The organism is Bacillus sp. V3-13, from assembly GCF_002860165.1.
Lineage (GTDB): Bacteria > Bacillota > Bacilli > Bacillales > Cytobacillaceae > Bacillus_BJ.
This window is the reverse complement of record NZ_PGUZ01000059.1, coordinates 1-57,671: the sequence shown is the minus strand read 5'-3', so window position 1 is coordinate 57,671 and position 57,671 is coordinate 1. Positions and strand designations below refer to the sequence as shown.

The following is a 57,671-nucleotide window of genomic DNA, read 5'->3' as shown; positions in this document are numbered from 1 at the left end:
ACCCCATTTTTCAGTTATAACCTCTAGTTTGTTCTCTTCCGACAGCACCTTCACAAAACCTCTTTCTGCTTCGAGCGGGTGTTCTGAGCTGATAAAGCCTTGCCCGGCCATTAAAGAAGCGAGCAGGCCGTTCATCGCTGCTTTTCCAGGGTGCAGTGGCTTTGTTTCGGTACCAAACATTTCGCGTAAGCCAACCGGTTCAGCCGCCGCAATGCCAATGGCATAAGCTGCTTTTTTCTCATCCAGGCCTTGCAGCTTGCTTACAGCTGATGCTGCACCAATGCCGCCGACACTTCCTGTAATATGCCAGCCGCGCCAGTAATGTGATGGATATACGCTGAGCGCAAGCCGTGCCGCCACTTCACAGCCAATGATAAAGGCTTCGAGCACATCCTTTCCGCTCTTCCCCTCTTTTTCCGCGTAGGCGAGGATGGCAGGAAAAACAGGAGCAGACGGATGGAGCACTGTTTCAAGCAAAGTATCATCAAAATCGTATATATGAGATGACATTCCATTTAATAAAGCTGCAAACAAGATATCCGTTTTTTCATTTCTTCCGAATATCGTTGCCTTCCCACGGCTTCCTGTCATGTTCGCCACGGCGAATACTTTGTCCATCGAAACGTGCCCTGCCGCCCCGATCGCGACTCCAAGCCAGTTCAATAGGCTTCGTTTTGCTTCTATTATGGCAATTTCTCCCATTTGTTCATATTTCGTCTGTGTGATATAGGATGCTAATTGTGATGTTACCATTCTTTCAGTCTCCTTTGACAGAATTCCATATTATTACTATTGACTCTCAACTCCTTCCGAGACAGAGTATTGCAGAAGCCCCTTGGCTTTTTTGTACACAGGATAATCAACAAGCTTTTTGCCAACGGAGATTGAGGCAACCCCCTGTTGCTCGGCTTCTTCAAAGGCACTGACTATCTCCATTGCATTATCGAGCTCTTTTTGCGATGGAGTAAATACTTCGTGAATAGCTGCTAATTGCTTTGGATGGATAGCAAGCTTAGCTTTAAACCCTAACTGCTTTGCCCGCAGCGCTTCCAGCTTCAGTCCTTTCTCATTTGCGAGGTCTGGGTAAACAGCGTCAACAGGACTTCCTTTGCCGGCAGCCCGTGAAGCATTGACAATCTGCGACCGTGCGTAAAATAACTCTTCTCCTCCTTCTGTCAACTCACAATCTACATCAAGAGAGTAGTCAATCGATCCAAATACAAGACATGGTATGCGCTGGTGGGATGCAGCGATTTCGTAAGCAAAATGGACTCCGGCCGCTGTTTCAATTAATGGAAGCACTTTAAACTGATCCATCTCATCCTGGTTTTTCCTTTCCATGATTTGCTCCGCAACCTCACATAAGCGAATCATGTTTGCTGCATTTTCTGCCTTTGGAACAATTATCCCAGCGGCCCTTGTCTCGATCGCCGTCTCAAGGTCTGCGCGCCAAAAAGATGTTAGCATGTCATTGATCCTGATGAAAACCTCTTTTGGGGGCTTATTGTTATTAAGAAATTGTTTTATTCGCTCTCTTGCCGCTTCTTTTTCATTGATTGCCACCGCATCTTCAAGGTCGAAAATAACGCAGTCAGAATCACTAGCTACCGCTTTCTCCATCATTTTTACTGAAACCGAAGGTACAAATAAATATGATCTTCTAATACCCAACCTCATTTCTCCTCTCCATAGATGGATATTGGATACAATTCATCTAACAAAATGGCTTACTCCAACAGCTGAGTAAGCATGTTGCCTGCCCTCATGATGTGCTGTTCAACCAGGAGCCTCAGTTTCAATGGATCTTTTTCGGCTAACGTCTTGAGCATTTCCTTATGTTCCTTATTTGAATCCTTCACCATAGCTGGGACCAAGCTCGGCACATAAGCAGGATAACCCTCGATGAATTGCTTGCTGAGTAATTTTACTTTTTTCCATTTGCATCCCTTTTGCAAAAGCAAATGAAACTGCTTATTGTGAAAGACAAAAGAATCAATATTTTCATTATCGATATCTTTATCCATTTGTTGTATCAGGACTTCAAGCTCGGCAAAATCTTCCTCGGTAAGAAAGCACATTGATTTTTGGACTGTCATTCCTTCCAGCTGAGATCGAAGAAAATACAGCTCCTCAATATCATCCCGCGTTATTCCGATGACAACGGCACCTTTATGGGGAAGCAGCTCGACCAGCCCTTCTCTTTCAAGACTCCTCAGCGCCTCTCTTACCGGCATTCTGCTGACCCCAAGTTTTGCAGCCAATTCATCTTGAATCAGCCTTTCGCCAGGTTTCAGTATTTGGGTAAAAATTGCTTTTCTAATAGTCGAGGTTACCTTTTCCTCCAAAGTCATAAAATCCAATGTTTGTTTCATAAAAGATATCCCTTCTATAGACTTCTATTTTGTAAGGTATAGAGAAATCTGCGGAAAGATGACCACGATAACCAAAGCAAGAATCATCAATCCAAAAAATGGAACGACCCCTCTTACTACAGCACCGACTTTTTCCTTTGATATTCCGCTGACCACAAAAAGATTTAATCCGACAGGCGGTGTAATCATTGCAAGCTCCATGTTGATGGTCATAATAATGGCGAAATGGATGACATTGATATCAAACAGCGCCAGTACCGGTAAAAGGATTGGCAGCGTGATAAGGATAATGGCTACAGATTCGAGGAACATTCCCATCACGAAGAACATCAGGTTTACACCCAGCATAAAAATCCATTTGTTTGTAGTGCTTTCCTCAATCCAATACGCAAAATTCTGCGGAACCTGTTCTGTTGTCAAGAACATTCCGAAAATCATTGCCGAGGCAATGACAAGGAAAATCATTGCAGTAATATTAATTGATTCTTTCAGCACTTCCCGGAATCTGGAGAACGACAGTTCCCTGTAGATAAACACGGAAACTAATACACCATAAAGACAGGCAAGGAATGCTGCTTCCGTAGGGGTGACAATTCCGGAATAAATCCCCCCTAATATGATGATTGGCAGAAGGAAACCGGGAATTGCTTTAATAGATTTCTTGATCCTTTGATTTATTGATTCTTTTGGCAGTTTGCCATAGTTATTGATTCTGGCATGTATGATAGCGGAAACAAGAAGGATTCCCCCAAGCAACAGACCGGGGATAATTCCAGCCGCAAACAGCTTACCGACCGACTCCTCAGCCACTGAGGCATATATGATTAATGGAATCGACGGAGGTATCAGAATCCCAAGCGTTCCTGATGCTGCAACAAGACCCATCGCATATCTTTTGCTGTATCCTGAATTTACCATTCCAGGAATCATAATGCTCCCGATAGCAGCTGCAGTTGCGGGGCTGGACCCAGAAATAGCTGCAAATACCATACAGGCAAGGACAGTTACTACAGCGAGACCACCGCGCATGTGGCCAACCCAGGATTTTAAAGCTTCAATTAAATAAAATGAAATACCACCCTTTGACATGATTATACCGGCAAATACAAATCCTGGAATTGCCATCAGAGTAGTTGAGTTTAATGAGTTAAACATTTTTTGGATAACAGTATATAGTGTAAAATCAATCATCGACAATGCTATAATACTCGATAAGCCAAGGCTTACTGCGATTGGAACGCGTATCAGGCATAACAGTGCAAATGTTAGAAACAATATGATGACCGGACTCATGCCCCTACCTCCTTCTGACCGTCGATCTGTTCTGCTTCTTTTAATTCCTCGTATAACATCTCAATTTCGCCCAGTAATTCACGCCGATCACCTTTTGCTGCCCGGTACGCCTTCAAACAGAAATAGATACCAAGCAAAGTCATGCCTATTGGAAGTATCAGATAGGTAATCCAAATGGGAATTCCAACATCGATGGTCTTGGTCCCCTGCTCTTTTGAAAGCGTTATCAATTCTATCGATGAAAAAGCCAGATAAAAGGAGAACGCTGCTCCTATCAGATTTGCGATTGTCGCCATAACCTTCTTCAGGCCATCCGGAAGGTGATCGAACAGCAGTTCAACTTGAATATGCCTATTATCCTTCAATGCCATGCCAAAACCGATAAAAATTGACCAAACCAGCAAAAACTCGAAAATTTCCGTAGTCCAGGAGACAGGAGCATTTGCAACATACCTCATGAACACGCCATACAAACTGACCAATACCCCTGCAATGAACAGCAACCCGGTAATACTTTCTTCAACGGTATCAAGCCATTTTGACAGTTTCATTCATTCCAACTCCTTTTTTGTCGATTGTATCCAATCTTTTATATGGCTAGTTTTCAATATACTAGAAAATATCCGAAAAATAAATAGAAAATTTTGATTCTTATTTATTTTTTATGTATTCACAATTTTTGTTCATTCTGTTATACTTTTTTTACTACATGTGGTCTGGCCACCCACAGATGTAGATTGTATCCAAAATCCAATTATAAAGGAGGAGGACTAAATGGAACCAAAAATCAGAAAAATTGTAACCATCTGTGAAGAAACTTTTATTGAAGGATTTAAAAAAGCGGAAAAACCAGTACGCATTGGAGTGGCGATGGCTGTCATCCACAATCCGTACGCCGGGAAATATGTAGAGGATTTGCAGCCGTTAGTGAAAGCGTATTCAGAACACCTTGGACACCTGCTGCCACAAAAAGCAATGGAGGCACTGGGCATTTCGGGTGATGAAGTTGAAGGATATGGAAAAGGTGCTCTTGTTGGCCTCGATGGTGAAATTGAACACGGATCTGCAATTATCCATACATTAACATTTGGAAATCCTTTCCGTTCCATTTGCGGCAATTCTGAAACGCTCCTCCCATCTGCTGAAAAACGGGCAGGCGCCGGGAGCAGTCTCGATTTGGCAATCAAGCATAAAATGGACCCAAAAACGAGAAGCCATCATATGACTTTTGAAACAAGAATTCCTGATGCTCCGCGAAACGATGAAATTGTCATCGCTGCTGTCGTTGCAGCAAGCGGACGTGCCCATCCACGGATAGGCTCTTTACATAAAGAGCTTGAAGGAGTGTTCCCTTCTTGAACGAATATATTGGCTTTATCGGCCTTGGAAAAATGGGACTGCCTATGGCGGTCAACCTACTAAAAAGGGGCTATACCGTTTATGGATCGGATATAGATCATACAGCTTTAAAGGAGTTTATTTCTTTAGGGGGACGAACAGGAAGAATCTCGGATTGGATAAAAGAGATTAATTGTCTCATACTAATGCTCCCCTCTTCAGCAATCGTTGACCGGGTGATTGACGAAGTTTTGGAAGCGGCAGACTCTGCCGGGATCCTGCATCCCTCGTTGACAATCATTGATATGGGCAGTTCCTACCCTTCTTCAACAAAGGAAAACGGAATAAAGCTGAAGGAGCATCATATTGGGTTTCTTGATGCTCCTGTCAGCGGCGGCGTGAAAAAAGCGATCACTGCCGAATTGACCATTATGGTAGGCGGAGAACAAGACTCTTTTACAAATTGTAAGCGTTTGCTAAATGCGATGGGTGCAAATCTTTTTTATGTTGGTCCTTTAGGAAGCGGACATTTAATGAAGGCGGTCAATAATTACCTTTCAGCTTCACACCTACTGACAAGCTGTGAGGCGGTCCAATTACTTTCAAGTTACGGTGTTAACGAGGAAACCGCAATTAATGTGTTTAACCAAAGTACAGGCAGAAGCGGATCCACTGAGTATAAGTTTCCTGCTTTTATTTTAAACGAACGCTTTAATTCAGGTTTTAGCATTGAACTGATGACAAAGGATTTAGAAATGGCTAAAGACTTATTTTTAGAACTGGGGGCAGATACTTCCCTGCCGCAATCTGTATTCAACAGGTTTAATGAGGCAAGTCAGCTTCTTGAAGAGGAGGCTGACCATACAGAGATCTACAAATATGTATCTCGATATCTATTAACAAGGGGGAATAATGATGAAGAACGCGAGAAAATTATTTCTGACAGCCCTGATTCTGCTTTTAACATTTAGCCTTGCAGCTTGTGGAGGTTCCAAGGAAGCCGGAGGGACTGCGGAAGGTGCAGATGGAATCAAGGAAATGACAATCAAGATTTCGCACGTAGTTGCGGAAAATACGCCTAAACAACAGGGTGCGCTTGCGATGAAGGAATATATCGAAAAGGAATCTGGCGGTAAAATCAAAGTGCAAGTATACCCTAACAGCCAATTGTTTGGTGATAAAGACGAATACCAAAATCTTGTAGCTAACAACGTTCAATTCATTATTCCGGACATGTCTAAGCTTGTTGGGAATGACCCCGGCTTTAATGTTCCTGCGATGCCATTCTTGTTTGAATCCGATGAAGCGGCAATTGCGTTTTGGGACGGAGAAAAAGGCCAGGAAATCTTTAAACGGCTTGAAAAAGATGGTGTTTTGGGCCTTTCCATGTGGCCAAACGGCGCCAAACATATGACCAATGACAAAAAACCAATCAAAAAACCTGACGACTTAAACGGTTTGAAAATCAGGACACAAGGCGGACAGCTGCTTGAAGCTATGTACGCAAAACTGGGTGCAGGTTCTGCTTCGATTCCGTTCGGAGAACTCTATACCGCCCTTCAGCAAGGAACTGTTGACGGACAGGAGAATACTTACAGTAATATTGAATCAAAGAAATTTGACGAAGTCCAAAAGTATATGACCATCATGGGACACACTCGTGTAGATTACGCATTGCTAACTAACACAAAGTTCTGGGACGAACTTGACGGAAAAACAAAAGAAATCATTGAAAAAGGAGTTGAAGAAGGTACGAAAGTTGCGCGTGAATCCGCAGCAAAATTGAACGAAGAATCCTTGAACAAACTGAAAGAGCGTGGAAATATCAAAATTAACGAGGTTTCTGAGGAAGAGATTGATGCATTCAAAAAGGTTTTAGAGCCGGTATATAAAGAATGGGCTGAAACAATCGGCACGGACATTATTGAGGATGCAGAGAGCAAATAATAGTTGGATAGTTAAGTCATGAAGCACCGGATTGGTTCCGGTGCTGTTTTTTTAAGTTGCCATTCTTGAATTTCTATAAATTGACTTAATCCTCATTTTTCACAAAATCGGTTTTTGCTTTATTTTCGATTTATGTGTTTTATTCTCCAAAATCCAAGGGTATTTTCCAGAACAAAACAGTAACTGTTCCTGCCAATATGAACTTGTTCAGTGAATCTGAATGAAAAAAGCACGGCTATTAATTTTAGCCGCACTTTTTTAATTTTAAAAGATTAAGAGCTCTTTACCTCTCCGAAGGACAATTGCTTTAATCTAGAACAGACTGCCTCGCCTACTTCAGTTGTGGTGGCCTTACCGCCGATATCAGGCGTTTTTATTCCTGCATTTGTAACTTCTTCGATTGCGTCAAGTACCTTCCTCCCCAGTTCATATTCACCGAAATGGTCAAGCATCATTTTGGCTGTCCACATTTGTCCAATCGGATTGGCGATGCCCCTTCCGGAAATATCAGGAGCTGAGCCATGCACTGGCTCGAACATGGACGGATACTTACCGTTAACATTGATATTCGCAGCTGGTGCAATGCCGATGCTACCCATGATAGCACCCCCAATATCTGTTAAAATATCCCCAAATAAGTTGCTGGCAACAATAACATCGAATATATGCGGTTTTTGCACGAAAAATGCAGCAAGTGCATCAATATGGTAGGCAGCAGTCTGAACGTCAGGATAATCCCGTTTTATATCATTGAAAACTTCATCCCAAAAGGGCATTGAGTGGACGATGCCATTCGATTTAGTAGCTGAAGTGAGATGGCCCCGGCGTTTTTTTGCAAGCTCGAATGCATACCGCATTGCACTCTCAGTCGCTTTTCGGGTAAAGACAGCGTTTTGTATAGCAATTTCTCCGTCTTCTCTATGAATCCTGCCGCCAACCTCACTGTATTCCCCCTCGCTGTTTTCTCTGACAACAATTAAGTCAAAATCTTTCGGATTAAGAAGCGGAGAGGTCAACCCTTTGAACATTTTCGCAGGGCGGATGTTAATCGACTGCTGGAATTCCCTCCTGATTTTAATCAATAGTCCCCATAATGAAACATGGTCTGGCACTAGCTGCGGATTGCCGACTGCTCCAAGAAAAATAGCATCATAGTTTTTTAAAATATCGAGACCATCAACCGGCATCATCTTTCCATGCTCAAGATAATATTCACAGCTCCATGGATAGTGTTTAAAGTCGAATTTTAGGCCGCCGTGGATTTCAGCTGCTGTTTGCAGTACTTTTAACGAGACAGGCACAACTTCTTTGCCAATCCCATCTCCAGGTATGACAGCGATTTCATAGTTTTTCATTTTAAGATACAACTCCCTTATCCATACTCACATTGTAATTCTGATACTTCGCTATCTCCTGTTTATACAAGTCCCGGCCAGCTGCATCATAGGCGACGAGCAGCGGAAAATCTTCGACCTCAAGCTTCCTGATTGCCTCAGGGCCGAGGTCTTCATAAGCAACCAGTTCGACCGATTTGATCCGCCTGCTCAAAATAGTGGATAACCCGCCTATCGCCGCAAAATAAACTGCCCCATATTTTTTGCAGGCTTCTTTGACCATATCCCTCCTTGGGCCTTTTCCGATTGTTCCTTTTACTCCGTATTCGTACATGGCAGGGGCGTATGGGTCCATTCTGTATGCCGTTGTTGGCGCAACCGGGCCAATAATCTGGCCGGGTTTTGGCGGACAAGGACCGGCATAGAAAATAATTTCCCCTCTTAAGTCCACCGGCAATGGCTGATTGGCTTCGAGCAGCTCCACCATCCGTTTATGGGCAGCGTCACGGGCCATATAAATTGTGCCGGTAAGCAGAACACTGTCACCGATTTTCAGTTTCTGGATATCACTGTCTGTTACAGGGGTCTTTAGCCTGTATTTAGTCATTATTCATCCTCCTCATATCACAACTGTTTTTTTGCGGGCTGCGTGGCATTGGATATTGACCGCAACTGGGAGCGCCGTGATATGGCAGGGATACGTTTCAACTGGCACCCAAAGTGCGGTGCTCGTACCGCCTAACCCTTGAGGACCGATTCCTGTGTTATTGATTTCCTCCAGCAGTTCCTGCTCCAATTGGGCGATATGCGGGTCTGGATGATGAGTTCCGATTTCCCTAAGGACTGCATGCTTCGCAAGCGAGGTCACTTTGTCAAAGCTGCCACCGATCCCAACACCGACTATGACAGGAGGACATGCTTTCCCGCCGGCATCCTTAATGGTCTGAACGACAAATTGTTTGACGCCCTCGGCTCCTTCACCTGGAAGCAAAAACTTCATCGCACTCATGTTTTCGCTGCCGCCGCCTTTTGGAAGGACGGTGATTTTGATTTGTTCTCCTGGAACGATTTCCGTATGTACGACCGCGGGTGTGTTATCACCTGTATTAATACGCAGCAGCGGGTCACCGACCACAGATTTCCGGAGGTAGCCTTCACGGTATCCGATTCTGACTCCTTCCTGGATGGATTCGAGAAAATCTCCCCCAGTGACATGTATATCTTGGCCTATTTCCACAAAAACAACGGCCATACCAGTATCATGGCAATATGGCATATGGTTTTTCCTTGCCTCTTCGGCGTTTTCAAGGAGCTGCTCCAGAATTGATTTGCCGATGGGGGAAGCTTCTGTCACCGCTGCTTTTTTAAAACCGGCCAGAACATCCCCGGGCAGATAGTAACAGGCTTCCCAGCAGAGCTTAGCTACGGTCTCCGTAATGGTTTCCACCTCAACGATTCGCAATCTGATCTCTCCTTTTTTAACCAATCAATTTAATTAAATTCTCAAGGTCCTCTTGCGTATGCTCTGTTAATTTTTTTGCTGCTTCATCCGGATTTTTTTCTTTCATTGCTGTAAAAATGTCTCGATGCCCTTTTAAAATTACGGAGGCACGGTCTGGCCCCTCCATATTCAGGACCCGGTAATAATAAGTCAGTGAATGCAAATCATCTACCATTTTTTTTAGCCGCATATTGCCGCTGTAATCAATGATGCATTCATGGAAAAGCGCATTGTATTTGATAATTTCCTCTTTTTCCCCCCTTTTTATCGCTTCGTTGGTGTCTTCCAGCACCTTTTCAAGTTCAGCAAGGTCTTTCCCAGTTATTCGTTCTGTGGCTAATGCCACTGCAGTTGATTCTAAAGCGACCCGGCACTCGTAAATATCCCTGACGTCCTGCAATGAAGGTTTATAGACGGAAAGCTGTGATTTTTCATCCATAATGATCAGCCCTTCATTGACTAATGCGCGAATCGCTTCCCGGACGGGACTGCGGCTGATCGCAAACTCCTTGGCGATCTGAGCTTCGTATAGCCTGTCACCCGGCTTATAAACACCCTGGAAGATCCTTGTTTTAATTGTCTGCTGAATTTGCTGGTAGTACGGTAACGCACGTTGTAAACTCGTTTGTTCGAACATGTTTTCTTGCTCCTTACCGCTATAAAGTTGTCATGGATGCTTGCTTTCAGTTTGAAGACTCGCGATGTGGGAAGTCTTATTAGTATCCTGAATATGGGCTCGTGTTTTGCACTCAGTCATTCACTTTAATGTCGGCTGTCGACATCTACTTATATAATAAAAGTTTTAGTCTGATTTTTCAAACTATTTTTAAATTTGACACTAGTTACTACCCGATTTCACTTCATTTTTCCAAACTGAATCAATAAATTTCCTTATGCTATTTTCAATTCCTTAATCTTCGATGATACAATTTCTTAATTGCAACTTTTAAATCCCTGACAAAATAGATATAACTCCTGACCAAAAAATCAGGAGTTATTTTTTGTAATTGTCACTGGGACTCAACTTTTTTATTCTCAGCCTGTATTATTCCACTATCCAAAAGCAGTTCAACTTTCGCTTCATCATAACCAAGCTTTGTTAAAATGTCTTCGGTGTTCTCGCCAAGCTTTGGTGGAGCCTGCTTGATTTCGGCAGGTGATCCACTTAGTTCAAACGGAAGCCGCGGCAGCTTGAAATTATGGATGTTACCATGGGAAATACTCTTCCACATGCCCACCGCTTCAGTTTGCTCATCCTGTGCAACCTCGGAAATGGTTTTTATTTTTGAGCTCGGAACCCCTGCTCCAGCAAGCAAGCTTACCCATTCGTCAGCACGTCTGGATTGGAGGATATTTTCAATGGCGTCTTTTAATTCATCGCGGTTTTCAACACGCAATGGATTTGTTTTGTAGCGAGGATCCTCCGGCCATTCATCCTTTCCGAGAACCTTGCATAAGCGTTCAAATAATGAATTGTTGGATATACCAATCATCACATGGGCATCAGCTGCCTGAAACGCGCCATACGGCGCAAAGGCTGTGTGGCCGGCACCGGATTTTTCCGGTTCTTTACCAGTCGCAAGCCAAGAAAGCATATGATAGCCCACCCAGAATACACCTGTTTCATATAATGAAGTAGTAACCCTCTGCCCTTCACCGGTTTTTTGCTTGTGCAATAAGGCTGAAAGCACACCAATCGCTCCCCACATCGCACTGCCCTGGTCAAGAACGGACACAGGAACACGGGCAACTTCTGCACCTTCTGCCCCATTAATTCCTATGATGCCTGAATCAGCCTGGGCGATCGCATCATAGCCGGCTCTCTGGCTTAGCGGACCGTCCTGTCCATAAGCGGAAAGCGAACAATACACAAGCGAAGGGTTCAGCTCTTTTAATCTGTTGTAGCCTAATCCTAGCTCCTCTGCTTTTTTAAGACGAAAGTTCTCTACAAAAACATCTGCAGTTTGTACGAGATCATAGACAATCTCCCGTCCGCTTTCCTGTTTTAAATCAATGACGATCGATTTTTTGTTCCGGTTAATATGGAGAAAATAAACTCCCTCCCCTTCCCAAAAGGGACCCATTCCCCTTGAATCATCACCAATATCAGGGCGTTCGATTTTGATAATTTCCGCTCCTAAATCGGCAAGGATCATGGTTAAACTAGGTCCGGAAATATTGGTCGTAACATCTACTACTGTTATGCCGCTTAATGGTCCAGCCATTTTCAGTCCTCCTTTTAAGTAAGAGAGGACCTGCTGCAAGGTCCTCTGCGCGTTTATGCAATCTGTTAGAACGAACGAGGCAATCCTAACACGTGCTGGCCAACATAGCTCACAACCAGGTTGTTTGTAATCGGCGCGACAATAAACAAACGGGCTTCCCGGAATTTTCTTTCAATATTATATTCAGTTGCAAAGCCATATCCGCCATAAGTATCCATCGCGGCATTTGCTGCACGCCATGTTGCTTCTGAAGCCAGATATTTTGCCATGTTTGCTTCCGTACCGCAGTTCACTCCGGCATCAAAAAGCTCAGCGGCCTTATCTCTCATTAATTTTGCAGCTTGAATATCCATGTATGCTCTTGAAATAGGGAACTGAACTCCCTGGTTCTGGCCGATTGGCCTTCCGAATACAACACGTTCATTAGCGTATTGAACTGATTTATCAACGAAGTACATGCCATCGCCGATGGATTCAGAAGCAATCAGAATACGCTCAGCATTCATTCCGCCTAACACATAACGGAAGCCCTTTCCTTCCTCACCGATCAAGTTTTCAACAGGAATTTCAGCATTTTCAATAAAGACTTCAGTTGTTGCATGGTTAATCATCGTGTCAATAGGACGAATATTGATTTTATCGGCCTGGTCTTTCATATCTAAAATAAATAAGCTTAATCCGTCTGTTTTCTTGGCGACCTGGTCCTTCGGGGTCGTTCTCGCAAGCAGCATCATTAAATCGGAATGCTCCGCTCTTGATGTCCAAATTTTCTGGCCATTCACAATATAATGATCGCCTCTTCTCTCAGCAAATGTCTGGATACTTGTTGTATCACTTCCAGCGGTAGGCTCAGTAATACCAAAAGCCTGCAGGCGAAGCTCCCCGCTTGCAATTTTCGGAAGGAATCTTTGCTTCTGGTCTTCGTTCCCATGTTGAAGCAATGCACCCATTGTGTACATTTGCGCATGGCAGGCTCCCGCATTTCCGCCGGAACGGTTGATTTCCTCTAAAATAATTCCCGCTTCCTTCATACCAAGACCTGCTCCACCATACTCTTCAGGAATCAGTACAGACAGCCAGCCTTCTTCGGTTAACGCCTTAACAAACTCTGTTGGATAAGCATCTCTGCTATCAAGATCTCTCCAGTATGTTTCAGGAAAGCGCTCACATAAAGTTCGAACGCTTTTGCGTATCATTTCAAGCTCTGTGTTTTCCAAAGTATTAGTGTGTGACATTTTTTTCCCTCCAATTTATTTGGGTTTATTAATTAAATACGGAGTACGAACTGTCAGGATTTTATTGGCAAGTGGTAAAAAATCGATTGACAAACCGGGATTGGCAGTAAAACTTATCAATTATCTGCCCTTCCATTCAGGTGCGCGTTTTTCATTAAACGCATAAATGCCTTCAAGCCGATCCTCAGAGTTTGCACATTTGTAATAGGCTTCTAATTCAAATGCAATCCCTGTTGCTAAATCGGTTTCTGTTCCTCTATTTACGGCTTTTTTAATTGCCTGTAAGGAAAGCGGTGCATTTTTGGCGATTGTATCTGCCAGCCTGATTGTTCCATTCAAAAGCTCATCTGCAGAAAATAATTCGTTTATAAGTCCCCATTGGCGCCCCTCGTCTGCCCCAATCCGTTTCCCTGAAAACAGCATTTCCTTCGCAAGGCCAATCGGCAGTATCCGGGACAAGAGCTGAGTGCCACCGATACCTGGAATAAGCCCAAGCTTTGCTTCCGGCAGTCCTACCTGTGCGTGCTCTGCTGCTGTGCGGAAATCACAGCTAAGGGCTATTTCCATTCCTCCGCCTAAGGCAAATCCGTTTACAGCACCAATTACAGGAAAGGGGAATTCGCGGATTTGTGCTGTTACCTCTTCAAAATAATCATGCTGCTTTTTCCAATCCTTCTGGGACATGCCATTCCGTTCCTTCAGATCGGCGCCAACACAAAAGCTCTTTGTTCCCGAGCCAGTTACAATCACAACGCGGACAGTCTCATCATATTTAAGCTCATGAAAAGCTTCGATTAACTCGACTGCCATCTTCGTATTCATTGCATTCATTGCTTCAGGTCTATTTAATGTTAAAATGACAATTCCGCTATGGCTTACTGCTCTTTCGAGAGTAATTGTTTCAAAGGTTTTTACCGTCATATTTTGATCATCCTCTCCATAACAAATGTATTTAGATGATTCTAGTCAAATTTAGCTTGGGACGGGATATAAACGTGAGCTTTTCCCAGCTTTCATTACCTGTCCAGGCAGATCATGCCCTAAAATATCCCGCAGCTTACAGGAAGCCTCCAGGAGCTGATCAAGATGAATGCCAGTCTTGACTCCCATTTCTTCGAGCATGTGGACAACGTCCTCTGTTGAAACATTTCCTGTTGCCCCTGGAGCGAACGGACAGCCGCCGATGCCTCCTATTGAGCTATCATAAATGGTTACCCCTGCTTCTAAGCCTGCGATAATGTTCGCAAGACCCATTCCGCGTGTGTTATGAAAATGGCAGCCAATTTCAGCATTGGACCCTTCATTTTTAACCTGTTTCATCAATCCATACACTTGTTTTGGATTCGCCATTCCCGTAGTGTCAGCCAGTGTTACTCTTTTAGCACCATTCAATAAAAGCGCTTCCAAAATTGTCATTACGCGCTGCTCTGGAACTGCACCTTCAAAAGGGCATCCAAACGAAGTGGCTACGGTGACATTTATACGGATATTGTTTTCTTCTGCAAATCGTGATAGCTCCTTAAAGGTTTCTAAAGAGCTTTCAGTTGTTTGCCGGACATTTTGTTCGTTATGCGTATTACTTGCTGATAAAACAAAATTGGCTGTTTTCACGCCCACTGCTGCTGCGTTTTGCAGACCCTTTAAGTTCGGAACAAGAGCAACATTTTTTATGTCCTGATACTTCTCGATGCAGGTATAAAGCTCGGCTGTATTTGCCATTTGCGGAACCAGCTTTGGGTGAACAAAGGAACCAAATTCAATTTCGGTAACTTTCGCGTTGTACAATAAATTAAATAATTCCAATTTTTCATCAACCGTTAAAAGCTTTGACTCTAATTGGAGACCGTCCCTGAGACCTACCTCATAGATGGTCACTTGATCTTCTAGTTTCATATTTTTTATTCCCCCATTAAGTTGGAAAAATTTAAACTTATAAAAAAGGATACTGTATCCAATCTACAATTTCAACTGTTTTAATAATTTTCTTAATATTTTTAATAGAAGGTTTTTAGACAACCATCATCTATATTCCACCTGCTTGAGATTCTTTAAATAAGGGGATTTGCAGTCTAGAAACAGGTGCTTTTCCGTTGTATATAATTCATATTTTATTGATAGTATTTTTTAATTATTTTATTATATTAAATAACTAAATCAATAAAGCTCGTATTCAATATGATGTTTAAAGGAGAATTCCATGCAATCTTTTGTTGACCAAAAAACCGGCATCTTTCCTTCCGTCTGCTCGCTTGACTGTCCGGACCAATGCGGCCTGCTTGTCCATAAACAAGATGGAAAAATCGTAAAAATTCAGGGAGACCCGAACCACCCTGTTACAAAGGGGAATATTTGCAATAAGGTAAGAAACATGACCTCAAGGATTTACGATCCAAAACGGCTGCAATATCCGATGAAGCGGATTGGAAAGAAAGGCGAAGGAAAATTTGAACGAATAAGCTGGGGTGAAGCGATCAGTATGGTTGGTTCCCGCTGGAAAGAGCTGATTCGAACGGATGGACCTGAAAGTATTCTGCCCTACAGCTTCTATGGCAACATGGGAAGACTCAGTGCCGAGGGAATGGACCGCCGCTTTTTCCATCGATTAGGTGCCTCCAGGCTCGACCGGACAATTTGTTCAGTCGCCGGCAACGTTGGCTATAACTATACAATGGGAGGGAGCTTCGGCATCGACCCGGAGGATACGGTTTATTCAAAATTGATTATATTCTGGGGCATTAATGCCGTCAGCACAAACATGCATCAGGTTGCCCTTGCGCAAAAGGCAAGGAAAAACGGCGCGAAGATCGTAGTGATTGATGTACATAAAAACCAGACGGGACAATTCGCAGACTGGTTTATCCCCATTTTACCTGGCACGGATGCCGCCCTCGCGCTTGGCATGATGCATATTCTTTTCGCAGAAAATATGGCAGACAATGCTTTTCTGCAGCAATACACAATCGGATATGAAGAATTACGCGAGCATGTTGTCCAGTATGATCCGATTACAGTTTCCGGCATTACCGGTGTTCCAGTGGACGACATTTATAAGCTGGCCCGGATGTATGGCAGCACTTCACCCGCGTTTATCCGGATTGGAAATGGACCGCAGCATCATGATAACGGCGGCATGTGCATCCGGACGATCTCCTGTCTTCCTGCCATTACCGGCCAATGGCTGGTCAAGGGCGGCGGCGCGATCAAATCGAATGGTGGCTATCTTGCTCCGAATACGGCGGCTCTGCAGCGCCCTGATTTACTGAAAAACAAAAACACAAGGACGATTAACATGAACCTGCTTGGCCAGGCACTGCTTCAAGCAGACCCTCCTGTAAAAAGCTTATTTGTATATGGAACCAATCCAGCGGTTGTCGCGCCGGAAGGCAATAAAGTCAGAGAAGGACTGCTGCGGGAAGACCTGTTTACCGTTGTCCATGATTTGTTTTTAACAGAGACGGCCATGTACGCCGATCTGATCCTGCCGGCAACGAGTGCGTTTGAAAACACCGATTTGTATACCTCGTACTGGCATCACTATATCCAGATCCAGCAGCCGGTCATTGAACAATATGGTGAATCCAAATCAAATGTTGAAGTGTTCCGGCTGCTTGCTGAGGAAATGGGCTTTGAGGATCAAGCATTATATGAAACAGAAGCCGAAATGATCGCACAGGCACTTGATAACAAAAACAATCCGTATCTGGACGGGGTTGATTATGAGGAGCTGGCTGCCAACCAATTCGTAAAAGCAAATATAAAGCCCCTGCTTTCAGGAAAACTGGCGACACCTAGCGGAAAAATTGAGCTTTATTCAAAGAAAATGGAAAAGGACGGTTATCCTCCGCTGCCAACGTACACACCGCTAGTTCACGACGGTGACTTCCCGTTCTTGTTTGTGCCCGGGCCGAATCATAATTTCTTAAACACAACCTTTGCGAACAATGAAAAGCATATCCTGCTTGAAAAAGAACCCCGCCTGCACCTAAATGTGAAGGATGCTTCAACAAGAGGCATCAACGACGGAGATCTCATCCTGGTATGGAACGACCGCGGAGAATGTGTGCTCAAGGCTGCTGTAGGCGAAAATGTACTCGAAGGAGTAGCCGTCACGCAAGGGCTTTGGGCTGATCTCCCAGGCTCGAAGCAGCTCGTCAATACACTGACACCTGATCGAATCGCCGATATGGGAGGCGGCGCGACTTTCTTTTCGGGGCGTGTGAATGTTGAGAAATTGTAGCTGTTTATATGATTAATCTTCACCCCAAGGAGATGTACTCTCTTTGGGGCTTTTTTTGTAACGCTTTGAAAAAAATACTACAGAAACCTGGCAAGTGAAAACTCTGATATATCATGCTTCGTTTTGCCCTCGGTCACCATTTCAGACAGGATTTCCCCAACTACGCTGCTGAATTTAAACCCATGCCCGGAGAACCCGGCAGCAATAACGACACTGGGCATCTGAGGATGAACATCAATGATAAAATCTTCGTCCGGTGTCATCGAATACATACAAACCTGACCCTTGCTGGCAGTTTTCGAGGCAGACGGAAAATACGATTGGACAAACCGGGATAGATCCCCTTCATCCTCTTGCTGCGAGCCGAATTTTCGATCCATTTTATCAGGATCCACTTTTTGTCCGCTATCATGCCGGCCTACTTTAATACCCTTCCCGAAATCCGGAAAACCGTAGAAGGCGCTGTCTTCAAGCTGGAACACAAAAGCAGGAAAGTTTTGATGGCTATACTGTTTTTGTTCGTCTGCAAACCAGGCAACAGTTTTCCGGGTTGGTTCAATTGGCAGATTCAATTCGGCAAGGAGCTTCCCGGTCCACGCCCCTGCGCACACAATCACCTTTTCAGCATGATATTGAGTTTTTTTAGTATGTACGACAGCCCTGTCACCATGTTGCACGATCTCAACAACGTCAGTATTTGCGATCAACCTCGCTCCATTTTGAATGGCCAGATCCCTAAACGCCCGGATACATTCCTCCACAAGCAACACACCACTGGAGGTTTCCAGGCACCCAACGAAGTTCGCAGGTAAACGAAGACCTGGCCATCTTGTGTGGATTTCGTCTGAATTCAAATATATAATGGGAAGACTAAATTCTTTGGCAGATTCCATGATCTCTTTTAGAAAAGAAGAATCCGCATCCCCGATAGAGACAACGCCAGTGTTTAGGAAAAGCTCTTTCCCGGCTTCAAACTGAAGTTCATTCCAGAGCTGCTGGGCCCTTAGGGTCAGGGGCACATAACTTCTCCCTTCACCGTAAGCATGCCTGATGATCCTGGTTTCTCCATGGTGGCTGCCGATTGAATGGGGTGGATCATAGGAATCTATCATTAATGTTTTTACACCAAGCTTTGAAAGATAATAGCCTGCTGCCATTCCCATCGATCCTGCACCGACTATTACCACGTCAAAATGATTCACTGTCAATTTGTTCAACTCCCGCTTACTGTTTTGATCTTTTCACTCCGAATGCTCGCTTCCCCGATGTATTATTCGTTTTTACTCTCTTGTAATCTAGTCATACCATATCTTTAATATTACGTAAAAAAATATTAATTTGACGGCTAAATAAGTTAGAAAAAGACCTCCAGATATGTGTGTCACAATTGTAACGGCACGCATATTCCGAGGTCTTTTAAAATTAGAAACTAATTTTTAATTCGAGTTGGATAAAGCAATCTGCTACTACTTTTACTGTCCGGGCAGTAAAATAATCCGTTCTTCTGCTGCCTGCTCAATTTTATTCCGGCTATATAACAGCGGGATTGCTTCATCACTTGCCCACTTTTTAAATAAATCTTTGTAATGCCTGCTTTCCGGATCTCCGGATTGGCCCGGACTATTTACTGCAATGGAATTGTCCCATCTGCCAACATCCAGTACCATTCTGTAAGTTGCTCCGCTTGTCTGCCGGAAATTTGATCTTGAATAGCTTGTATTACCTACTGTGTCTCCACTTCCGCCACGAGGAACAGGCCCGACATTCAGGATTCTCCGTGTTCTTTCATCTACCAGACTTGAGAGCTGGTGTTCAAGGTAGACATGATGCAAATCACCCCATTGCCAGTCTTTCATACGTGGGCCAAGAAGTCCCTCCACTTGAGCAATGGCATTTTTTAAGCTGGTTAACAGGATTTGATCACGGGTATTTTCTGGATTAACGCCAAAGCGTTTATCCGGATTTTCTAATAAATCCAGGATCACAACCGGATCACCAGAACCGATATCGTTCGCTGCGGCTTTTGGAAGGATCTGTTGGACCACTGCTTTTCGCAAATGATTCTGATACCATACCTCAAACAAAGCACCAGCTGCAGAATCTGCGGATAGATTGCCATTCCACTTTTGAAGTAATTTCAAGCCGTCTTTTACTTTTTTATCATTTGATTTGAGACCATCCAGAAGGTCTGTAATCCGCCGTGCCGGAATGGATGAATAATCCGTCTGCAGACGAAGGGAATCTTCAATTCCTACTTTTTTCTTCTTATCTAATACTTCCTTAATTCGCTGATAGCGGTAAGGTGAACTCCATTCAAAGCCAAGCTTGTATTTTTCATAATCATAATCATCCGGCAGGTTCATTTCATTTGCAGAGCCAAGCCAGCCTTTTTCCGGATTATATTCGGACGGCAGATTTTCCTGATTTAGAAAACCGTCCCATTCATAGGTTCCGTCCCCTGGTACAGGAAGCAGACCATCCCAATTTTTGCGGACAGGAGTCAATCCGCCCGGCTTCCAGCCGATGTTTCCTTTTGTATCGGCATACACCTGATTTTCTGAAGGTGAACCCCAATTATTCATCGCCTTGCTGAATTCGTTCCAATTCTCTGCCCCCATATAAGCAAGGCTTCCCAAATAAGGAGCCATTCCCGGTTCCAGCCAGGCCGCTCTTAAAGCAAATGCACGATTATTCTTCTCGTCCTTGTAAATAACAGGTCCATGGCGAGTGAACTCCAGTTCTCCTGTCTCAGGGCTCTTGCCTTTTACTGCAATGTTTTCAGATACCCGCTTCATAGCTTCCCATTGACCCTTGTATTTATATTCCGAAGGATTATTTGGATTGGTTTCATAAACGTACAGGTCTTCCTGGTCAATGGCAAAGATCGTTAACCCGAACGCAGCCGTACCATTGTGTCCGATTGATATCCCCGGCAATACCGGTTCACCGCCTCCAATAACATTCATTCCTGGAGCGGATAAATGAGCAATATAACGAAGAGATGGAACCGCCAGTGTTCTATGAGGGTCATTGGCCAGGATTGGACGGCCCGTTTTTGACTTTTCAGGGGCTATTACCCAGTTGTTGCTTCCCAGGCTGGATGCGTCATGAATGCGGTCATTTAAGTTTTCCGTTTTGATTTTTCCAGAATTTTTATCAAAAGAAACTCCCTGTGTCGCCAAAGCATAAGTTTTTAGTACATCCTCAGGAATGTCATAAAGATTCAAGCCTTTCGGAATGCTTGTTTCCCATTCAGGTTCCAATCGTTGGCGTATTTTCTCTGCTTCTGCTCCATGCTTCCTTAAGGTAAGCGCCCGTGCGACTTCATTGTTAACGTTTCTTGTCAGCCCATGGCTCCGAATCCGGACGACGTCCTCCGGCTGCCATTTCGAAGGCTTATAGCCAAGCATCTTGAACTCCGGAGGAAGAAGATCAGGATTTTTTTCCGTCATTTCAATATAAGCATTGATACCGCTTACAAAAGAATTTACAATCTCCTTGGCATTAGGTCCATAGGATTGCCATTCCTTTTCCATGTCTCCACGATATAAAAATAGTCTTGTGGCTTTATCCTGCTCCACATATTCCGGCCCCAGTACCTCTGACAGCTTCCCAAGCCCGCGCATTCGCCATAAATCAATTTGCCATAAACGGTCTCGCGCCGCATTAAAGCCCTGCACGAAAAAAGCATCATCTTTTGAGCCTGCATATATATGAGGTATACCCCAGCGGTCAATAAGTATTTCCGCTGGTTTTTCCAGTCCGGAAACCGTGTACTTCGATGAAGGTTGTGCAGCATCACCGGCATTCAAAAATGGAGTTGTCACCAATAGCAAGCATGCAAGTACCAGCAAAGATATCTTTCTCAACGACTACCACTCCTTGAAATAAAATGTAATGCCTGTTCTTTACTCATTCTGCCGATTCTTCGCTTGCTCTTAAAATTATTGCCGAACTCTTGATGCTTCTTGTAATAGCCATAGACTTTCAATTCTTCCATTCGATTCTCAACTGGGTATCTGTTTGATAACTAAATCCGTCAAACGAACCAGCTCCTCTATCATTAGATAAATTTCACCATAATAATACAAAATATTAAGAATATTCACATCATACGATTTTACTTTTTTTTCTAATCTATAATACCCAATTGTTTCTGTTTTGAGGCATGCACATAGAAGCCCTCATTGTTATTAAACACTTTTTGTTAAGCCATTCATCGATATTAACAGACAGATGTGTGGATTGAAATTGACTCCCTACTTCCTTCCTTTTTGATGTATCCACAATGATTTCCCCATATCTTCTAGAAAGGCTGATATGTCTGTCTTAACAAAAAAAGGTTCTCCATACAGAGAGCCCTGTCTTTTTTAATATAAAAGTTTTTTTGTTTTTCATCAATCCGAACATTGTGGAGCTGATTAAAACTTTCCTGACAGCAAATAACCGGCATTCGGCACCTCTGTATTCAGGTTCAATGTTTTAAGAATTTTATATACCGTCGAAGTCGCAGCAGATAATACCGGCAGTCCTGAACGTTCCTGCACCGTCTGGATAGCAGGAAGAGAAGGCATCTGAACACATGCAGATAACACAACAGCGTCCGCTCCTTTTGTATTCAAACGGGCTGCGTGATCAATAAGTTTAAGAGGATCCAAACGGCCGACTTCAAGATTGTCCGCCACTTCGAGGCTAATAGAATCGACTACCTCGATTCCGGCTGTATTTAAATATTCAATAACCATATTGGTTAAAGGTTTCATGTACGGGGTGATAATCGCAACCTTCTTCGCCCCGATCGTCTCGATGCCTTCAATCAGTGCTCCGGCGCTGCTGACAATCGGTGCTCCTCCCCCATTTTCGATTGTTGCTGATCTTAACTTCTCCTCTGAAATTTGGTGGTACCCTGGTCCCTGGCACATAATCGCAATCAAACAAGCGTAAGCCAGCACATCACATCGGGCGTCGGAAAGCTCGATCGCACATCGTTCACTATCAATGTCCATCTTCTTTAATTCTTCTGGATTCACATGCTTCATTCGCATCCTTGCCGAATGAAAGGTAAACGTTTCGTTCGTTTCAAGCTGCTGCCTGCTGTGATGCATTGCCGGAATTTCAGTTTCCATCGTCGTGTTTGAGCTCGGCACGATTAAGCCTACTCGATAATTGCCACTCATCATCATTCCTCCATAAACGTTTTTTCAGTTGTGTCTCTTCCAAACTAAGAATACTCCCCCTGCGTATAACAATGGTTCATTTATGATAGATTCATCTTGCGTTTGCCAATCTTTAATTCATTCTTTTCCTGCCAGAGCAGAAAGAGGAATGTAAAGAAAAACGCAATAAAAATAATGATGATGATCAATGCAAGAATCGAGGCCGGCTGATTGAGAGACATATAATGGACTAAACGGTGTCCCAGACCTTCATAGGATGCGAACATCTCAGCCAGGATTAAGCCGAGAAAACAAAGGCTGAAACACATTCGCAGGCCAACGACCAGCTGGGGCATGATGGCAGGGATCAGGATCTGCCGGGCTTTTTGCATAAAACTCATCCGGTACGATTTTGCCAATTTAAGATATATTTCAGGGACCGTTCTCGTTGCTTCCATGCAAATAATCATGATCGGAAAGATACCGTGGAAGACGGAAAATGCCATTCTTCCTTGAATCGTTAATCCAAAAATCAACAGGAAGATCGGATACAAAGTCACTTTGGGGATCGAGTATAATCCTAATAACAAAGGTGACAGTGTTTTGGTCCAAAAAGAGCTTAACCCGATAAAAAACCCGAGTATCACCCCTGAAGTCGCCGCAATTAAGAATGAGACTAATAACGTCAGCAAGGTGTTTCCCATATCACCAAGCCAGTTGGTTGTATTCGCCCCTAAATCGGCAAGACTTTGCCACGGTGAAGCCATCGCCGGTGCTCCGATGATTTGGTAAATAATCTGCCAGAGCAGGATAATCGCGAGCGGGACCATATATCTGCCAAACTTATAGCGTTTCTGGTCTAAAGTCATTGTATTCATGAAGTTCTCCTCTCTTAATGTTAGATTTGACTCCTTTTACATGTTTCTTCTATATACTCTAGTTTCTATAAAACCGAGAACTACATTGACGAGTAAAGCGATCACAATCACAAGGAGAACGGAACCGTACATTCCATTCATATCAAAATTATTGTACGCGTACGAAATGGTATAGCCTAATCCGCGTGAAGAGAGGATAAACTCGGTTGCAATTACCCCAATAATCGAATAAGCCGCCGCCAGTTTGACTCCAGTGAAAATATACGGCCATGCAGCCGGAAAATAAATGTGGATCAACATTTGGCGAAACGAGAGATTACACGATTGACCGACCTTAACGAGCACCTTTCTAATTTCGCGGAAGCCGATGGCGGTGTTGCTGATTACGGCTGGCATTGCAAACAGCAATCCAATCAGGATAACAGGCAACGGTCCAATCCCTAAAATACTAATAAAAATCGGATACAAAGCAAAAAAAGGGATCGCGTAAAATAAAAGCAAATACGGTTGAAGCACATGATGGGCTAAATCGGAACGCCAAAGGACGATTCCAAAGATTACGCCAAATATCATTGCTCCAATGAAACTAGCCAATATTTCCATTGCCGTGATCGCAAAATGATTTGTTACATATTCCGGATTGCCCAAGTTGCCAATCATATTCATAAACATCGCCGAAAAAGGGATAAAGGTGAACGGATCAAGCCAGTTTATCCGCGTTGCTACTTCATATAAAACCAATAAAGAAACGACTATCACGATTTGGACAACCCGGTGAAGCCTCATTGTCCTACCACCTTGTTATTGTCATATTTCAATACAGGTTTTTTCACTAAAGATTCTTCTTCCAGGCTGGACCAGAGCTTTTGTGTGATTTCGGCAAATTCCGGAGTGGTCAATGCATGAGCGTCACGCGGTTTTGGCAGATTGCTTTCAATAAGATGCTTCACCTTCCCTGGCCTTGCTGACAAGACGACAATTTTGTCTGAAAGCAGGGCAGCTTCCTGGATGCTGTGTGTGACGAGCACAACAGTTGCTTTCGTTTGTTCGACTATTTTCAGCAGCTCTCCTCCCAAAATCAACCTTGTCTGTTCATCCAATGCTCCGAATGGCTCATCCATCACAACTATTTCCGGCTGCGTCACGAGCGTCCTTGCGATCGCGACCCTCTGCCTCATCCCGCCCGACAACTCATACGGATAAGAATGTTCAAATCCTTTTAAACCAACGAGTTCAATCATATTTTTTGCTTTTTCCCGATACTCTGATTTTGGCCTGCCCTGCATTTGCAATCCAAACTCAACATTTTCCTGGACCGTTCTCCACGGAAAAGTAGATTCTTCCTGAAAGACGATGCCAATCGAACGATGGGGTCCTGTGACTGTTTCACCTTTAATTTTTACCGAACCGGTTGTTGCCAGCCGAAGCCCCGACAAAATCTCCAGCAATGTCGTTTTTCCGCATCCGCTCGGGCCAACGATCGAAATAAATTCCCCTTTCTGGACAGTAAAATCAATATCCTGTAAAGCAACCACTTCTTTAGCGTCGCTAGTATAAACTTTTGTTAAACTTTCCACTTTCATTAATGGTTCAGCCATATGCGTCCGCCCCTTTGCTCATAAATTTATAGTAATGGCAGGGGCCGGTCGATGAGAGCTCATCACCGGCCATGCTGATAAATCCACTCTATTTATTCGTGTCCAGTTTGGACGGATCCAGTTTTTGATCATCCGGAAGGAAGTCCATGTCCAAGACCTCATCCCAGACAATTTCCTGGCCTTTCTTTAAGGTATTGGCCATCTGCATCCCTTTAACGACATTATTCATAGAGTCGAGTTCAATTTTGCTGCTCCAGTGTTTTTTATCTGCCAGATCCTTAATCGCTGCAACGGAAGCTGTTTCATCAATTTCTGCCGATTTTGCAAAAATCTTTCCTGCCTCTTCAGGATTTGCGTACGTCCATTCTACCGATTTTTGATAAGCATTTAGGAAACGTTTGACCAAATCCGGGTTTTCCTTAATCAACTGCGGACTTGTTATGATAACGCTCTGCTGATAATTAGGGACATGATCGGAAACACGAAACAGTGTTTTCCAGTCATCCTTTTGAACGGAATAGGCAGGTTCCATCATTAAGGTTGCATCCACCTCTCCTGCCTGCAGCATAGTCAGTCCTTCACTGACTCCACCGGATGCAACAAGCTTCAAGGATTTTGGATCAATACCGTTTGAATCAAAGATTAATTGCGATGTTGTTTCTGTTACGGAGCCAGGGTTTGTAAACGCCCAAGTTTTTCCGACCATATCTTCGACTTTTTCAATGTCAGCATCCTTGCGGGTAACATAGACTAGATCACTAACACTTTGCACTCCCCCACTGACTATCTTCAATGGAGCTCCTGCAAGATACGACTGGAGTACAGCAGAGGTAGACACATCACCGAATGGAAGATCTCCTGACAGTACATTGCGAACCGTCGTTCCACCACCGCCACTGCCTACAATCTTATTAATCTTGATTCCTTCCTCTTCAAAAAAGCCTTGCTCAATCCCTACATCATAAGGTACCGCATATAGTCCAGTCGGGTAATGGGTGACAGAAATATCGATCACATCGATTTTCTTTCCACCACCACTGCCGCTTGAGGCTGATCCAGTTGCAGGCTTTTCTCCACCGCATCCTGCAGCAACAAACAAAAGCAACATGATCACGACTGTAAACTTGCCAAACATCATCGTTCTTTTCCAATTCATTAAATAACCCTCCTTAAATGTTACCGCTTTCATTTTTTGTTATAAAAATTCAATTAGTATGAAAAGCTTCAGAATCAAGACGATAATAAATCTTATGTTTCTTCTCAAAAGCAGCAATTTTTTCTTCAAATAGTAAGGAGGAACCAATTTCGTCCAACCCTTTTATCAACAGCTCTTTCCGGTATGGAGCCACTTCAAAATGACTTGCAAAGCCTTGATTGTCTGTTACAGTTTGACTCTCTAAATCTATCGATAGCTGGTAGCCTTTTGTACTGGCTGTTTTTTGAAATAGCTGTTCCACTTCTTCTTCACTTAGTTCAATCGGCAATATCCCGTTTTTAAAGCAATTGTTATAGAATATATCAGCGAAAGAAGGCGCTATGATCACTTTGATTCCGTAATCAGCGATTGCCCATGGAGCATGCTCTCTTGATGAACCACATCCAAAGTTTTTCCGGGCCAATAATACCCCGGCATCCCGGTAGTCTTCCTGATTTAATATAAACGACTCTTTCTCTTTTCCATTTTCAAAGCGCCAGTCATAGAACAGAAATTGGCCAAAACCGGTTCTTTCAATTCTTTTTAAAAACTGCTTCGGAATGATTGCATCCGTATCAACATTCACAACATCCAAAGGGGCAACGATGCCAGTATAATTCAAAAATGAATGTGTCATAGATTTATCTCCTCCGCCGTTTTCGTTGGCCAAGTTCTAATATCAACAAAATGCCCTTTGATGGCCGCAGCCGCTGCCATTTCCGGACTGACCAAATGCGTCCTTGCGTTCCTTCCCTGCCGGCCTTCAAAATTGCGATTGGATGTTGAGGCACATCGCTCACCAGGCAGGACGATATCTTCATTCATTCCGAGGCACATGCTGCATCCTGCTTCCCGCCACTCAAAGCCGGCTTCGATAAAGATTTTATCAAGGCCTTCACTTTCAGCCTGGCTTTTGACAAGCTGTGAACCCGGGACGACCAGGGCCCTTACATGATCAGCAGTTTTGTAACCCCTGACGATTTTTGCTGCTTTGCGCAAATCCTCGATCCGGCTGTTGGTACAGGATCCAATAAAGACTTTATTTATAGCAATCTCAGTTATAGGTGTCTTCTCAATCAGACCCATATAGTTCAAGGCTTTTTCGGCAGCCCGTTTCTGATCAAGAGGAAGTTCGGCAATCGCTGGAACTTTGCCGGTAACACCGGTAACCTGGCCAGGATTTGTTCCCCATGTCACCTGTGGAACGACTTCCGATGCATCGAACTCGACCGTTAAATCAAAAGCTGCATCAGAATCGGAATGAAGTTTTTTCCATTCTGTCAATGCTGCTTCCCAATCACTGCCTTTCGGTGCACACTCTTTATCCTTCAAGTATTGAAAGGTTGTTTCATCCGGTTCGATTAAGCCTGCTCTTCCGCCCATTTCGATTGACATATTACAGATCGTCATCCGCTCTTCCATCGACAGCTTACGAATCGCTTCACCGCGGTATTCGATTACATAACCGGTGGCAAAATCATGTCCAAATCTTCCTATCAAAGCCAGAATTAAGTCTTTCGCTGTCGTACCGGTTGGAAGCTCTCCATTGATATTGATCGCCAGCGTTTTCGACTTGAATTGCTTTAACGTTTGCGTTGCCAAGACATGTTCCACTTCACTCGTCCCAATTCCAAAGGCAAGAGCTCCAAATGCACCATGGGTGGAAGTATGGCTGTCACCGCATACAATCGTCTGGCCCGGCTGGGTAATTCCCAGCTCCGGTGCAATGACATGGACAATCCCCTGATTTCGGCTGTTCAGATCAAATAGTTTAATGCCGAAATCCCGGCAATTCTTGACCAAAGCATCCACTTGCTTTTTGGCTATTTCATCTGTAAACGGCAGGTCCCGGTCTCTTGTTGGAATGCTGTGATCCATAGTAGCAATCGTTAAATCAGGCCGCCTCACTCTTCGTCCTTTGATTCTTAGCCCTTCGAACGCCTGTGGTGAAGTGACTTCATGCGTTAAGTGGAGATCAATGAACAAGAGTGCCGGTTGATTTTCCTCTTCATGGACAAGATGATTTTCCCAGATTTTTTCATATAAGGTTTTCCCCATTACGCAACCCCTTTTTTATATGACGTTGGCATTCTTCAACTCTTCCAGCCTTTCCTGGCTGTACCCCAGTATTTCTCTGTAAACTTCATCATTATGTTTACCGACCACTTCGGCTCCCGGATGCTTTATTTTACCTGGTGTCCTGCTTAACTTCGGAACAATCCCCGGCATTGCAAATTCACCTAATTGCGGATGTTCAACATTCACAATCATTTCTCTTGCTTCATAGTGGGGATCCTCCAAAATGTCTTTAGCGGAATAGATGAGTCCTGATGGCACGCCTTTTTCCTCGAGAATTTTGAGGGCCTCCTTCGCCGGCAATCTTTTCGTCCATTCTTCAATCATCGAATCAAGCAGCTTCATATTTTCCCCTCTGGCATTATGGGTGGAAAACCTCGGGTCTTCCGCGAGTTCCGGCTGCTCCATCGCTTCACAAAGTCTGTTGAAGACATTATCTGCATTCGCACCAATAACGATGTAGGTTTTATCTTTTGTCAAATAAATATTTGAAGGCGCAACACCAGGAAGAATATTGCCCATTCGCTCTCTCACATAGCCAGCAAGCAAGTAATCGGGAATGATGCTTTCCATAATCGAAAATACCGATTCGTATAGAGCGGTATCGACGACCTGGCCTTTCCCGGACTGCTCTCTTTCATGAACAGCAACGAGACAGCCAATTGTTGCGAATAACGCGGCTAATGTATCACCGATTGAAATGCCAATTCTCGAAGGTGGTCGATCGGGAAAGCCTGTTACATAACGGAGACCGCCCATCGCTTCCCCGACACTTCCGAACCCTGCCCGATGTTTATAAGGCCCTGTTTGCCCGAAGCCCGAAGTTCTTACCATAATTATTTTCGGATTGATTTCAGCTAAAATTTCGTATGAAAGATTCCACTTTTCCATCGTTCCAGGACGGAAGTTCTCGATGATGATATCCGCTTCCTTAACCATCTCTTTTAAAATGGCCTGGCCTGCTTCTTCACGCAAATTAAGAGTGATAGATTTTTTATTTCTTGATTGAATCGGCCACCAAAGTCCCACACCATCTTTGGACTTCCCCCAGTTTCTCATCGGGTCTGATTTTCCGGGTGGTTCCACTTTAATGACCTCGGCACCAAAATCGGCCAGTAATCTTCCCGAAAAGGGACCAGCCAAAAGTGTACCCAGTTCGATGACACGTAAATTTTCTAAAGGCAATCGAGTTTCAGTCAATCGGATCCCTCCTGTCTGTGCTTTATGGTTTAAGTTTCTCTATTAACTCATAAATCTAAATTTTCTTAATCTTGTATACAAATTTAATCGTTTGTATACAATAAGTCAACCACATTTTAAAAAATATTTATTTTTTAGCTAAAACGATCAATTTAACCGCTTACATTACTTATTTTCAGAATATTATTGATATTATTTTTCACATTGTATACAATAGATGCGTGAGGTGTTAACACATGTATGCATACGAATTCATAAAAGATGCGATTATCCAAGGAAAATATGAGCCGGGTATGAGGCTTGCGGAGGAATCACTGGCAAAGGAATTGAACTTAAGCAGGACACCAGTTAGAGAAGCCATTAAGCAGCTTGAAGCAGAAGGACTGCTGGTCCCATTAAAACGCGGAGTCAGTGTCAGGCATTTTACAAAAGAGGATATCCGGCAAATATACGATTTAAGAACATTGCTCGAAGGATATGGCGCCAGCCAAGCCGCAATTTACCGCACTGACGAAGATCTTAAAAGAATGGAAACAGCCAACCATTTATACGAAAAAGTGATCACTAAGTATATTGAATCAGATATGGACAGCATTAAAGAAATTGTCGATGTTAACCAGGAATTTCATAATTCAATTGTTGCTGCCTCCAAGAACTCGCATATTTTCTTTCATATCTCAAAGGTTGTCGTTGTTCCGGTCGTCTTTCGGTCTTTTTACTGGTATAACCATTTTCAGCTTCAACAATCTCTCGAAGTCCATAAGATCATTCTCCAGGCCATTAAAAATAAAGAACCCGAGCGTGCCCGGATCGCCATGCATGAACACATTTTTCAGGGGCGTGATCATGTGTTGCGGCATCTTGAGGAAATAAAAAATAATCATCTATTAAAGGAGGAAGATTCATGATCGAAATTTGTGAAGTGGGCCCCCGCGATGGGTTGCAAAATGAATGTAAAATCATTTCCACAGAAACAAAAGTAGAATTGATCAACCGTCTGATCAATGCTGGAATCCGCAGTATCGAAGCCGTTTCTTTTGTTAACCCCAAGGTCGTTCCGCAGATGGCTGACGCTGAAGAAGTGCTGCGATTGCTCCCGAAAAGAGAGAATGTCATATATGCTGGTCTCGTCTTAAGCCGGTCAGGCCTGGATCGTGCTTTAAAAACAGAGGTCGACTTCTTGCATATTGTCACAGCTACAAGCGATCAATTTAATATGCGGAATGCGAAAAGAACCGTGGATCAAGCTGTCGAAGAATTATCAAAGGTCATTCGTGAAGGTGTTGAAGCAGGCAAAGGCGTCGCGGGTGTTCTTGGAACTGCATTCGGCTGCCCGTTTGAAGGAGATGTGCCTTTATCACGAGTATTGAAAGTGGCTGAAAAATTTTTACAAGCAGGTTGTACGAAAATTACACTGGCTGATACAACCGGAATGGCCAATCCGATACAAGTGCAAAAAGTAATTAAAGGATTTATAGACGCTTTTGGATCGGAAATATCATTGGGACTTCATTTCCACAACACTCGTGGACTTGGCCTGGCAAATACATTAGCAGGATTTCAAGCCGGAGTAAACAGATTCGACTCCTCGATTGCTGGCTTGGGCGGCTGTCCGTTCGCTCCAAAAGCTGTTGGGAATGTATGTACAGAGGATATGGTCAATATGTTTCATGGTATGGAAATAGAAACAGGCACTGATCTACATCAGCTACTTGAGATCGCTAAATGGATGGAACAGAATATGGAGCGTTCTTTGGATGGGATGCTGATGAAGGCCGGGATTGCATAAAGCAGATAACTCCCCGTCAAATATCCTTTGAAGTTCCTCAGTAGTTGTCTGGGGAGCTTTTTTAGTTTCAAATTAACTTAATCAAGAAAACAGCCTAATCAAATACTAAAAAGTTCTTGATAATGCATTCTTATCTGCAATGACTGTAACATTAGGATGCAGTTTTAAAATTGAAGCTGGAAAGGCTTCGCAAACTTCATCTTCCAGCAGCTTGTGAAGAGCTTGAGCTTTCTCCACTCCAGAAACGAGCAGCAAGATTTCTCTGCTTTTTAAGATCGTCGAAATCCCCATTGTAATTGCATGAGTAGGCATTTCAGCTGATTCACTGAAGAATCGCGAATTTGCCATCCTTGTTGTGTTGGCAAGCTCGACAACATGGGTTTTCGATTCGAACAATGTCCCCGGTTCGTTAAAGCCAATATGTCCATTGCGGCCCAGCCCTAAAATTTGCAGATCAATATGCCCGTTTTGTTCAATTGATGACTCATATCGACTGCATTCACTTTTTAAGTCACTGTTTATGCCATTGGGAAGATGAATATTTTCAGTTAAAATATCAATATGCGAAAATAAATGTTTATTCATATAATAGTGATAGCTGCTTTCGTTTTCATGCCCTAAACCAACATATTCATCAAGGTTAAACGTTTTAACATGTTGGTACGTAGTTTTATTAATCAAATAGTCTTCTGCTAAATAGCGATATAAGCCCTCAGGTGTACTTCCCGTCGCAAGTCCTAAAGTAAATGTCTTAAAATTATTTACATTTTCTATTACAATTTCGCCTGCTGTTCTGCTTAATTCTTCGTAGTCATTGACTGTAATCAATTTCAAGTTAGACTACTCCTTTCATTCTTTGAGATTTCTAATATGAGAAAAACCTTAGGATAGATATCCTAAGGTTGATTTCAGGACAGGATTCGTCCACGGCGATCGGATATAAGCCTGATGAGGCTATAGACGACATCCAACATTACCTCTGTCCGGTTGCATATTGCATAACCAATTCAGAAGTTGCTTCTTCTCTGGAAATTTCACCGGCAATCGTTCCATTCCTCATCACAAGAATACGGTCACTAACCCCCAACACTTCGTTGAGCTCGGAAGAAATCATCAGAATCCCGACTCCCTCGGAAGCAAGCTTATACATCAGCTTGTATATTTCGGATTTAGCGCCAACATCAACTCCTCTTGTCGGTTCATCAAGAATCAACAATTTTGGCAATGTCGAAGTAGATCGTGCTAAAACAACTTTTTGTTGATTTCCCCCGCTCAGATTTATGACCTTTTTCTCTGGATCCGTTGTTTTAATACGAAAATCGTTGATATACTTTTGAACCTTATCCCTTTCGGTTTTGGAATTGATTAAACCGAAACTGATATAGTTATCCAGGCTGGACATGGTAGCATTATCACGAATCGACATTTCCAGGAATAGACCCATTTCTTTTCTATCCTCTGGAACAAGGCTTATTCCTTTTTCTATCGCCTTGGAAGGAGAAGAGATGGAGATTTCTTTCCCCTCTAATTTAATTGTACCTGAGTCAGGCTTCATCAATCCGTATAAATGATAGGCCAGTTCAGTGCGCCCCGAACCGACGAGACCTGACAGTCCAACAATTTCGCCCGCCTTGACGGTAAAAGAAATATTGTCCAGCATATCTTTTTTTGAAAGTCCGTTCACTTCAAACAATACGTCCTGCTTAATATTGCTTTGGAAATCATAAATTTGGTTAAGCTCACGGCCTACCATATGATAGATCACTTGCGCTTTACTTGTTTCTGAAGCAATACTGCTCGCCACTGTTGCGCCATCACGAATGACCGTGATCCGGTCGGCAATCAGAAATACATCATCAAGATCATGGCTGATATAGATAATTCCCACGCTCTGGGCTTTTAAAATAGCAACCGTATCAAATAACAGCTTTTTTTCAATATCGGTTAATGACGTGGTTGGTTCATCCATAATAATGATCTTCGACTGCATCGATACCGCCTTTGCTATTTCAACCAGCTGTTTCTGGGCCATACTCAAATTTCCTACCAGTGATTGCGGATTCAGGTTGATCCCAATCCGGGTTAAGGCTTCTCTCGCAGCTTCATTCATGCGGGACTCATTCAGAAAAGGACCTGCTGTTAATTCCCTGCTTAAAAACATATTGGCAGCAATACTAAGGGAGTTAACAAGGTTTAGTTCCTGATAGATCATACTTATTCCGGCACTTTGGGAATCTCTTGTACTCGTAAACTTTTGATGACGGCCATCTACGACAATTTGCCCAGTATCTGGCTGATGAACTCCTGCAATCGTCTTCATAAGCGTTGATTTTCCCGCCCCATTTTCACCAACTAAAGCATGGACTTCACCCGGGTACAGGTCAAAACCAATATTATCGAGTGCGAGTACTCCTGAAAACCTTTTAGATAAATTAGATATGCTGAGCAGGGCATTTTCCATATCAAAAGTCCCCATTTCCTTTATTAGCTTTACGAACGATCGAGTTGAAGAAACGATATCTATCTATTACACATCTTCAAACAATCAAATTATTTACCTTTTTTCTCCCATTGAGGCCCGGTTACAATTTTTGATTCTTGAAGAACCCATGTCCTTCCCTCATTTTGTTCGGTAATTTCCTTGCCTTTTAGCACATCAACTGCGGTTTTGATAGCCAATTTCCCTTCATCCAACGGAAGAATATCAACCGTTGCAAGCAGTTGACCTTGTTTAACCGCTTCCAAAGCAGGGGCTGTCCCTCCAACACCGACTACAACCACATCATTTTGCTTCTGGGCAGCTATAATCGCATCGGAAGCACCAAGTGCATTATCATCATTATAGGCATATACACCATTAATTTCTGGATTTGAAGTCAAAATATTTTCCATAACTGACATGGCTTCGGCACGAGATGTAGCAGATTGAGTGGCAACGACTTCAATATCCGGGTATTTCTTTAAAGCTTCTTCGAGTCCTTTAGTCCGGTCTATCGTTGTAGAAGCACCAGGAATATGCTCGATAACTGCAATTTTCCCTTTTCCGCCCATATATTCAAACAGGGCCTCGCCCGCCTTTACACCAACCTCTATTGCAGATGCACCCACATGTGTAACGGTTTCGCCCCCGTTAACCCAGCGGTCGAAAGTAATGATAGGTATCCCGGCATCGTTAGCCGCTTGCACTGCAGGTGTCAGCGGGTCCGCTTCGACCGGATTAAGGATAATTAAATCTACTTGTTTTGCGATAAAATTCTCAACCTGGGATAATTGGGTAGCGGCATTTGCCTGGCCGTCTGCAAATTGCACCTCAACATTTTGTTGTTCCGCTTCAGCAAAAATACCATCTTTAACATTAACGAAAAATGGATCAGACATTTGGCTTAGTGTAACACCGATAACATACTCTCCTTTTTTTCCGGAATCTTTTTCACCGGTACCGCTGTCTGAACTTCCTGCTGAATCATTATTTTTTGAACAACCGACAATCAGGAGCAAGGCTAAAATAAAAACGGAAATGATTTTAAAACTCTTTTTCATACGCATTGAAATTCCCCTTTATAATAGTTTAGTATTTTTCATCCTTTTACATACGGTTACTTCTTCCTGCTGGCAATCAAAACTGCGGCAAAAATGATTACTCCCTTCACAACCTGTTGAAGATAGGCGTTTACATCAAGAAGGACCATCCCGTTACTGATCACACCGACAATCAATACGCCAAGAAGGGTACCTCCCATACTGCCTGTCCCGCCTGTTAATTTTGCACCTCCGATCGCAACGGCAGCAATTGCCTCTAATTCGTAACCCATTCCTGCAATAGGCGATGCTGAGCTTAAACGGCTGGTCAGAAGGATTCCAGCTAATGCTGCCAATCCGCCACTTAGGGTATAAATCATGATTTTTAATTTATCTATTTTTATCCCTGCAAGTTTACTAGCACTTTCGCTAGATCCAATTGCAAAAGTATGGCGGCCAAATTTCATTTTGGATAGAAGAATCCATCCCAATAAAATCACGACTGCAAAAATAACAACCAACACTGGAACCGGTCCGAGGTAACTTTTACCGATTCCAAGGAGAGTGGAATCAATAAGCGAAATCGGTTGGCCGTCTGATAGGATTAGTGTTATTCCGCGGATAATGGTCATCGATGCCAATGTAACAATAAACGGCTGCACCTTTCCTATTGATATTGCAATTCCGTTGGCCAAGCCGCAAACAATGCCTGCCAACAAAGCTACTGCAACCGCTATAAAAGCACCTTCAGATTGCAAGCTGACCATCACAATGCCTGCAAAAGCGAGTACTGCTCCAACAGACAGGTCAATTCCTGCCGAGATGATCGCAAATGTCATTCCAACGGCTATTACACCGACGACAGTTACTTGTCTAAGAATATTGATCAGGTTTACTTCCGTTAAAAAAACGGGTGACGTGAACGACATAATGATCAGAAGCAAAATAAATCCTGCAAAAAGCCCGTATTTGTTTACCAAATCCAAATATGAAACATTCCGGGCCATCGGTTTTTCCACTGCCTTGCTTTCCATTCTTACTCACCTCTGCAGTTGTCTATTTATAGTTCCTCACCCTATAAAAATGAGGATGAATCCGTTTTTTTAGAACAATGGTCTGTTTTCAACCAGCTTGTAGATATCCTGCCATGGGTTGATTCTTTCATATGCCGCACTTGCAGCCAGGACAGCTTCATCAGCATTCCTTCTGCCGATAATCTGTAAACCGACTGGAAGATTGTTCTCCGAAAGACCCGCCGGTATTGACGCTGAAGGGTGGCCGGTAAAATTGGTGAAGTAAGTCAGACACCATCCTATTAAAGGTTCGACTTCCTCTCCGTTGATCATTAATGGCCCTTTTGTATTTCCATCATCCGTATTTTTCACCGGATGGCAGGCTAATGTAGGTGTGAGAATCAGATCATAATCTTCAAACACATCCTGAATGGCATCGTAAACTTCGGATCTCATTTGTTGATCCCTGATTAAATCATGAAGCGTCATCCGGTCGGCAATTTCATACCATTCGATCAATTCTGTTGGCAGATCCTCGCGGTGATCTTTTAGAAGGTCACGCCCTTGCTTTTTGAAATTTTCGAAAGTTTCCACGCTCACAATACTAATTAAGCGGCACCACAACTTGCTGAGTTCAAGATGATGTCTTTTGATCCCTACCTTAACTTCTTCAACATGAGCACCTAAAGCTTCAAACTTCAATGCGGCTTGCTTGACTATTTTTTTGATCTCAGGGTCAACCGGAAATGCTCCAAAGTCCGGGCTATATGCAATTTTCCAACCTTTAACTGGAAGATTGAGAGATTGGGTATAATCGATTTTTTGATCTAAACTGTATGGGTCTCTTGAATCGAAACCGGCCAGGACATTTAATCCGATCGCTGCATCTTCCACAGTCCGGGTCATTGCACCCTCGAAAAGAAACGGCGTTGTAGCACCAAATGCATTTGGTCTGGATATAAACGGAATGCGGCCGAAGGAAGCTTTATATCCATATAAACCGCACCAGGCAGCTGGTATCCTGATCGATCCCCCGCCGTCTGTCCCCTCTGCAATCGGAACCAGCCCATCCGCAACGGCAGCAGCGCCTCCACCAGAAGATCCACCAGAATTTCTTGTTAAATCAAACGGATTGCGCGTCGGGCCAAACAGAAAGTTATCACATGTACCGCGGAATCCCAAAACCGGGCTATTCGTTTTCCCTACGAGGATCGCACCTGCCTGTTCCATTTTTTGCGAGTAAATATTGAAATTGTTGGACATATTATCTTTCAACGCCTTAATCCCGCCCATTGTGTTCGGCCAGCCCGGATATTCAAACAAATCCTTCATTGCGGTTGGAACACCATGCAACAGACCCAGTTTTCCTCCTGAGTATAAAGCGCTTTCAGCTTGCTTAGCCATTTGCCTGGCATGGTCAAAAGCAAAATACACAAATGCATTCAAACTCTGGTTTCTTTTTTCAATGCGCTGTATCGTGGAATCTACAATTTCGACTGGTGATAATTCACGGTTTTTGATTTTCCTGCTCATTTCAGCTACTGACATATAAGCCACTTCATTATTCAAAACCATTTTATTAACCATCCTTTCTAAAATAGCGGCGCTTTTCGTTCGATAACAGCAGAAAACCTAATCTTTATTCCAGGCCGCCACCGACTCTGTGGCCTGCCCAATCCCATACTCCCACTAAACGCGGTGATTGAGTTGATAATCCTTCTACTACAGCTGTATAAGCCCTGGTCATGAACATCTGGGTGCGAAATCCGAAAACAACGGTGTCGCCAACAGAGGAATGATGACCATTGGAATCCAATATTCCATGATAATCAATCGAAGCAAATTTACCGCCTCCCCGTGCACCAATCCCCTTCCAAATAAATTCTTTTTCGAGGATGTTCTCAGGTCTATTACCCACTAATGCTTTTCTGATAAATTGATCACGCGTTGAGACCGGTGGATCATCAATGAAAAAACCGCCCCCGTAAACGTAAACTAGTTCATTCCATTTATGGGATATCTCCGATAAATAAATCATCGATGGTTCTTCTTCCAGATCCTCATCAAACAAGTGGAAGGTGCTTGACCCGGTTAAGGCGGATCCTGGTTCGACATGGGTTACTCCATGCTTGGCGAGAAATTCCATTGTGTTGCATGCCGTATTCCCAGGTGCATTTACTTGCCAGATTTCGATTCCTTCCTTGCGGAGAATTTCCTTTGCTTCGATTAAAGAAAACAAGTTTTGTGTCGCTATAGGCTCTCTTCCGTCTTGGTTGTAGGCAAGAGCAGGAAATGAAGTTATGCCCGCAATTTCTATGCCCGGCAGTTTGTTGATTTCTTTTATCGCCGCCGGAAGTTCGTCCAAATAAAACCCGCCTTCCATTCCAGGGAATAAAGTGTCCTCCCGGGAATGCACCCGTAATAAAATCGGCTGCTTTACTCGCAATCTATTGGCGTGTTCGGATATTTGCTTTGCTTTTTCCACACTAAAAACGGTGATTACTTCCGGACGGTAGGTGCCGATAATTTTTCCCAGCTCGAAGTGTGGAGTTTGTACCAAGTTGCCGAGATGGCCAAGACCAATTCCATTTCTGTGCAGGATTCGGGCATCTTCCATACTTACAGAAACAGTTTCTTTTGCTCCAGGTTTGGTAATTCTTCTAAAAAGCTCTGCATTGCGCCCATGCTGCTTTGTCATAAAGTACAATTTTAGATTATTTGCCTCTGCTGCTTGCCTGAGCTTCTGTCCGTTTTTGGTAAAGGCATCTGCGTCGAAAACATAAGTATTGGGAGGAATATCTCCAGCCTGGTGCAATGCGACAGTCGTTTTAATCAGTTCAGGATTACGCTTAATTGTACGGTTAAGAAACATTTGACTACTTCCCTTCTCTTTTTATTAATCACCCAACATATTAAATCCCTCTATCTCCTTGAATGCATAGGCAATGGCACCCAAACCGCCGGCATCCCCTCCCAGTGTAGCGAGCCCGATCTTCGTCTTTATAGGAGTAAGCCGCTCGACGGACTCTTGAATTTTTTCGATGACAACACCCATTGACTCGGAAACGCCCCCGCCAATGATGACAAATTCAGGGTTTAACAGATTCACGACATTGGCAATATTGATCGAGAGCTGCAAGATAAAGTTTTCAATAATTTCCGTTTCAGCCTTGCTGCCTTTTGCATATTCAGTGAAAAGCCGTTCTGGCGGGTTGCAATGTTTTTGAAGCGCGCTCCCGGATATTTTTTTCTCGAACACTCCAAATTCGCCCAACTTGTTTTCCTGTCCCTCTTTTATGTCAGTTTCACTGATGTTATAGGCGATTTCCCCGGCTCGGCTGTCAAACCCCTGAATTAATTCGCCATTGGCAACGATAGCGCTTCCAACTCCGGTGCCAATCGCTATAAAAAAGATGTCATCGGAATTTTCTCCCGAACCGAGCCAGCGTTCACCCAGGGCCGCACAGTTAACGTCATTATTGATAAAAACCGGAAAATCGAAATTCGCTTGCATTTCGCTTTTCAATTCCAGGTTGGTCCATTTAAGTGCAGGGGCATCTACAACTATTCCATCTTTGGTCGTTATCCCCGGAACACCAACTCCCATTGCAATTACGTCACTCTCTGATAGTCCCGCTTTATGTATACTTTGTTTGATGATCTCGATAATTTTGTCAGTGTTACTTGTAGTTGGGAATTTTTCTCGGAATTCAATCGAGCCGTCAAGATCCGTAATCACAACAAGAATTTTTGTTCCGCCAATATCCAAGCCGATCCCAAACGCAGATTTTGGATTGAATCCGAGCTGTAATCCTCTTCGGCCTCCTTCACTGGTTGAACTCCCATAGCCTAATTCGACAACGAGCTTTTTTAAAAGAAGTTCCTCGACAATAGAAGAAACTGTCGATCGGCTCAGCTTTAATCTTTGCGCTATTTGCGCCCTGCTTAAAGGCTGATGTGATCTTATCGTATCGAGAATGAGCGATCGATTTATTTTTTTCATAATATCTAAATTACCTTTGAGTGTATCCAATCGAAAACCTCCTTTCTTGTTTGTTTGTACAGAGAAAAAACAAACAAGAAATAATAAAATAAAAATGCAACTAACCTTTATTCGTTAAGCGCTCACAATTTAGTTTGTATAAATCTATTAAGTTGCCATTTTTATTTCTCCTTTACAAATAAGGGACCTGCGCTTGCATCCCGGAACTTAAATTCGTTTAGTTTGTTCATTGTCGAAACTAATTGTTTAATCTTATATTTTCATTTTGCGTTCAAATTGTCAATACTTTTTTAAAATTTTAAGTTTTCAATATAAAATTAGGATTTATAGTAGTTTGATAGTGTTTTTTCAAGTAAACGTTGAAATCAAAAGTGAAAGTATCAATTAATGAAAAAACGGAATGCAAACAAATTTAACGCTAATTTGTTGCATTCCGTCCATGATTGTTATTTACCGTAGCCCGGGGGTTGAAAAAGCTCAAGTAATTCTCCGTCCGGCCCTTTTAAAAAAATATATTTCGCCCCGTTTGTTAAAGTCGTTATTTCTTCGTCAATAAAAATAACCTCATGTGATTGGAGGCGTTCAATCTCATCTTCAATATTGTCGACTGTAAAAGCAATATGATGAACCTTTCCTTCGTCGGGTAAATTCCCTTTCGCACCGAAAACAAGCTCAACACAAATTTGATCACTTTCTTTAATACCCAAAAATGCTAATTTAATAGAAGGATCGTTATGATCGATTCTGTCCAGTAAATCTAATCCCAAAACGTCTTTATAAAACCCAATAGACTGTTCTAAGTCTTTGACCATTATACCGACATGTTCAAATTTTTTAATCGCCATTTTCTTGCCTCCAATGAGTGTTAACATTAAAAAAAACGAATAAGGCTTATGATTAAAGCTGAGAAGTTCCTGAATGCTTGCAGGGACTTTCAAACTTCATTTTTTCTCCATCATCCTGATTGTCTAATTGGATCTAATCGGATAAGCCTTGATATGCTTTACGAATACGCTTCCAGTGGTTTTGTGTAATTTGTCTGGCGAGTTCCGCATCGCCCGCCTTAATTGCTTCCAAATTGGCGCGGTGTTCTCTGGTCGATTGTGTCTTGTCCGGGGTTGATCCAGCTATTAAAACCAGTCGTGCAAGACGTAATTTCTCGTGTACACGTTGAAGATTTTCGACGAGAAAAACATTTTTACAAAGGGCATTCAACGCAGCATGATAATGCTCGTCTGCAACAATCCATTTATCTGTGTTATTTTCGGTAAGAGCTTCCTCCATTGTTTTGATATCGTTTTCAAGTTCTCCGAGTTGGACATTCGGGTCTGAAGCCACCAAATAAGCCACCATACCTTCAAGTCCTTCTGCCACCTCATACCACTGAAACAATTCTTCTTTTGACAGGGTTTTGACAAAAATACCTTTACGCTTAACCGTCTCAATTATATCTTCTGCTTTTAAGCGATTAAGGGCTTCCCGGACAGGGGTCCGGCTCATGCCAAGCTGTTCTGAAAGTTCCGTTTCAAGCAGCGGATACCCGGGCCTTAACTCCCCATTTGCAATGGCTATCCGAATAGCTGAATAAGCTCGATCCGCTGCGGTTGTTTTCTTTTTTTTAGAGTTCTGGTTTTTAATGGTTAGATTATTCATATTTATAATATATCAATTCAAAACCCATTTGTATACATATATGGATTTTTTGTAGTTCATACAAAACAATTAACAGCCAAAATATTTGATAAAGTCAGTTCTTTCGCCATCCACTAAATTAGCTGTAACTGCCCCTTGTGCCAGTCCTAATAGCCTTTAAATTCTTCATGACATTGAACTTTCCACGTCCAAACGCTTCGTAAAGGATGCAATACTCCTTGTATAACTCGTTATAGATTTGACAAGTATCAGGATTCGGTTTAAATAGCTTCCGGGATAAACTGCTTAAATGAACTGACGCTTCTTCTATACTATTATAGCCCCCCCTTTCTTCTCCGGCTGCAACAGCTCCGAGAATAGCCGCTCCGATGGCAGGTGCATAATCAACTTCGTTAACATAAATGTTTTTACCCGTGACATCTGCAAGGATTTGAATGAACAATGGGTTTTTTACAGCGACCCCTCCACATGCGTGAATTTCATCAACCAAAACAGCATGATTTTCAAATATTTCAATTATTATACGGGTTCCAAATGCGATAGCTTCCAAAAACGCACGATATATCTCTTCTGGTTTTGTAGACAAAGACAAACCGACAATGAGCCCGGATAAATCTCCATCCATAAGCACTGACCTATTTCCATTTAGCCAATCTAAAACGAGAAGACCTGTGCCTCCGGCAGGAATTTTTTCAGCACGTTCTGTTAATACTTGATGGAGATTGGCGTTTTGCTTGTCAGATTCCGAAAAAAGTTTTGAAGTGGATACAAAGTTACGAACTAGCCATCCCAACATATCTCCTCCAGCCGGTTGGCCTGCTTCGTACCCAATATAACCAGGAATGATTCCCCCATCAACCGCTCCCGGAATGCCAGGAATGGTTTTCTTTGTTTCTCCCAAAAGCATGTGGCAGAACGAAGTACCCATCACAATAACCATTTGCCCGGGGCTATCCACACCGATTGCAGGCACACTGGCATGCGCATCAATCGTAGCTACAGCAACTGCTGTATTCTGTGTCAATCCAATCTGTTCAGCCCAATAAGGGCTCAATAATCCGGCGAACGAACCGACATCCATTACGTTATTAGGAATCTTGGTGCCAATTAAATCGCTCATCCTTGGATCTAACAATTCAAGAAATGTCTTTTCCGGATAACCATCTGTGCGATCCCAGCACGCTTTATATCCAGCTGCACAGGCATTTCTTGTGTGGATTCCGGTCAACTGCCAGACTACCCAATCTCCAGCTTCCACAAAATGTGCTGCAGCTTTATATATTTCTGGTGCTTCCCTTAAAACCTGTAGTATTTTGGGAAGCATCCATTCTGCAGAAACCTCCCCGCCATACCTTCCCAAAAAGCTTTCCCCTCTAATTTTTGCGAGATGATTTAATTCATCTGCATATGGCTGGGCAGCGTGATGTTTCCATAGCTTAACATAGGAATGAGGATCATCTTTCCATTCAGGCAGCATGCATAAAGGCGTCCCACCCTCAAGTACGGGAAGAATAGTACTCGCAGTAAAATCGATACCAATCCCGATTACTTCCTCAGGCTTTATCCTCGCTTCCTTTAGAACTTTAGGTATAGATTCGCGTAACACCTGCAGATAATCGTCTGGATGCTGCAATGCCCATCCATCCGGAAGATGAGAACCATCTAAAAAATCTCCTTCAATAACACCATGCGGATAAGAAGTAACATCAGTACAAACAATCTCTCCAGTTTTAGCTTCTAGCAGCAACACTCTTCCAGACTCTGTTCCAAAATCAGCGCCAATAACATACACGATATTTCCCTCCCTGCCGGTTCAATCTATTAAAATGGAAATCTATAAAATAAAGTGGGGTTTTTCTTCCCCACTTACAATCTGCTCACTCGTATCAATGCATATGAGGAATTTGTTTATCGCCGATCCCGGTACTGGAATCCTGATGATGCCGCTCCTTTCGGAAGAGAAGAATCAAGCAGGTACATAGGATGAGAGCTCCACTTAAAATGAACAAGCCGCTTGAAGTAGACCCCGTAACCTCTTCAGTAAAGCCCATCATGTATGGACCGAAAAACCCTCCGAAATTACCGATGGAATTGATTAAAGCGATTCCAACCGCCGCTGAAGAACCAGCCAGAAATCGATTCGGAAGTGACCAAAAAGGTGCAAAAAAGCTGAAAAGGCCCATAGTTGTTAAGCTTAACAATACAAGAGAGATAGCCGGATCCTTAATAATTGCACATCCTGCGAGACCAATCGCCCCGATAATCGGAGGAATGGCAGCATGCCAGCGTCTTTCACCTGTTTTATCAGAATGCATTCCCCACAGGATCATCGTAATTCCGGCAAATATATAAGGAATCATGGTAAGCAGCCCGATTTGAGTACTGGATAAATCCGATGATAACCCCTTAATAATTTGCGGCATCCAGAATCCGATTCCGTATAATCCAAAATTGATCGTTATATATACGAGGGCTAAATGAAGAACCTTTCCGTTTGTAAAGACTTTTGCAATCGAATGTTTTTCTTGTGGTTTTTTCATACTCTTTTCTTTCTCCAACTCAGCTTCAAGCCAGGCCTTTTCTTCCTCAGTCAGCCATTTCGCCTGATGAGGACGGTCAGTCAAATAAAAAAAGGTGACAATCCCCAACAAGATGGCAGGGAGCCCTTCCAGGACAAACATCCAGCGCCATCCTTCCCAGCCAAACCAGTGGATGTTGTCCATGATCCATGTTGACACAGGTGCACCAGCAATATTAGATACCGGCAAAGCCAGATAAAACAGAGCATAAGCACGGGCCTGATCTTTCGTTCGAAACCAATAAGTAATATACAGGATAATTCCCGGGAAGAATCCCGCTTCAGCAATCCCAAGCAAAAACCGTAGAATATAAAGATGTGTTTCATTTTGTACATAGCCTGTAAAAACAACAACAAGTCCCCAGGATATTAAAATACGTGCAATCCATTTTCTGGCCCCGAACTTATGGAGCATAATATTGCTTGGTATTTCGAAAATGACATATCCGAGAAAAAAGATACCAGCGATTAAACCAAAAACCTCACTTGACAAAGCCAAATCTTTGTTCATATCAAGTGCAGCATAGCTTAAGTTAACCCGGTCAAGATATGCAATGATGAACAATACAAATAGAAACGGAATGATTCTTTTCGTGACTTTACGGACAGTTTGTTCCTCAAGGTAAGCGTTTTCATTAATCAACGCGGCGCACCTCCATATGTGCTATAGAATTGAATTGCATTTTTTTTGCGGGACTTTTAGCAATGAAAGCTAAAAGTCCTCTTCGTCACTTAAAAACTATTAAAATCATATTTAGCAATTCTACGGAGCGCTTCCCGGAAAAATAGATAAACAGTTATTCTTCAATAGCAACTACAGTGACAGGGGCACCAATACAATCTCTTGCAAATAACGGAAGTGCTGTAAGTTTGACACGTTTGCTGGTTATTTGGTCAAGGTTGCATAAAGCCGCAATAATATATCCTTGCTCGTGCAACGGCCACGAAGCCGCCCAATCAATCCATGATTTATCTCTTGTGTAATTCTTCAAATAGATTTTAGCCGTTTCTGAAGGGAATGGAGGCCGGAGCCACTTTGGAAGGTCCACCCATTCTTGTTTCATATGCTTCCAGCCGCAAGAACCAACATAAGCCACATCAATCGCGACCGTATCACTGCCCTTACTTTTCATTACCTCGGTTAACCGGATTGATCCTGCTTCACTGAAGTGAGGTGTTCTAATCGCATAATCGTCTCCCAATTTCTCAAAGCGGCGATCATTCCCCCATCCGGTTCTGATTAAAACAATATCACCCTCTTGATAATCCGGGTCAGACACTACATATCGATCAATATCCTCAGGAATAATTTCTTCTTCCGCATCTTTTGGAATATCAATGACGACCGCCTCATGGTTTACGAACTTATTAAAATCGATCTGCCCAATCGTAGGTGCCTGTTCATCAATCGTGGCCGCCATCATTAATCTTGTTCCAGTTTCAGAATGAAGTGAAATGGCATCGATACGCACTCCATTGTCTTCTAACGTAACAATTGGCTCCTGCCGGAACGGAGCATCCCAAGCCCAAACATTCCCTACTGGCATCCCAGGGTACAGTGGAAGTGTAAGATTTGTAACTTTCGTCATTTTTGAAACCCCTTTCATTTTTCAGCAAATTAATATGTTTATTTTTCAATCAACCTGGATTTGCCATAGACCAGTATCTGCTTCATGTCGACGGACAACATGGTCTATTCCTGAAAGCTTCGCAATAAAGATTTCTGCTTGCGTCCAAATCTTCCCTCTAAATAAATGGCCTGCCATCGTTTTTGCCCCATCCTGGGACACAATAAGATGAATATGGGCTTCGACTTGATCTTCCTTCGGAAAAAGGTTGCCTGCCCCACCTACGATTTCAACCGGCCGTTCAAACGCATACGAATCAATTTGATCTGCACCTTCGTATTCCCTCACAATCGGTAGCGTCGTATCAACTCTCGGATTTCGGAATGCCCCCTCCTTCAAGGTTCCCAGCATTGAGACAATCACACCGTGGGTAATCCCCTCCTTAGCAGCAAATTCCTCGATGCCATGAATCAAATCAGTATCAGGTTTAAGCCGTAAAACATAAACCTTTTCCACACTCCCACCTGCAGCCATATAATTCATCCAGCTCCTCCTCCTTTTTAAGTTGTAACTATCACAAATCAAATATATCATTCGAATACTTATATGTATACATATAAGTATAAAATAATTCTAAAAAATTTTTAAATTATCAAAATATAGGAGTAAAATCCTGTTTTTATGTAATAAAGAACCTAAAAAAACTGGATAGTCTTTTTAGACTTTCCAGTAATAAATATAACTGCTTCCGGGTCTTCTCTCTGGGCTGACAAAAGATAATACCCTACCTGTCTTGTTGTCTATATAATTAGCTTGTAACTGCAAGATTGGACTTTTTGTTCCAGATTAAATAAAGCAGTGGGATCATAATAATATAAATAACCGGAAAAACAGCAAATGAAGTCGATAAAAGATCTTGAATTTCAAATGTGCTTCTCATCCAAAGAAAAATACCGACCCCCAGCATTCTTCCAACGCCAAGGGGGATTTCTCTTATAATAATATAGTCCAACCGTTTCTCTTTATATTGTGGATCTTTTTCAATTGCCTCGTATAATAAGGCATTCATAGAAATGTATATCATGTTGGAAGTAATCGGTTTTAGAATCGTAAACAATATCAATGTTAAAAGAAAAGGCGCCATCGATAAGAAAATTGATGCCAATGACAAACCGATCGCCCCTATTGCGAAAATCGGCAATCTCAGCTTTGGCGAAGAGGCTTTTGCTAACCACAAAAAGGCTATAATGCTGACCAATTCTGCAAGAGTATTAAAGATTCCCAGACTCATTTCGCCCCCTGCGACCGAATAGATCATCATGGTAATTAAAAAGGTTTGATAAACGCCTGAAACGATACCGTCGCCAAAGGATACGATATACATCCCTTTCCATTCCCGAGTCGGCTTTCGAAATACTTCCATTAAGTAGCTAACTTTTTGAATCGGTGACCCTTCTACCTTCATCGAAGCGATCATTGCCAAAAAGTAAAAGATAACAGATAGACCAAAAACTAAATAGTACCCGGTAGTTCCTGTAAATAATTCGATAATAAACCCTGCTAGAAGAGGTCCGGCTAATCCACCAATCGTCGCTACGATTCCCTGTGCATACAAGAAGCGGTCTCTTTTTTCATTTGTTGTCATGTCAAGAATAGCCATATGCGCACCGACACTGTAAAAGCTGATAGCCAATCCCATTAACGTGCCTAATAATATGACGTATGAGCTTAACGAGTCTTTTAAAATCAACATCAATAAGTAAGTCAAGATATGGCAAAGGATCCCCAATCTTAACGATGCCATCGGGGTCGTTTTTCTGGCAAACCAGGCACATAAGCTGAAGCTTGCTAAAATTGAAAATGATAGAAAAAAAGAATACATGGCCAACAGCGAAAAGCTTGAATCAAGCTTCCACAAAAATACATTTAAAAAAATGGCTGACAAGGCAGAGGCAAAAGCAAAAAAGGCGTTCATCACCAAATAATAGTTAGCTTCTTCTGAAAATATTGTAAATAGACGTCGCATAATTACTCCCTGATTTCTAGCATTGTGGGGCCTGACCCCTATTAATAGTATACCAATGAGTCTAAAATGTCTGTTAAGCTTAGTTCGGCACAGGCCATCGAAGTGTCTGCTACACCATAATACATTTTAACAATATCTCCTTCTGTAATGGCACCGCAAGAAAACACAACATTTCCAAAAAACCCGTCCACCTCATAATCAGCCTCAGGCTCTAAAATCGGCTTCTCTGACCGGGCAATTACCTTAGTTGGATCCTGAAGGTCGAGCAATACAGCTCCCATACAGTACCGGTCTTCTTTTGAAGCCCCGTGATAAAGCTCCAGCCAGCCCTTTTCTGTTTTAATCGGAACAGCTCCACCTCCAATCCGTCCGTTATCCCATAAATCTTCCCTTAACCCTAATAAATATTGATGGTTTCCCCAGTACCTAAGATTATCAGATTCTGCAATCCAAACCTCCGGGGCTCCTGTTGCTTTAGGAACAGGACGGTGTAGGGCATAATACTTGCCATTAATCTTTTCAGGAAAAATAAGCACATCTTTATTTTCCGGTGCAAAAATCATTCCAAGATGCTCTGTTTTTGCAAAGTCTTTTGTAGAGACTAAAGATTCGCCAACTCCCTTGGGTGAAACAGCACTAAAATAGATGTAGTATGTATCGTCTATTTTTGTAATACGGGGATCTTCAATACCAAATGTCTCGAGCTGATTGGAAGGATAAATAAATGGTTCGGGATCAATGGAGAAATTCCGGCCATCGATACTGCGGGCAATCCGCAAATATGATAATGAAGTTAAGTACGCAAATCCATTTCCATCTTTTTTCAAAATCACACGAGGATCAGAAAAATCATAGCGTGGATCTTCTTTTTGTATGGAAATAATCTCAAGCTCTTTTGTATCCGGGTTATATACAGGAGCCTTCACTGTTTCAGCATCTGCACTAATCGGCCTTTCCGCCACCCTAAGCACCATAATTGTTTCATCTTTATACTTCGTTACACCTGCATTAAACGCTCCAATTACTTCAAAACCTTCATGGTAGACTGTTATATCTTTTGGTGTAACGAGTGGATTTTCTTCATAACGGTAAGTTTTCATGTTGACATCTCCTAATTTATTCGAATCTTACAAATGGATCTTTAATCGTTAATATTTGTGCTTCCGCATCGCTAATTCCGGCATAGAGCTTTGCTGTACCCTCTTCGTTGCGTACCAGTCCGCCGCTAAAAACAACATCAACAAGATCCGGCCGTTTGGATGGTCCATCCAAGAAATTGTCTCGAACTGCGATCAGTTCGATATCCGAAAAGTTTCCTGACTCTGGATCAAATACAAATGACATTGGATAATAGTGTCGGTTACCTTCTTCATCAAAGCTTGCAATATGGCCAAGAACGCCGAGAAGACCATTCTTTAAAAGGTGAATCTCATTTGCTCCACCCCATTCTTCCTCAATGAACTGGTCTTGAAGTAAAGGTGCATCATTAATTGCAGCCACCGTCAAATCGTCCAGTGAGCCAATTTTCGTAAAACCGATCTTCCCTCTTCCGCCCTTCTCTCCCTGCGGTCTGGTGAAGACGCCGATTGAGCCGTCTTGCAATTCCGCCAGGCGACAGTTGAAAAGCCTCCATACTTCGAGCCGTCCCATTGCATCGGGGAACGGGATTTATCCCGGTTCTTTTCATTCGCCAGCTTTAGGGCTGTTTTTTCATCATTACCATTATTAACGGCAAGCTGATACGCAGTAATGCCTTGAATATCACGCATTTGTTCGATACTCAACGCTTCAAAGTTAGTCATGCCGATTTCTTCACCGTAATAAATAAATGGAACACCCTTTGCACTGAGCATTAGCATCGCAATCAGTTTGGCTTTATCTGTTCCACCTTCATTTCCCCAGAAACGGGATAAATAGCGGGGCATGTCATGGCTTCCAAAGAACAGGGTTGGGATCTGATCGTTTCGATATTGCCTCTCCATTTCCTGAAGCTCGGTAAAAATCCTATCAAGGTCAAAATTTTGGATGCTCCCTAAATTGAAATTAAACACGACGTCAAGCAATCCGTCACCGCAATAGTTTTTAAGAAGCTCTAAATCCTCTGAACCAACCTCTCCGACAAGAAAAAGGTCACCGTTTTGTTTCACAAACGAAGCAATTTCTGCAATAACAGAAAGTACACCCTTCTGGTCTTTATCATATTGGTGGATTTGCTCACCCGTTTCCTCATTGAAAGGATTGTCAGTAAAATGGTTTTGGACGGTTAGAAAATTGATGACATCCAGCCTGAAACCATCAATGCCTTTGTTGATCCAAAATTTCATCACATCGTACATCGCTTGCTTGACTTCTGGATTGCTCCAGTTCAGATCAACCTGCTCTTTGGCGAATGCGTGATAATAATATTGTTCTGTTTGTTCATCCCACTCCCACGCCGGTCCACCAAAGAAAGACTCCCAGTTGCTCGGTGGTTTTCCTTGAACTGGGTCCTGCCAAATATACCAGTCCCTTTTCGGGCTGCTTTTTGAAGAGCGCGATTCTTTAAACCATTCATGTTCGGAAGACGTATGGTTCAAGACGAGATCTGCTATCACTTTAATCCCTCTGGCATGCGCTTCTTTAATAAACAGTTCAAAATCCTCCATTGATCCATAATCCGGATCAATCGAATAATAACCGGAAATATCGTACCCGTTATCAATTTTCGGCGATGGGTAGAAAGGAGTCAGCCAAATCCCGGTAATGCCCAACTCCTTCAAATAATCGAGCTTCGAAATAATTCCCTTAAAGTCACCGATTCCATCCCCATTCCCGTCCATATAACTGGGCATATAAATCTCATAGAATATGGCTTCTTTCCACCATTGCTTCATTGCTGAACCCTCTTTTCGTTTGATCGTAGTTTACTTAAGTGTGAATTGCATTCCCTCTTGGAACTTCTTAGAGAAAATAACGAAAAGAATGATAATCGGAACCGTTAATAAGACGGATGCGGCATACATTGGGCCAGGGTAGCCTCCGTAAGGGCCGAACATTTGCGAAAGTAGAACGTTCAAGGTTAATAAGTTATCACTGCGGACTACAATCATATCCCATAGGAGCTCTGTCCATCTTTCCATAAATAAAAACAGGAAAATAACCGTTGTAATCGATTTGGACATCGGCAGTACAATCTTAAACATGATTTGCAATTCAGACGCTCCGTCAATTTTTGCCGCTTCAATAAACGAATCTGGAATCGCCCTGAAAAAGTTTGTGTACATAAACACAGCCCATAAGCTTAACGCTTTTGGCAGAATCATTCCGAGATAGGAATCGTACAATCCAACCTGTTGCATAATTAAAAAGGTTGGTACTAATAAAATGATCCCGGGGAAGAACATTTGAAACAGAATCACGTTGTTGACCGTGTTTCTTCCTTTAAACGAAATTTTCGCCAGAGCATAGGCAATCATAACTGCAGATACCATCATTAAAAACGTTGATGCGGTAGAAACGATTATGCTATTAAAAAATGCTCTTACCCACGGCCGGGGGATTACAGCTTCCCCGCCGCCAAACAGCCATTCATAGGAACGCAGTGTAAACTCAGTAGGAATCAGCTTCCGGTCGACCTGTGTCCAATCTGCGAATGAATTTAAAACCATATATAAATATGGAAAAACCATTACAATGAGCAACAAAATGGCTAAAGTGTAGCGCAGAAACAGTGATTTATTCTTAGACCCAACCATTTCGCTTCCCCCACAATTCTAATAATTTTCGAATAATAAAGATGGAGATGAACGTTACGATAGAGGCAATAATAGCTACAGCAGAAGCATAGCCGGCTTGCAGATTAGTGAATGCCTGCGTATAAATCTCCATTTGCCATGTATTTGTAGCATAGTTTGGTCCCCCGCCGGTTAATTGGTAAACTTCAGTGAAGATACCAAACGTGACACCGATTGATAAAATCAACACCGTATAAAGAGAAGGGTACAGCATCGGAAAAGTGATTTTCCAGAATCTTTGCCATGGAGCAACTCCATCAATCGCTGCTGCTTCATATATATCCTTGCCAATACTTTCAAGGCCCGCGACAAAGATCAACGCATAATAACCTGTGAATTTCCAGGCAATGATAAAGGCCACGATGAATAAAGCAGCAAAAGGAGTTCCCAGCCAGTCGATATGAATATTAAGCTTCCGCAAGAATTCATTTAACGGGCTGTTATAAGAGAGCAGCCCTTTTGCAATAAATGAAGCCACAACCCCTGATGATAAGTAAGGCAGGAAGAAGCCGACCAGGAATATACCTTTAAAGCGTGGCAGTCCCTGGACAATTACGGCTACCGAAATAGAAAGAATTAAAACTAACGGTACAAACACAGCCATAAATTTAAAAGTAACAAAAAAGGCCGCTTGAACACCCGGGTTTCGGAATGCCTTCATAAAATTCTCAAAACCAAGCCACTCATAGGTTGGCGCAATTAAATTCCAATCAGTAAATGATAGATATAAAGACCATATTAAAGGGATAGCAAAAAAGATTGTTGCATATATAAGGTAAGGACTGGTAAATAACCAGCCCAAACCATTCATTCCTTTCGTTTTCATTACTTAAGCTCCCCCTCGATCGCTTCCTTCATGGCTTTCCAGCCTTTCTCAGGATCTACTTCTCCTTTCACAACAGGGTTGACTGCATGTTGGCCAATATGAGTTTGCAGCTCATTGTATTTTGGATTATCCATGGAAGGTATCCCATTTGGTACTGCTTCCGCATAAGGCTTTAACTCTGGATGGTTTTCAAAGAACGCTGTGAATGCTTCATTTGTTGATAAATCATCACGTGCGGGTGGAAGGTTCGTCTTCTCCAGCCACTGCAGGTCATTGTCAGGATTTGAGTAAACCCAATCGATAAACGTGATAGCTGCTTTCTTCTGCTCGTCCGTTGCGGATGCAAATATAACAAGACCCTTTGCATCAGCAAACGTTTTTACGTTGTCCGGGCTTACATTGTCAGGAACTGGAGGTGGCGCCAATGTAAATGTTTCCCCATATTTCATTTCCGGAAATTTCTCTGCCCAATAGCTGAATGTCCAAGGACCGATATCTGTGAAAATCCCTAATCCACTTTCAAAAGGATCTGTCGATTCTTTGACAAGGATACCATCTCGTTTTTCAAGGTCCGCCATGAAGTTTAAAACGTTTAATCCTGCTTCGTCCTCAGCAACAAATTCATTACCTTCAATAAAGTTATTCCCTTCAGACGCTGCATTGTAGAGCATAAAGAAGTCAAACCAGCGTTTCCATGCAGTTGGATCAGCCAGATCCGGCTTTGCCCATACATATTTATCCGGATATTTTTCTTTCAGCTTCGTTGTCATATCCAAAAATTCACTATAAGTTTTTGGCGGCTCATTGTAGCCAATTTCTTTTAGAACATCCAGTCTCCATCCAAACAGCATTGGGTTAGAGTAGATTGGCAGAACATATTGATTACCGTCAGAGAAAATCCACGATTTGACTGTTTCCTCCATCTGGCGCCCTTCAACGATTTTATCCCATCCTTCAAGCTCATTTAACGGAGCAAGAGCTTTACTGTCGGCAAGCTGGGCAGCAAAACCGCGATTGATATTTTCAGAGATTGTTGGAGCGCTTTTTCCAGCAATAGCTGACTGAATGCTGGCCTCAGAAGTAGGACTTTCTTTAATTTGGCTGACATTCACCTTTATGTCCTTATGCTCCTTTTCAAAAGCTTCGGCCACTTCTTTCCAATAAACCTGCTGAGTAGGGTTTGGAGCTGCCCAGAATTCAATGGTTGTAACGCCGTCTTTTGTCGTTTCTTTATTGTTGCTGTTACCAGTTGAACACGCTGCTAACGCCGAGACAGATAAACTTGCTGCGAGAAGCATTGATGCTGCTTTTTTCCACTTCATATGTATTCCTCCCAAATTATAATTGGCTTGCTATTTCTGTAAAACTTGAATCTAAAAACTTCATCTTTCATTGTTCAAACTTTCAAAATCACCTCCAAAAATGTACACTAATTAATAGATTCCATTTGATTCACATCAGAGAATGATAGCGCTGTCATTATCTTCGAAAAAATAAAAGTCATATGACTAGGCGAATTACATTTTATTTTGTAACTATGCTTGTAAACCTTACAAATACATTATTACACCTTGCATTATGTATAGTCAATGTGTTTTTTGTGTAAATTTTTAATCATTTATCATTTACAACCTTTTAAGGTTTCTTGTATAGTTATATTGTAACGTTACAATTACATGACAATTATCAACAGAAAGGGAACTTAGGATGAAAAGTAAAGTTTCGATGCAGAGTATAGCTGATCGTCTGAATATATCCAAGAATTCCGTTTCCCAGGCTCTAACAGGGAAACCGGGAGTAAGCGAAGAAACAAGAAAATTAGTATTAGCTACCGCTAATGAAATGGGTTATGAATATCCAAACAGAAGAAAACAAAGAGAAACAGCCAGTAAAAATATTGCATTAATCGCTTCTGAATTTGCTTTTTCCCAAAAGGGCTTCTTCGGTGAAATTTATCTCAGCGTAGAGAAAGAATTGCTTTCAAAGGGAATGAATCTTACTATTCAGTCTATAACTCCCTTTGCCAGAGATCATCTGATCTTGCCTCCGTTCATCGAAAACCGGACAGTCGATGGAGTACTGATACTGTCCCACATTAGCAACGAATACATTCAGAAAATTATACATACAGGAATTCCAACGGTTTTAATTGATCATCATGACCCTGCACTTACTGCAGATGCAATCTTAACAAATAACCGTTTCGCGGCTTTCAATGCGATCAAATATTTGCATGAACTCGGCCATACAAGCATTGCTTTTGTTGGAGATACAAGCTTTTCCCCCAGTTATCTGGAGCGTTTGGAAGGGTATTTAATGGCGTTTAAGAAGCTCGGACTGGAGGCTAAAGATGAGTGGATGATTACGAGCATTAAAGAAACTCCTGAAGAAGTTGAAGCGGCCATAAACGCTCTTGCCGATCTGCCGACCGCCTGGTTCTGTGTCAACGATGGATTAGGATTTTATGTTATGTCCAACCTTCAAAAGAAAGGCTTGCAGGTTCCAGAGGATGCTTCTGTATGTAATTTTGATAACGGCCAGTTATCTAAAATAGCAAATCCCAGAATCACTACAATGGACATTGACTTAGAGTTTTATGGAAAAAAAGGATTACAACAATTATTATGGCGGCTGGAAAATCCAGAAGAGCCCCATCAGGAGATTCTGTTGCCTGCAAAATTAGTAAAAAGAGAATCGACAGGTGCCGTACCTCGAATTCAACAAAAAAGGCAAATCTGATTTGCGTCAGAATTGCCTTTTTTATACGTCTAATATGCAATTAATGTTCACCTTATAGTTTAAAGGAAGGGTCCGTCTTAATATTGGAAATAATAGCAGGAAGATCTTCTGTCGTCATTCCACTCGTATTTAAAATAAACCGTGCTTGCAGCTCTGAATCCATAAATTCATCGACTAAAACTAAACATCTTTCCTTCATTTGAGCGTTTGGACTCCTTAACGAATCTCTTTTCAACAGCTCTTCTTTGTCTGTCATCAAGACGACATATACGAGTTCGATATTCCTGGCTTGAAAGGCTTCTTTTAACATGGCAGCATCGGCGGGAAAAGTTATATAATCAATCACGACATCCATATTGGCATCCAGAAAGTTGTTACAAAGGCTTATGATATTCTTCCAGATTAATGCGGTCAGTTCTTCGCTTTCCCATGGAGGAACGTATCCACCCGCCACCATATGATCAATTAAGTCACCTTCAATATAGGCACTTCTTTTTAGACTTTTGCCAAGTTTTTTTGTTGTTGTCGATTTCCCAACCCCTGCCGGTCCGGAAATTAAGTAAACGGTTCTTTTCTCCATTGGAAACACTCCTGTCCGGTTTACCCTACTTTTACAATTCTTTGAATTTGTTCTTGAACATTTCCAGCAACAAGTCCCCCATGATAACAAATCACTGATTCAATCTCGTAGTTCAGGAACTTCCCGACAGATTTAAGAGCTAGGTCCATATCCAGCGTAGTTTGCTGTACCGGCCCTCTTAATTTGCCTTCGATTGATATTAAAGCATCTGCCGCGACCAGTGTCTTGCTTTGTTTTAAATATAGATTGATGTGACTGGATGTATGTCCGGGTGTATAAATGACTTGGATTCCTCCACAAACTGGCAGTTATGCCCTCATCTCTAAAGATATTTGTCAAATTAAAGCCATGCTCTTCACAATATGCTTTTATCTCCTCTTCTTGATATTTCAAGCTATATCCATCTCTTGCTTGACCTTGAGTCGAGACTCGTATATACCCAACAACGTTCAACTTTTCACCCTCCCGTTACATAAATTTTACTTGCTGTAACTTTTACATTTCAGCCTCTGAATCTGCTTCTGTGAGATTGTATGAGAACGGTTATTTGCTGACAAGAGGGGCTTCCAATTTATTTGCTTGAGGTCCGTTTTTCAATCCCAACTTACTTGCATGAGGTACTGAATTTGAAATAAGGCCTATCTGCATTAGTTTTCTAAAATCAAAAAACAACGTGCATGAGCTACTGGTATTCAAATATGCCCTATTCATTGATCTACTGATTCAGTATGCCTTTTTAGCGCACGAGTTTCGATTTAGGACGTTCTAATGTTCAGTGAATAGGAGAATTTAGGGCTAAAGAAAAAACCTTGGCTAAGCACTATGCTCAACCAAGGAAAATACTGTTACCATTATGTTATTTCTATTTCCCAAAAACCAAACCCTGACAAATTAGATTTTTCAATCTCACTTTTCAACCTTTCTGAGACAATTATAAAATTCTTACTTTCATTAAGTCTAAAGATATCTGGCTCTTGAATTAGTGCACTCCGATTCATAACCAAATTCCTAATTACTTTTATCTCTTTCGGATCGTCATCCCATGCAGTATAGTCGGTTTTCTCCCAGTTCATAGCGGAAATTGATGTAAGAACATTGACAACATTGGCTTCTATTATCAAGTCCTTATTTGCTTCGGAGGTAATTGATACTTGAAAAACTTGGGCATCTGCAATAAACCTCCTTACTACGTTCAATCCATTGACGGAAAGAATTAACCAAGACAGGTTATTAGGTATCAGATCTAATAATACCTCACCTTTTTCATAAAACAGTCTGATACCATTGTTCCAGTTGTTAATTTTTTGTCCTCTCCATAACGCCCTTAAATCAAAACCTAACAGTTCGTAATTATTTATTACAATGGGACTTTTCCCTTCGGGTAACATATCATCCTTATCATTGCTGTAGACCAGTCGATAGTAGCGCAACAGACAATCATCCTTTCATTATTTCCCATATGGATCGAGTTTTCCATCAAGTAGCTCTTGTTTCATTTTCCTTAATTCAGCTCTTACAGTATCCTCCAACTTATCAGTTCCACCATAGCGATTGTACACAGCATCCAATCTATCTTGCACTTCTTGGTGATATTTGTTGGTATGTCTACCTCTATGGTTAGCCAAGTCAACTAAGTTGTCAATGTCCTTACTAACATTTATCCCCGTTTCCTTAAAGGCAGGATGATTCTTGAAGTCAAATTTCTTGCTTTTATCAGTGGCGATATGGTGCTTTTCAGTTTTACCCGATACCTTAGCAAAGAATTGCAAGTCCAATTTCAAACCAGTAGTCCCTATATCCACAGGCCTCAAATTAACTCCGCTATTATCTGCAACCACCGCAGCCGGTTTTGCAACCTTGCCCACTTTGGTCACATTTGAAAGGCCTTTTGTTCCTATAAGGAGTGATGCTATTTCAAATGTGGCTCTGCCAGCCACTCTGGATCCGGAACTTTCGTCTATATACTTCCTGGCATCTGAAACAATAGTTTTCGCAACATTATACTTATATTTGATAAGT

At 42.5% G+C, this 57,671-nt stretch carries 52 protein-coding genes and 2 pseudogenes (1 of these 54 running past the window's edge); 7 read left to right on the top strand and 47 right to left on the bottom strand.

The window, feature by feature from the left end:
• The 5 genes in view from CU633_RS18665 to CU633_RS18645 are tightly spaced (at most 56 nt apart) and all read right to left on the bottom strand, a layout consistent with a single transcriptional unit that may run on beyond the window.
• Positions 1–753 carry the 5' portion of an MmgE/PrpD family protein gene (locus CU633_RS18665; protein WP_101662085.1) on the bottom strand. The gene continues 600 nt to the left of window position 1, outside the view, so only the first 753 of its 1,353 coding nucleotides appear in the window; its start codon is at positions 751–753; its stop codon lies beyond the left edge, outside the window.
• A gap of 36 nt (positions 754–789) precedes the next feature.
• Positions 790–1,671, bottom strand: coding sequence for an HpcH/HpaI aldolase/citrate lyase family protein (locus CU633_RS18660; RefSeq protein ID WP_101662084.1), 882 nt, complete (start codon positions 1,669–1,671; stop codon positions 790–792).
• Positions 1,672–1,727: 56 nt separating this feature from the next.
• Complete coding sequence (locus CU633_RS18655) at positions 1,728–2,372, bottom strand: GntR family transcriptional regulator (protein WP_101662083.1); 645 nt, start codon at positions 2,370–2,372, stop codon at positions 1,728–1,730.
• A 24-nt stretch (positions 2,373–2,396) separates the two neighbouring features.
• A complete protein-coding gene (locus tag CU633_RS18650) occupies positions 2,397–3,665 on the bottom strand; it encodes a TRAP transporter large permease (protein WP_101662082.1) in 1,269 nt (422 codons plus the stop codon).
• Complete coding sequence (locus tag CU633_RS18645; RefSeq protein ID WP_101662081.1) at positions 3,662–4,216, bottom strand: TRAP transporter small permease; 555 nt, start codon at positions 4,214–4,216, stop codon at positions 3,662–3,664. Before CU633_RS18645 ends, CU633_RS18650 begins: the two co-directional genes overlap by 4 nt.
• 223 nt (positions 4,217–4,439) lie before the next feature.
• Here CU633_RS18645 and CU633_RS18640 point away from each other — a divergent pair, with 223 nt between their 5' ends.
• Genes CU633_RS18640 through CU633_RS18630 form a run of 3 tightly spaced genes read left to right on the top strand, consistent with a single transcriptional unit; the run spans position 4,440 to position 6,950 of the window.
• Positions 4,440–5,024 (top strand): amino acid synthesis family protein, encoded by a 585-nt coding sequence (locus tag CU633_RS18640; protein WP_101662080.1) that lies wholly within the window; start codon positions 4,440–4,442, stop codon positions 5,022–5,024.
• Positions 5,021–5,974 carry an NAD(P)-dependent oxidoreductase gene (locus tag CU633_RS18635; RefSeq protein ID WP_101662079.1) on the top strand — a complete coding sequence of 318 codons (954 nt, stop codon included), beginning with the start codon at positions 5,021–5,023 and terminating at the stop codon, positions 5,972–5,974. Before CU633_RS18640 ends, CU633_RS18635 begins: the two co-directional genes overlap by 4 nt.
• On the top strand, positions 5,919–6,950 hold the full coding sequence (locus CU633_RS18630; protein WP_101662078.1) for a DctP family TRAP transporter solute-binding subunit: 1,032 nt from the start codon (positions 5,919–5,921) through the stop codon (positions 6,948–6,950). The genes CU633_RS18635 and CU633_RS18630 overlap by 56 nt, the downstream gene beginning before the upstream one ends.
• A 272-nt stretch (positions 6,951–7,222) precedes the next feature.
• Here CU633_RS18630 and CU633_RS18625 read toward each other — a convergent pair whose 3' ends face one another.
• From CU633_RS18625 to CU633_RS18590, 8 genes are all read right to left on the bottom strand, one after another.
• Positions 7,223–8,305, bottom strand: coding sequence for a tartrate dehydrogenase (locus tag CU633_RS18625; protein WP_101662077.1), 1,083 nt, complete (start codon positions 8,303–8,305; stop codon positions 7,223–7,225).
• Between the two features lies 1 nt (position 8,306).
• Positions 8,307–8,891, bottom strand: coding sequence for a Fe-S-containing hydro-lyase (locus CU633_RS18620; RefSeq protein ID WP_101662076.1), 585 nt, complete (start codon positions 8,889–8,891; stop codon positions 8,307–8,309).
• 12 nt (positions 8,892–8,903) lie between these two features.
• Positions 8,904–9,746 carry a fumarate hydratase gene (locus CU633_RS18615; protein WP_101662075.1) on the bottom strand — a complete coding sequence of 281 codons (843 nt, stop codon included), beginning with the start codon at positions 9,744–9,746 and terminating at the stop codon, positions 8,904–8,906.
• A 16-nt stretch (positions 9,747–9,762) separates the two neighbouring features.
• The gene (locus CU633_RS18610) at positions 9,763–10,422 is read right to left on the bottom strand and encodes a GntR family transcriptional regulator (RefSeq protein ID WP_101662074.1); all 660 of its coding nucleotides are present in this window, start codon (positions 10,420–10,422) and stop codon (positions 9,763–9,765) included.
• Between the two features lie 373 nt (positions 10,423–10,795).
• Positions 10,796–12,010, bottom strand: coding sequence for a CaiB/BaiF CoA transferase family protein (locus CU633_RS18605; RefSeq protein WP_101662073.1), 1,215 nt, complete (start codon positions 12,008–12,010; stop codon positions 10,796–10,798).
• Positions 12,011–12,075: 65 nt separating this feature from the next.
• Positions 12,076–13,245, bottom strand: coding sequence for an acyl-CoA dehydrogenase family protein (locus tag CU633_RS18600; RefSeq protein WP_101662072.1), 1,170 nt, complete (start codon positions 13,243–13,245; stop codon positions 12,076–12,078).
• 120 nt (positions 13,246–13,365) lie between these two features.
• The gene (locus tag CU633_RS18595) at positions 13,366–14,166 is read right to left on the bottom strand and encodes an enoyl-CoA hydratase/isomerase family protein (protein ID WP_101662071.1); all 801 of its coding nucleotides are present in this window, start codon (positions 14,164–14,166) and stop codon (positions 13,366–13,368) included.
• 51 nt (positions 14,167–14,217) lie between these two features.
• Positions 14,218–15,138, bottom strand: coding sequence for a hydroxymethylglutaryl-CoA lyase (locus CU633_RS18590; protein ID WP_101662070.1), 921 nt, complete (start codon positions 15,136–15,138; stop codon positions 14,218–14,220).
• A 304-nt stretch (positions 15,139–15,442) separates the two neighbouring features.
• Here CU633_RS18590 and CU633_RS18585 point away from each other — a divergent pair, with 304 nt between their 5' ends.
• Positions 15,443–17,482, top strand: a complete 2,040-nt coding sequence (locus CU633_RS18585; RefSeq protein ID WP_101662069.1) for a molybdopterin oxidoreductase family protein — start codon at positions 15,443–15,445, stop codon at positions 17,480–17,482.
• A 77-nt stretch (positions 17,483–17,559) separates the two neighbouring features.
• Here the strand turns inward: CU633_RS18585 and solA are convergent, their stop codons facing one another.
• The 10 genes from solA to CU633_RS18535 form a co-directional block, all read right to left on the bottom strand.
• The gene (solA, locus tag CU633_RS18580; protein ID WP_101662108.1) at positions 17,560–18,684 is read right to left on the bottom strand and encodes an N-methyl-L-tryptophan oxidase; all 1,125 of its coding nucleotides are present in this window, start codon (positions 18,682–18,684) and stop codon (positions 17,560–17,562) included.
• Between the two features lie 270 nt (positions 18,685–18,954).
• Positions 18,955–21,351 (bottom strand): penicillin acylase family protein, encoded by a 2,397-nt coding sequence (locus CU633_RS18575; protein ID WP_101662068.1) that lies wholly within the window; start codon positions 21,349–21,351, stop codon positions 18,955–18,957.
• A 552-nt stretch (positions 21,352–21,903) separates the two neighbouring features.
• Entirely contained in the window at positions 21,904–22,659 is a 756-nt protein-coding gene (locus CU633_RS18570; protein ID WP_101662067.1) for a maleate cis-trans isomerase family protein, read from the bottom strand.
• Positions 22,660–22,739: 80 nt separating this feature from the next.
• A complete protein-coding gene (locus tag CU633_RS18565) occupies positions 22,740–23,516 on the bottom strand; it encodes an ABC transporter permease (protein WP_101662066.1) in 777 nt (258 codons plus the stop codon).
• Positions 23,517–23,552: 36 nt separating this feature from the next.
• Entirely contained in the window at positions 23,553–24,302 is a 750-nt protein-coding gene (locus tag CU633_RS18560; protein ID WP_101662065.1) for an ABC transporter permease, read from the bottom strand.
• The gene (locus CU633_RS18555) at positions 24,299–25,114 is read right to left on the bottom strand and encodes an ABC transporter ATP-binding protein (RefSeq protein WP_101662064.1); all 816 of its coding nucleotides are present in this window, start codon (positions 25,112–25,114) and stop codon (positions 24,299–24,301) included. The genes CU633_RS18560 and CU633_RS18555 overlap by 4 nt, the downstream gene beginning before the upstream one ends.
• 88 nt (positions 25,115–25,202) lie before the next feature.
• Positions 25,203–26,270: an ABC transporter substrate-binding protein gene (locus tag CU633_RS18550; protein ID WP_180955031.1), complete on the bottom strand. Its 1,068-nt coding sequence runs from the start codon at positions 26,268–26,270 to the stop codon at positions 25,203–25,205.
• A 49-nt stretch (positions 26,271–26,319) separates the two neighbouring features.
• Entirely contained in the window at positions 26,320–26,946 is a 627-nt protein-coding gene (gene leuD, locus CU633_RS18545; protein WP_101662062.1) for a 3-isopropylmalate dehydratase small subunit, read from the bottom strand.
• Positions 26,943–28,367: a 3-isopropylmalate dehydratase large subunit gene (leuC, locus tag CU633_RS18540; RefSeq protein WP_101662061.1), complete on the bottom strand. Its 1,425-nt coding sequence runs from the start codon at positions 28,365–28,367 to the stop codon at positions 26,943–26,945. Before leuC ends, leuD begins: the two co-directional genes overlap by 4 nt.
• Before the next feature lie 15 nt (positions 28,368–28,382).
• Positions 28,383–29,585, bottom strand: a complete 1,203-nt coding sequence (locus CU633_RS18535; protein ID WP_101662060.1) for a CaiB/BaiF CoA transferase family protein — start codon at positions 29,583–29,585, stop codon at positions 28,383–28,385.
• A gap of 236 nt (positions 29,586–29,821) precedes the next feature.
• Here CU633_RS18535 and CU633_RS18530 point away from each other — a divergent pair, with 236 nt between their 5' ends.
• Both CU633_RS18530 and CU633_RS18525 read left to right on the top strand, forming a co-directional pair.
• The gene (locus tag CU633_RS18530; RefSeq protein WP_101662059.1) at positions 29,822–30,493 is read left to right on the top strand and encodes a GntR family transcriptional regulator; all 672 of its coding nucleotides are present in this window, start codon (positions 29,822–29,824) and stop codon (positions 30,491–30,493) included.
• Positions 30,490–31,374 carry a hydroxymethylglutaryl-CoA lyase gene (locus CU633_RS18525; protein ID WP_101662058.1) on the top strand — a complete coding sequence of 295 codons (885 nt, stop codon included), beginning with the start codon at positions 30,490–30,492 and terminating at the stop codon, positions 31,372–31,374. Before CU633_RS18530 ends, CU633_RS18525 begins: the two co-directional genes overlap by 4 nt.
• 105 nt (positions 31,375–31,479) lie before the next feature.
• On the opposite strand, the gene nagB is transcribed toward CU633_RS18525, so the two are convergent.
• The 20 genes and pseudogenes from nagB to CU633_RS18425 form a co-directional block, all read right to left on the bottom strand.
• Positions 31,480–32,208 (bottom strand): glucosamine-6-phosphate deaminase, encoded by a 729-nt coding sequence (nagB, locus tag CU633_RS18520; protein ID WP_101662057.1) that lies wholly within the window; start codon positions 32,206–32,208, stop codon positions 31,480–31,482.
• A gap of 139 nt (positions 32,209–32,347) precedes the next feature.
• Complete coding sequence (locus CU633_RS18515) at positions 32,348–33,835, bottom strand: sugar ABC transporter ATP-binding protein (RefSeq protein ID WP_180955030.1); 1,488 nt, start codon at positions 33,833–33,835, stop codon at positions 32,348–32,350.
• Positions 33,836–33,924: 89 nt separating this feature from the next.
• On the bottom strand, positions 33,925–34,920 hold the full coding sequence (locus tag CU633_RS18510; RefSeq protein ID WP_101662055.1) for a sugar ABC transporter substrate-binding protein: 996 nt from the start codon (positions 34,918–34,920) through the stop codon (positions 33,925–33,927).
• A gap of 50 nt (positions 34,921–34,970) precedes the next feature.
• On the bottom strand, positions 34,971–35,927 hold the full coding sequence (locus CU633_RS18505) for an ABC transporter permease (protein WP_257959039.1): 957 nt from the start codon (positions 35,925–35,927) through the stop codon (positions 34,971–34,973).
• A 69-nt stretch (positions 35,928–35,996) separates the two neighbouring features.
• A complete protein-coding gene (locus CU633_RS18500; protein WP_101662054.1) occupies positions 35,997–37,481 on the bottom strand; it encodes an amidase in 1,485 nt (494 codons plus the stop codon).
• Between the two features lie 64 nt (positions 37,482–37,545).
• Positions 37,546–38,778 carry an alanine racemase gene (locus tag CU633_RS18495; RefSeq protein WP_101662053.1) on the bottom strand — a complete coding sequence of 411 codons (1,233 nt, stop codon included), beginning with the start codon at positions 38,776–38,778 and terminating at the stop codon, positions 37,546–37,548.
• A gap of 24 nt (positions 38,779–38,802) precedes the next feature.
• Positions 38,803–39,939 carry an ROK family protein gene (locus CU633_RS18490; protein WP_219620974.1) on the bottom strand — a complete coding sequence of 379 codons (1,137 nt, stop codon included), beginning with the start codon at positions 39,937–39,939 and terminating at the stop codon, positions 38,803–38,805.
• A gap of 416 nt (positions 39,940–40,355) precedes the next feature.
• Complete coding sequence (locus CU633_RS18485; RefSeq protein ID WP_101662105.1) at positions 40,356–40,754, bottom strand: VOC family protein; 399 nt, start codon at positions 40,752–40,754, stop codon at positions 40,356–40,358.
• A gap of 133 nt (positions 40,755–40,887) precedes the next feature.
• Positions 40,888–41,562 (bottom strand): GntR family transcriptional regulator, encoded by a 675-nt coding sequence (locus CU633_RS18480; RefSeq protein ID WP_101662052.1) that lies wholly within the window; start codon positions 41,560–41,562, stop codon positions 40,888–40,890.
• Between the two features lie 118 nt (positions 41,563–41,680).
• Positions 41,681–43,354 (bottom strand): ribulokinase, encoded by a 1,674-nt coding sequence (locus CU633_RS18475; protein WP_257959036.1) that lies wholly within the window; start codon positions 43,352–43,354, stop codon positions 41,681–41,683.
• A 94-nt stretch (positions 43,355–43,448) separates the two neighbouring features.
• Positions 43,449–44,783 carry an MFS transporter gene (locus tag CU633_RS18470; RefSeq protein ID WP_219620973.1) on the bottom strand — a complete coding sequence of 445 codons (1,335 nt, stop codon included), beginning with the start codon at positions 44,781–44,783 and terminating at the stop codon, positions 43,449–43,451.
• 154 nt (positions 44,784–44,937) lie between these two features.
• A complete protein-coding gene (locus CU633_RS18465; protein WP_180955029.1) occupies positions 44,938–45,729 on the bottom strand; it encodes a cyclase family protein in 792 nt (263 codons plus the stop codon).
• A 45-nt stretch (positions 45,730–45,774) separates the two neighbouring features.
• A complete protein-coding gene (locus CU633_RS18460; protein ID WP_180955028.1) occupies positions 45,775–46,251 on the bottom strand; it encodes a PPC domain-containing DNA-binding protein in 477 nt (158 codons plus the stop codon).
• A gap of 265 nt (positions 46,252–46,516) precedes the next feature.
• Entirely contained in the window at positions 46,517–47,734 is a 1,218-nt protein-coding gene (locus CU633_RS18455) for an MFS transporter (RefSeq protein ID WP_101662048.1), read from the bottom strand.
• A gap of 41 nt (positions 47,735–47,775) precedes the next feature.
• Entirely contained in the window at positions 47,776–48,834 is a 1,059-nt protein-coding gene (locus CU633_RS18450; RefSeq protein ID WP_101662047.1) for a BtaManbiosPhlase, read from the bottom strand.
• A 16-nt stretch (positions 48,835–48,850) separates the two neighbouring features.
• Positions 48,851–49,348, bottom strand: a pseudogene (locus CU633_RS18445) (DUF1861 family protein); the annotation flags it as partial.
• Positions 49,237–50,607: an alpha-glucosidase gene (locus CU633_RS18440; protein WP_257959032.1), complete on the bottom strand. Its 1,371-nt coding sequence runs from the start codon at positions 50,605–50,607 to the stop codon at positions 49,237–49,239. The gene CU633_RS18440 and the pseudogene CU633_RS18445, both read right to left, overlap by 112 nt.
• A 30-nt stretch (positions 50,608–50,637) precedes the next feature.
• Positions 50,638–51,468 carry a carbohydrate ABC transporter permease gene (locus CU633_RS18435; RefSeq protein WP_101662045.1) on the bottom strand — a complete coding sequence of 277 codons (831 nt, stop codon included), beginning with the start codon at positions 51,466–51,468 and terminating at the stop codon, positions 50,638–50,640.
• The gene (locus CU633_RS18430; RefSeq protein WP_101662044.1) at positions 51,455–52,333 is read right to left on the bottom strand and encodes a carbohydrate ABC transporter permease; all 879 of its coding nucleotides are present in this window, start codon (positions 52,331–52,333) and stop codon (positions 51,455–51,457) included. The genes CU633_RS18435 and CU633_RS18430 overlap by 14 nt, the downstream gene beginning before the upstream one ends.
• Positions 52,333–53,655 (bottom strand): ABC transporter substrate-binding protein, encoded by a 1,323-nt coding sequence (locus CU633_RS18425; protein WP_101662043.1) that lies wholly within the window; start codon positions 53,653–53,655, stop codon positions 52,333–52,335. Before CU633_RS18425 ends, CU633_RS18430 begins: the two co-directional genes overlap by 1 nt.
• Before the next feature lie 385 nt (positions 53,656–54,040).
• Here CU633_RS18425 and CU633_RS18420 point away from each other — a divergent pair, with 385 nt between their 5' ends.
• Positions 54,041–55,072 carry a LacI family DNA-binding transcriptional regulator gene (locus CU633_RS18420; protein ID WP_101662042.1) on the top strand — a complete coding sequence of 344 codons (1,032 nt, stop codon included), beginning with the start codon at positions 54,041–54,043 and terminating at the stop codon, positions 55,070–55,072.
• Positions 55,073–55,124: 52 nt separating this feature from the next.
• Here the strand turns inward: CU633_RS18420 and CU633_RS18415 are convergent, their stop codons facing one another.
• The 4 genes and pseudogenes from CU633_RS18415 to CU633_RS18400 form a co-directional block, all read right to left on the bottom strand.
• Entirely contained in the window at positions 55,125–55,652 is a 528-nt protein-coding gene (locus CU633_RS18415) for an AAA family ATPase (protein WP_101662041.1), read from the bottom strand.
• Positions 55,653–55,952: 300 nt separating this feature from the next.
• Positions 55,953–56,105 (bottom strand): annotated as a pseudogene (locus CU633_RS23450) (recombinase family protein); the annotation flags it as partial.
• Positions 56,106–56,503: 398 nt separating this feature from the next.
• Positions 56,504–57,082: an imm11 family protein gene (locus tag CU633_RS18405; RefSeq protein ID WP_101662039.1), complete on the bottom strand. Its 579-nt coding sequence runs from the start codon at positions 57,080–57,082 to the stop codon at positions 56,504–56,506.
• Positions 57,083–57,100: 18 nt separating this feature from the next.
• Positions 57,101–57,671: AHH domain-containing protein (locus tag CU633_RS18400; protein ID WP_180955027.1), on the bottom strand; the 571-nt coding region annotated here is incomplete at its 5' end.

Bases quoted from the DNA above. Each gene is read 5' to 3' on its own strand.
- CU633_RS18570 (WP_101662067.1), bottom strand. From the start codon at position 22,659: ATGAGTGGCAATTATCGAGTAGGCTTAATCGTGCCGAGCTCAAACACG.
- CU633_RS18525 (WP_101662058.1), top strand. From the start codon at position 30,490: ATGATCGAAATTTGTGAAGTGGGCCCCCGCGATGGGTTGCAAAATGAA.
- CU633_RS18595 (WP_101662071.1), bottom strand. From the start codon at position 14,166: ATGACGGTAAAAACCTTTGAAACAATTACTCTCGAAAGAGCAGTAAGC.
- CU633_RS18480 (WP_101662052.1), bottom strand. From the start codon at position 41,562: ATGAATAATCTAACCATTAAAAACCAGAACTCTAAAAAAAAGAAAACA.
- CU633_RS18560 (WP_101662065.1), bottom strand. From the start codon at position 24,302: ATGAGGCTTCACCGGGTTGTCCAAATCGTGATAGTCGTTTCTTTATTG.
- CU633_RS18515 (WP_180955030.1), bottom strand. From the start codon at position 33,835: ATGGAAAATGCCCTGCTCAGCATATCTAATTTATCTAAAAGGTTTTCA.
- CU633_RS18605 (WP_101662073.1), bottom strand. From the start codon at position 12,010: ATGGCTGGACCATTAAGCGGCATAACAGTAGTAGATGTTACGACCAAT.
- CU633_RS18420 (WP_101662042.1), top strand. From the start codon at position 54,041: ATGAAAAGTAAAGTTTCGATGCAGAGTATAGCTGATCGTCTGAATATA.
- CU633_RS18585 (WP_101662069.1), top strand. From the start codon at position 15,443: ATGCAATCTTTTGTTGACCAAAAAACCGGCATCTTTCCTTCCGTCTGC.
- CU633_RS18630 (WP_101662078.1), top strand. From the start codon at position 5,919: ATGAAGAACGCGAGAAAATTATTTCTGACAGCCCTGATTCTGCTTTTA.
- CU633_RS18450 (WP_101662047.1), bottom strand. From the start codon at position 48,834: ATGAAAACTTACCGTTATGAAGAAAATCCACTCGTTACACCAAAAGAT.
- CU633_RS18655 (WP_101662083.1), bottom strand. From the start codon at position 2,372: ATGAAACAAACATTGGATTTTATGACTTTGGAGGAAAAGGTAACCTCG.
- CU633_RS18455 (WP_101662048.1), bottom strand. From the start codon at position 47,734: ATGCGACGTCTATTTACAATATTTTCAGAAGAAGCTAACTATTATTTG.
- CU633_RS18640 (WP_101662080.1), top strand. From the start codon at position 4,440: ATGGAACCAAAAATCAGAAAAATTGTAACCATCTGTGAAGAAACTTTT.
- CU633_RS18590 (WP_101662070.1), bottom strand. From the start codon at position 15,138: ATGAAACTAGAAGATCAAGTGACCATCTATGAGGTAGGTCTCAGGGAC.
- CU633_RS18625 (WP_101662077.1), bottom strand. From the start codon at position 8,305: ATGAAAAACTATGAAATCGCTGTCATACCTGGAGATGGGATTGGCAAA.
- CU633_RS18425 (WP_101662043.1), bottom strand. From the start codon at position 53,655: ATGAAGTGGAAAAAAGCAGCATCAATGCTTCTCGCAGCAAGTTTATCT.
- CU633_RS18460 (WP_180955028.1), bottom strand. From the start codon at position 46,251: ATGAATTATATGGCTGCAGGTGGGAGTGTGGAAAAGGTTTATGTTTTA.
- CU633_RS18620 (WP_101662076.1), bottom strand. From the start codon at position 8,891: ATGACTAAATACAGGCTAAAGACCCCTGTAACAGACAGTGATATCCAG.
- CU633_RS18500 (WP_101662054.1), bottom strand. From the start codon at position 37,481: ATGGTTTTGAATAATGAAGTGGCTTATATGTCAGTAGCTGAAATGAGC.
- CU633_RS18485 (WP_101662105.1), bottom strand. From the start codon at position 40,754: ATGGCGATTAAAAAATTTGAACATGTCGGTATAATGGTCAAAGACTTA.
- CU633_RS18435 (WP_101662045.1), bottom strand. From the start codon at position 51,468: ATGGTTGGGTCTAAGAATAAATCACTGTTTCTGCGCTACACTTTAGCC.
- CU633_RS18565 (WP_101662066.1), bottom strand. From the start codon at position 23,516: ATGAATACAATGACTTTAGACCAGAAACGCTATAAGTTTGGCAGATAT.
- CU633_RS18650 (WP_101662082.1), bottom strand. From the start codon at position 3,665: ATGAGTCCGGTCATCATATTGTTTCTAACATTTGCACTGTTATGCCTG.
- CU633_RS18415 (WP_101662041.1), bottom strand. From the start codon at position 55,652: ATGGAGAAAAGAACCGTTTACTTAATTTCCGGACCGGCAGGGGTTGGG.
- CU633_RS18465 (WP_180955029.1), bottom strand. From the start codon at position 45,729: ATGACGAAAGTTACAAATCTTACACTTCCACTGTACCCTGGGATGCCA.
- CU633_RS18550 (WP_180955031.1), bottom strand. From the start codon at position 26,270: ATGAATTGGAAAAGAACGATGATGTTTGGCAAGTTTACAGTCGTGATC.
- CU633_RS18495 (WP_101662053.1), bottom strand. From the start codon at position 38,778: ATGTTTCTTAACCGTACAATTAAGCGTAATCCTGAACTGATTAAAACG.
- CU633_RS18555 (WP_101662064.1), bottom strand. From the start codon at position 25,114: ATGGCTGAACCATTAATGAAAGTGGAAAGTTTAACAAAAGTTTATACT.
- leuD (WP_101662062.1), bottom strand. From the start codon at position 26,946: ATGACACATTCATTTTTGAATTATACTGGCATCGTTGCCCCTTTGGAT.
- CU633_RS18505 (WP_257959039.1), bottom strand. From the start codon at position 35,927: ATGGAAAGCAAGGCAGTGGAAAAACCGATGGCCCGGAATGTTTCATAT.
- CU633_RS18610 (WP_101662074.1), bottom strand. From the start codon at position 10,422: ATGTTCGAACAAACGAGTTTACAACGTGCGTTACCGTACTACCAGCAA.
- CU633_RS18600 (WP_101662072.1), bottom strand. From the start codon at position 13,245: ATGTCACACACTAATACTTTGGAAAACACAGAGCTTGAAATGATACGC.
- CU633_RS18530 (WP_101662059.1), top strand. From the start codon at position 29,822: ATGTATGCATACGAATTCATAAAAGATGCGATTATCCAAGGAAAATAT.
- CU633_RS18430 (WP_101662044.1), bottom strand. From the start codon at position 52,333: ATGAAAACGAAAGGAATGAATGGTTTGGGCTGGTTATTTACCAGTCCT.
- CU633_RS18510 (WP_101662055.1), bottom strand. From the start codon at position 34,920: ATGCGTATGAAAAAGAGTTTTAAAATCATTTCCGTTTTTATTTTAGCC.
- leuC (WP_101662061.1), bottom strand. From the start codon at position 28,367: ATGGGGAAAACCTTATATGAAAAAATCTGGGAAAATCATCTTGTCCAT.
- CU633_RS18440 (WP_257959032.1), bottom strand. From the start codon at position 50,607: ATGAAGCAATGGTGGAAAGAAGCCATATTCTATGAGATTTATATGCCC.
- CU633_RS18645 (WP_101662081.1), bottom strand. From the start codon at position 4,216: ATGAAACTGTCAAAATGGCTTGATACCGTTGAAGAAAGTATTACCGGG.